Below are 56866 nucleotides of genomic sequence, written 5' to 3' on the forward strand. Positions count from 1 at the left end.
GCTCAACACCTCGCATTCGCGCGAGCAGCTGGCCGCCGACCTGGCCGCCTGGTGCCACCGCGCCGAGGCCAGCGGCATCGCCGGCCTGCGCGAGTTCTCCACCCGCCTGCGCTCGGCGCGCCACTGACGCGCCGACCGCGCGCATGCGCACCGGTCGAGCTCCTACATGGGACGCCCGCGGCGCCGCGCGAAATGACCGCTTCCGCCAATTCAAAGGAAGACCATGAAAGCCCTGACCTACCACGCCTCGAAGGATGTCCGCGTCGAAACCGTCCCCGACCCCGTGATCGAGCAGGACGACGACATCGTGCTGCGCGTGACCGCCACGGCGATCTGCGGCTCGGACCTGCACATCTTCCGCGGCAAGATCCCGGGCATGGAGTCGGGCGACATTCTCGGCCATGAGTTCATGGGCATCGTCGAGGAGACCGGCCGGGGCGTGACCGCGGTGAAGAAGGGCGACCGGGTCGTGGTGCCTTTCACGATCTCCTGCGGCGATTGCTTCTTCTGCAACCGCACGCTGTTCGCGGCCTGCGAAAACACCAACCCGGGCCGGGGGGCCATCCTCAACACGAAGAATGTGCGCTCGGGGGCGGGCCTGTTCGGCTATTCCCATCTGTACGGTGGCTACGCGGGCGGCCAGGCCGAATTCGTCCGGGTGCCGAAGGCCAACGTCGGCCCTCTCGTGATCCCGGCCGGGTTGGCCGACGAGCAGGTCCTGTTCCTGTCCGACATCCTGCCCACAGGCTATCAGGCCGCGCTCAACGGCGACATCGGCCCGGGCTCGACGGTGGCGATCTTCGGCGCCGGACCGGTGGGGCTGATGGCGGCGGCGTCGGCGCGGCTGCTGGGGGCCGAGCGGATCTTCATCGTCGATGAACATGCCTACCGGCTGGCGTTCGCGCGCGCGACCTACGGCGCCGAGCCGATCAACTTCGCCGACGTCGACGACCCGGCCGGCCAGATCGTCGAGCGTACCGACTTCCGAGGGGTCGACGCCTCGATCGACGCGGTGGGCTTCGAGGCCAAGGGCAGCACCCTCGAGACCGTCCTGACCGATCTCAAGATGGAGGGATCGAGCGGCAAATCGCTGCGGCAGGCGATCGCCGCCACGCGACGCGGCGGGGTCGTGAGCGTGCCGGGCGTCTACGCGGGGTGGATCCACGGCTTCCTGTTCGGGGACGCCTTCGAGAAGGGCCTGACCTTCAGGATGGGCCAGACCCACGCCCAGCGCTTCATGCCCCGGCTGCTCGAGCACATCCAGGCCGGCGAGCTGCATCCCGAGCTGATCATCACGCACCACATGGCACTCGAGGATGCGGCCAAGGGCTACCAGATCTTCGACAAGGCCGAGGACGCCTGCCGCAAGGTCGTGTTGACGCCCTCGGGCGCGCGAGGCGCAGGCTTCCGGGCGACGGAAGACCTCTAGCGCATGGCGTGACAGCAGGGGCTGCGGCATGAGTGAACTCATCGAGCTCTTTGCCCGCGAGTTTCCGGTCTGGCACATGGTCGTTCGCGGCACCGTCGTCTACTGGTTCCTGTTGGTCGTCTTTCGCTTCGTGCTGCGCCGCGATGTCGGCTCGATGGGCGTGGCCGATCTGCTGTTCGTGGTCCTCGTCGCCGACGCGGCGAGCAATGCGATGCAGGGGGAATACAAGTCGATCAATGACGGCCTGGTCCTGCTGTCCACGCTGATCGCCTGGAATTTCGCGCTCGACTGGCTCAGTTATCGCTTCGCATGGGTGGCGCGGGTGCTGGAGCCCCAGCCAGAGGTCCTGGTCCGCCATGGCCGGGTGTGCCGCAAGGCGATGAAGCGCGAGATGATCACGATGGAGGAACTCCAGGGCAAGCTGCGGCAAGCGGGCGTCGAGCGGCTTGCCGACGTGCGCGTGGCGCGGCTCGAGGCCGACGGCCAGCTGAGCGTTTTCAAGCGGAAGGCGGCGCCGGAGGGATCGCCCGCGCCGCCGGAGCGTGGGCCACCCCCTGGGTGAGACCGTTCGACGGGGACGCCTGCGGATCGGGGGCCCTATATAGTCGCTGCGCAAAGTATGGATCATTCATTCGAGCGAACCCGTCGCTTGCCATCGGGGCTGCTGGCGCTGGCGCTCGCCTTGGCGACGGCCGGATGCAGCGGCACATCGTATTTCCGCAACGCACCGATCGAGGCCACCAGCCCGTCGCGCGGCTACCGCGCAGAGCAGGCCTTCTTCGACCCTGAGCAGGCCGAGGTCGCGGTCGTGCTGTCCTTCTCCGGCGGGGGCTCGCGGGCATCGGCGCTCGCGTACGGTGTGCTGGAGGAACTGGCCAGGCATCGCGTCACGGTGCGGGGCCAGACGCGGCGGCTGCTGGACGAGGTGGACCTGGTGTACGGGGTGTCGGGCGGAGCCGTGACGGCCGCCTACTACGGCGCCTACGGCGACCGGATCTTCACCGACTTCGTGCCGAATTTCCTGAGTGTCGACTTCCAGTGGGCGCTGGGCCGGGACATCCTCAACCCGGCGGGATTGACGAGGCTGCTCGACCCGACGATCGGCCGCGGCGACATCTTGCAGGAGCGGCTCGATCGGGTGCTCTTCAAGGGCATTACCTTCGGTCAGATGAAAGATCGACCCCGTGTGGTGCTCGGAGCCACCGATCTGAGCACCGGGGCCAGGTTCGAGTTCACGCAGAACTATTTCGACCTGCTGTGCTCGGACCTGTCCACGTTCCCGGTCGCGCGCGCGGTGGCTGCCTCCACGACCTTGCCCCTGTGGCTGGCGCCGATCACGCTCGACAACCACGCCGGCCGGTGCGGGGATGCGGCCGTGCGGGCACTTCAAGCACAGCAGAGCCAGGCCGCGAACCGAAACAGTCCCAGCGACCAGATCTTGCTGGAGGACATGTTGAACTACACCGACGGAAGGGGGCGCCCGTTTCTGCACATGGTCGACGGCGGGCTCTCCGACAACCTGGGCATTCGGGGGCTGTTTGACATGGAGACCCTGTCGCGCGGGACGGCGCTGAGTTCGCCGCCGGCAACAGTTCATATTCGTCGTTTCGTGATCATCACGGTCAATGCCGCCAACGGCATGGGCAGCACGATCGACGAGAAGCCCGACATTCCGAACACCGGCTCTGTCTTTGGCGCACTGGTGGACCTTCCGCTGGCGCGAAGATCGCGCGAGACCGAGCTGCTGGTCAAGGATCTGGAACGCCGCCACGCGGAGGAGCTGGAGGCCGCGAGGGAGACCGGAGTCAAGGGCATCGAGGACTACTACGCGATCAATGTCGGTTTCCGGGGCGTGGCCGACAACGCAGCGCGCCGCACCCTGCTGTCGCTGCCGACGACATGGAAGCTGTCGCCCGAGCAGATCGACCTGCTTCGCGGCGCCGGCGCGGCGCTGGTGCGGGAATCACCGGAGTTCCAGCGCCTGATGCGCGACATCGGCTCCTTGGGGGCCGACGCCTCAATGCCGGCGCATCGCTGAATCCCGATGGTGGCCCGGCCATCGGGCCTGGCTGCGCCCGTCGGCTGTCGGCAGGGCAGGGAGCACGTGAGCCAGGCGTTCGCCTACCCCTGGCCGGGCCCTCAGACCACGGCACGCGCCTGCCTGCGCGCACACATTGGCTGCATGCAGAATTCGCCCCAGACGCCCAATCCCTTTCTCATGTTCTTTCAGTTCGCGTCGGAGATGAGTTGCTCCTTTCTGGCACCCGGTGCCAGCGCCGCTTCGGCCAGCGGGCCATCGATGACCGAAACCCACCCCGACTACAGCGTCTATGCGCCGCCGAGCGCAGCGCTTGCGGGCGCGCCGTTGCTGGTCATGCTGCACGGGGCGGGGCAGGACCCGGCGGACTTTGCCGCCGGCACCGCGATGAATGAAGCGGCGCAGCGGCATGGGTTCGTGGTCTTGTATCCCGCCCAACTGGCACGTCACAGCGCGCAGCGATGTTGGAACTGGTTCGATGCCGCCCATCAGACGCGCAGCCATGGCGACGCAGCCCGTGTCGCTGCGCTGACCCTGAAGGTGGCGCGCGACTTCGCGGTCGACGCCGACCGCATCTATGCGGCCGGGCTGTCCGCCGGCGGCGCATTGGCCGCATTGCTCGGTGAACTCTTCCCCGACATCTACGCTGCCGTCGGTGTGCACTCGGGCCTGGCAGCACGGGCCGGCACGGACCTGTCTTCGGGTCTTGCCGCGATGCGCGGGGTCGCGCGCATGCCGAGCGCCCCGAGCGGGGTCCCGACCATCGTCTTCCATGGCGACAAGGACACGGTGGTCAGCCCGCTCAATGCCAGCCAGGTGATGGAGGCCGCGGTCGGCCCTGCGTGCGACCATGAAAATGAAGAGCACATTGCAGCGGACGGCCGGCGCAGCACCCGCCGAATCTACCTGCGGGAAGGGCTGGGCTGTGGCGAGCACTGGACGCTCCACGAGGGCGGCCATGCCTGGTCCGGAGGACGAGCGGCGGGCTCCTATGCCGACCCCCTGGGACCGGACGCCAGCGAGGAGATGCTGCGATTCTTCGCGCAGCGCCGCCGGAACGGGGCGGCGTCTCCAGTGGAGAACGCTCGCAGGCGACGGGCCGTGTCGGTCGCATAGTTGCCCCGACAGGCCGGTGCTTCCGGCATCGGGGTCTTGGCTGACACGCACTCCACGCTTGCGATGACCGCGCGGCGCCCGTCGCATGCCTACCTTCGTCCTTGAAGCGCTTCGACGGAGCGCTCCCCACCCTGCCCATCACGGGCGAATCCAAGGAGATGACATGGCAACAGACGACGGCCAACTCGGCAATGGCGTTCCCAATCGAGATCCGATCACCGGCGCACCGGGCGCCCACCCGGTGGGCACCGGTCTGGGTGCCGCGGGCGGCGGCCTGGCCGGCGCTGCCGCCGGATCGCTCGCGGGGCCGATCGGCACGGTGGTGGGCTTGGTGGCCGGCGCGGTGGTTGGCGGGCTGGGCGGCAAGGCCGCGGCCGAAGGCGTCAACCCCACCGCCGAGGACGCCTACTGGCGCGAGAACCACGGCCGCCAGCCGTACTTGGCCGCCGGCCGCAGCTACGACGACTACGCTCCGGCCTACGAGATGGGCTGGTCCGGCCGCAGCACGCGCGGTGCCGATTTCGACAGTGCCGAGCCCCTGCTCGCGTCCGAATGGGAAACCCGGCGCGGCGCCTCGGACCTTGCCTGGGCGGATGCCCGGCCCGCGACCCGGGCGGCCTGGAACCGGGCCGACGAGGTCTACTACGCGAAGCAGGCCAACGGCAGCGACATCGTGAGCCACGAAGACCTGTCGAACGACGACGTGGTCGACGTCCTGAACGACCTGTTGGAGAACGCGCGCGACGGCGAATACGGTTTCAGGACCTGCGCCGAGCAAGTCGAGACCACGGCAGCGAAGCAACTCTTCGCCAGCCGCGCCGAAGGCTGCCGGCAGGCTGGTGAGGAACTCATGCAGATGGTGCGCTCCTACGGCGGGGAACCGGCGTCAGGCGGAACCGCGGCCGGCGCGATGCACCGCGGTTGGGTCCAGGTCAAGGGAAGCGTCGGCGCCGACAGCGAACTGTCGATTCTGGAATCCTGCGAGCGCGGCGAAGACAGCGCCGTGGCCCGCTATCGCAAGGCCCTGAAGCAGAGCCTGCCGGCGGACGTGCGCGTCGTCGTTCAGCGGCAGGCCGATGGCGCCCAACGCAACCACGACCAGATCCGCGACCTGAGAAACGCGGCGCGCGCGCGCGCTTGAGCTAACGCGCCGCATCAGCGACATCGTCCAGCGCGCGCCTTTTTCTGACGCGTCTGGCGACGGTCAGCTTGCGATTCATGCCGGCCGAGCCGTCGGTGCTGTCGACCATGTTGTGGTAGATCGCATGCAGCGTGCGCAGGGTGGTCTCGACATCGGCCCTCGGCACGCCCGTGACCGAGGTTTTTTCGATCCGTACGCCATGCGGCGTCAACTCGTTCACCAGCACCTGACCCGCGGGCGTCAGCGTGAGGAGGAAGGCGCGCTTGTCGGCCGGCGACACCACCCGCGCCACGAGCCCGCGCGCCTCGGCACTGGCGACCGAGCGCGACAGGTACGACAGTTCCGCGCCGGTGTGATTGGCCAGGTCGGTCAGTGACTGCTGATCCTGATAACTGAGCGCGGCGAGCACGCGCCACGTCTGGAGGTTGACGCCGTGCACCTTCAGTTCATCGCTGAAGCGCGCCGCGATGATGTTGGCCGCCCGGTTGAGCAGGTAGCCGATCGAATGCTCCACATCGAACAACGCTCCCCCGCGCCGCGCAGGGACCTTCGGGCTTCCGGGCTCGGGCAAGGGCGTGCGCGTGCGCTTGGCGACAGGCGCGGGAGAGGGCGTTCGTGGAGTGCTTCGCGTCATATCGATTGGGGCCTTCGAGGTCGGCGATCACGGGATCGGCACGACCTGATCTTTTTGGTAGCTTAAACCATGATATTCGGCAGCCGGCCCGCGACGGTTCAGGCCGGTTCGGGGACCACGCGGTTCTCGATCGCACCGATGCCCTCGATCTCGGCGCGCATCAGGTCGCCGACCTTCAGGTAGCTGGGGGGATCCATCGCCACACCGACCCCGGAGGGCGTGCCGGTGGCCAGCAGGTCGCCCGGTTCCAGCGTGAAAGCGGCGGACAGGTAGGCGATCTGGGCGTCGACGTCGTGGATCATCTGGTGGGCGAAGTCGTCCTGGCGCAGCTCGCCGTTGACCCACATGCGAAGACGCAGAGCGCCGAAATCGCCGATCTCGTCGGCCGTCACGATCCACGGTCCGGTCGGGCCGGAGGTGTCGAAGGACTTGCCGACCGTCATGGTCGGCGTGGCCAACTGCCAGTCGCGCACCGAGACGTCATTGCACACCATGTAGCCCGCGATCACCGAGCGCGCCTCTTCGCGGCTCACGTGGCGGCAGCGCTTGCCGATGACCACGCAGAGTTCGACCTCGTAGTCGAGCTGGTCCGAGACCTTCGGCAGATGCACGTCACCCTGCGGGCCGTTGATGCAGGAGACCTGCTTGTTGAACCAGACCTGGGTCGGCGGCGTCTTGACGCCGACCTTGGTGGCCTCTTCCACATGCTTCCTGTAGTTCATGCCGATGGCGAGGAACTTCGACGGATTCGGCAGGGGTGCCAGCAGCTTCACGCTGCCCAGCGGGTGCGCATGCGGGGCGCTGGCCGGGATCGCCCTGGCCAAGGCCATGGCTTCGGCGCCGGCCTGCAGCAGCTCGCGCATGGTGGCCGGAAGCGACGGATCGTTGGCGGGCAGGTCGACGACGCGATCGCCTTCGACCTTGCCGATGGAAGTCTTGTTGTCGTGGAGGTAGGTGACGAGTTTCATGTGGGATGCAGGTAGCGGGGAAGGGAGACAGTTCAGGCGGTACGAATGCGCGGCGCGGCATCGGTGGCAGGCGGCGTGCCTTCGGTGCCGACGTGCTGCACCGGGAAGGCATAGGTCCTGGGCATGCGCAGCAGCGCCAGTGCAGCGCAGACCAGCGTGGCGACGAAGCCGATCAGGGCCGGACGGTAGGAACCGGTGGCATCGAAGGTCGCAGCCATCACGAAGGGGCCGAGTCCGGTGCCGACGGTAAAGATCGCGAACAGGTAGCCATAGACCTGGCCGAAGGCGCGCAGTCCGAAGTAGCGGCTTTGCAGGTAGCCGATCAGATCGACCTCGGCGCCGAGGCCGATGCCGACCATGACCGCGCCGACCGTGGTCAGCGTCGGATCGGAGCTGGCCAGCAGGGTGATGACGCCGAGCGCGGGAATCACGATGAAGGCGATCGCCACGTGCGGCGCGAAGAAACGGTCCAGGAAATAGCCGCAAGCCAGCCGCCCGACGATCAGCGAGGCGCCGATGCTGGCGAAGATCGCTACCGCCTGCTGCGCGGGAATGCCACGGTCGGTCAGCAGCGGAACCAGGTGCACGATGATGCCGTTGGCCACGATGGGAATGCACAGGAAGACAAAGGACAGGATCCAGAAGTCCGTGGTGCGGAGTACCTGCCGGGCCTCCAGTCCGGGCAGCATGGCCGAATTCGCTGCCCCGCGGCGGGCCGTCGGTTCGCTCAAGAACAGCGCCACCGCCGGGAATGCGATCACGAACACCGTGGCGCCCAGCGCGACATAGGCGCCACGCCATCCGAAATGGTCGAGGTAGATCTGCGCCAGCTTGGGAACCAGCGCCGTGCCCAGGCCGACGCCCGTCATCGCAATGCCCATCGCCAGGCCGCGCCGGCGGTCGAAGGCGCCGGCGATCGACTTGGCATAGGGCAGCGGTGCCTGGCCGCCACTGAACACGCCAAGGACGCAGAACATGCCGATGAACACCGGCGCCGCTGCGGGCGCCATCGACATGGCGGCCGTCGACAGGGCGAAGAAGGTGATGGCGAGCAGCGTCACGGGCTTGACCCCATGCTTGTCGATCAGCCGGCCGACGAAGGGGGTCGCGGCCGCGGCGCAGAAGGAACCGAGCATCACCGCTGCAGAAAGCACGCTGCGGTTCCAGCCGAACTCGGCCATGATCGGCTTCATCAGCACCGAAGCCGAGAACTGCAGCACGGTCACGTTGCCGACGATCAGGCCCAGCACCGAGCCGAGCACGACCCACCAGGGATTGCGAAGTTGAAAGGACACGTGGTCTCCTCGTTCTCTTGGAATGAAATCAGGCAGCGGGCTGCCGGCGGTCTTCGACGAATCGCCCGGCATGGAACAACAAGGGCTCGCTGCTGGCGTAGCTGAAGCGTTCGACCTGGCCGAAGAACATGACGTGATCGCCGCAGTCGGTCATGTTCGCCCGTCGGCATTCGAAGCGCGCCAGGGCATTGGCCAGCACCGGCACATTGCCGATGCCCTGCAGCAACTCGCCCTCCAGCAGCGCGAACTTGTTGTCCGACGGCCGTGCGAAATGCATCGCGATGTGCTGCTGGTCGGCGGCCAGCACATGCACCGCGAAGTAGTCCGATGCGGAGAAGGCGGCGAGGCTGGGCGCATGGCGGCCCAGGCACCAGGCCACCAGCGGCGGGTCGAGCGACACGGAGCTGAATGAATTCACCGTGAGGCCTGCCGCACGGCCGTCCTGGCCGATGGTGGTGACGACGCACACGCCGGTCGCGAAGCGTCCCAGCGCGTTGCGCAGTTCGCGCGGATCGACGGCCGTGCCTTCAATGTTGCTCATCGCTCACCTCACTGGTTTCCAGACATGCATTCGGGCCCGCGCCGGTGAAGCAGCGGGGGTCGCGGGTCGATTCCCATTGGTCGAGCCATTGGGGCGCCAGCGGCAGCTGTCGCGGCTCGCGCGCGAAGGTCTCGGGGAAGGCCTCCATGCCGAAGCTGTACTCCATGGTCAGGCCGTCCGGGTCCAGGAAGTAGAGGAAGACGCTCTCGGACGCCGGATGGCGGCCCGGCCCGAAGACGACCGGCGATTCGGCGCGACGCAGGCGGCTCAACGCGCGGCCGACGTCGTCGATCTCGGTCACCATGAAGTTGACGTGGTGCAGGCTGTGCTTCGGGAACTTGGCGATGCCGATGCCGTGGTGAAAAGGGTTCGGCCAGCAGCGCAGGAAGGTGATCATGTCGCCGACCGCGTCGGAGATCTTGAAATTGAGCACTTCGTGCCAGAAGCGCAACGCCGCCCCGGGCTGCGGCGTGTTGAACACCACATGGCCCAGCCGCTGGATGCGCGCCACCGTGGGCTTGAACGGCCGCGCCGAGTCGTCGGCAGGGACGTAGAACTCGATGGTGGCGCCGACGTTCGGCTCGAAGATGCGGATCGCTCGCTTCTGCGCGCGTGCGCGGCAGGCCTGCGAAGCGCTCTCGTGCACCTCGAGGCCGGCCTGCGCAAGCCGGGCCAGCAGGGGCTCGAACTGGGCCATGTCCTCGAGCATGAAGCCGGCGCAGCGCAGGCCCGCGCTCTCGGCCGCATGCAGCACGAAGCTGTGATGGTCCTGGTCGCAGCGCAGCAGCACCTCGCCGTCGGCGCCGGTGTCGACATACTGGAGCCCCACCACCTCTTCGTAGTAGCGGCGCGAACGCGCCAGGTCGGTGACGTCGATCTCGACGCGGCCGAATTTCTGATAGCGGATCACTGGGCGGTCCTTTCGTAGTCAGTACTGGCCGCGCGGCGGCAGGCCGAGGCGCATCTGGCCGCACATCGTTGAAACGGCGTTCCAGTTGACGCTGATGTGATGCGCCACGGCGTGGATGTCGCGCCATGCGCGCTGCACGCCGTTGTCGAGGTTGATGCCGGTGCCGCCGACGGCATCGAAGAGGCCATTGATGGCGTTCACGCACAGCTTGACCGCGTAGGCATGGCCCCGACGGAATTCGATGCGCTGCTCCGTGCTCGGCTTGCTGGCGCATGCCGCCATGTCGGAGACGACGCGCAGGTCGCGCTGCAGGATCAACTGGGCAGCGTCCACGGCGGCCTCGGCTTCGGCGATGGCCGACTGCACATGGCCGAAATGGCCGATGGTGTTGCCGCCGCCGACGAAAGCGCCCCGTGTGGTGCGTGCAGCCACGCTCTCGACGAATTCATCGATCGCGCCTCGCAATGCGGCGACCGCGGGATTGGCCAGCAAGGGCGGGAAGCCGCTCAGGAAGGGGATGCGGTAGATCGGCGACGGGTTGACCAGCGCGCCGGGTGCCTGCTGATCCAGCACGTCGGCGAAGCTCACGCTGCGATGCGCGGGCACGAAGATCTCTTCCGCGATGGCGATGTCCTTGCTGCCGGTGCCGGCAAGGCCGACCGTGTGCCAGTTGTCGATGATCCGGAACTGGCCCTCGGGCACCAGCAGGAACATCGGCCGCGGCGCTTGACCTTCGCTCGTGGAGAGCATGCCGCCGAGCGCCAGCCAGCTCGCGTTGTCGCTGTTGCTGCCGAAGCTCCAGCGGCCCTGGAACTTGTAGCCGCCGTCGACGCTGCGGATCTTGCCGGTGGGCGCGATGCAGGAAGCGACCACCGCCTCGGGCGTCTCGCCCCACACATCGTGCTGCGCCTGGTCCGGGAACATGCCGACGACCCACGACATCGCCGCGCTGAGGCCGTAGCACCAGCCGGTCGATGTGCAGCCGCGTCCGATTTCGAAGGCCAGACTGCGCAGTTCCTCGATGGAGAGTTCCTGGCCTCCGAAGCGCTTGGGTTGCAGGGCGCGATAGAGGCCGGCTTCGCGCAGCATGTCGGTGATCTCGGGCGAGACACGGCGATCCTGCTCGGTCTGGCGGGCGCGCTCGCGCACCACGGCGCTCAGGGCGGTGGCGCGGGCCATCAGTTCGTCGAAGCTGGAGATCTTGGCGTCGAGGGCGGTTGTGGCGGGTGCGGGTCGTGCGAGGGTGGTTGCATCTGAAGTCACTGCGAGCTCCAATTAAGTTGTAAAAGCGACCTTTCGTCTGGAGCGGATTAGAAGACAATATGGTTGCTTTTGCAATCGTATTGGCCGGCTTCCTGACTAGGGACTAACCCTTGGCTGGCAGTCCCGTCATCACTTCGGAGACCTTCAAGACATGGACCGACCCACGTTTCGCCCGCGCTGCGGCTGCATCGACATCCACACCCATGTCGTGCCACGCGATTTCCCGGCCTACCTCGGTTCGCGCACCGGCGCGCCCTGGCCTTCGATGGCACAGGCGCAGCCTTGCCACCGGCACGTCATGATCTCCGGCAAGGTCTACCGGACCGTGCCGGAGCAGAGCTGGGACACGGCACTGCGCCGCGACGACATGGACCGCATCGAGGTCGAGCGCCATGTGCTGTCGCCGATGCCGGAGCTGCTGTCCTACTGGCTGGCGCCCGAGGATGGGGCCGTGCTGTCGCGCTACCTCAACGAGACCTTGGCGCAGATGGTCGCCGACGCGCCCACGCGCTTCAGCGCGCTGGCTGCGGTGCCGCTGCAGGACGTGGACCTTGCCATCGGCGAGCTCGACCATGCGATGCACGGGTTGAAGTTGTCGGGCGTGGAGATCGGAAGCAATGTGAATGGCATGGCCATCGGCGACCCTCGCTTCGAGCCCTTCTTTGCTGCTGCTGAAGCGTGGGGCGCTGCGGTGTTTGTGCACCCATTGCGTCCGGCCGGCATGGACCGGCTCGTGGGGCCGCCTTCGCTCGAACAGGTGGTGGCGTTCCCTGGAGAGATCGGGCTGGCGGCCGCCTCGTTGATCACCGGCGGCACGCTGGCGCGGCATCCCACGCTGCGCATCGCCATGAGTCACGGCGGCGGCTCGATCCAGGCGCTCGTGCCGAGGCTGCAGTTCGCATGGGAAGCGACGCAGGCGCTGCGTGACACGATCGAGCTGGCACCCAAGTCGGCCGCGCGCATGATGTTCTATGACGACCTGCTGTACGACGCTGCGCCCATCCGCGCGTTGATCGAGATGGTCGGCGAGAGCCAGGTGATGGTCGGCACCGACTACCCGTTCGCGATCATGGATCGCGAGCCCGCCCGGCGGCTGCTGTCGCTCGAACTCGGCGAAGAAGCCACGCAGGCGCTGCGATGGCGCAACGCGGCGCGCTGGCTGGGCTTCGACCGCTAGGCCCGCAGCGCAGCGAGGGCGCCGGTCCATCGATGCAGCTCGTCGAGCATCGCCGTGGCGGAAGCGGCGTGCATCTCGCTCGGCAAGAACACACCCTCGGCATCCATGTGGTGGGTGAAATGCGGCACCACGATCGCCTCTGGAATGGGCACCAGCTTGAGCGTGCTCAGCAGCTGCTTGGTCGCCTGAACGCCACGGATGCCGCCGGACACGCCGCCATAGCTGACGAAGCCGACCGGCTTGTAGTGCCACTCGCCCACCAGGTAGTTCATGGCGTTGATCAGCGCGCCGGGCGGACCGTGGTTGTACTCCGGCATGACGAACAGGAACGCGTCCGCCGCCAAGACCGATGCGCTCCACGCCCGAGTGTGCGCATGGCGGTACTTCTGCAACCGCGGGTGTTCCGGCTCGTCGAACACGGGGAGTGCGAAATCGGCCAGATCGACCAAGGTCGAATCGAAGCGCCCATGGGCCTGCGCGAAGGCATGGGCCCAGCCAGCGATCGCCGGCCCGACACGGCCGGGGCGGGTGCTGCAGATCAGCGTGTGAAGTGTGGGCTTCATGGCAGTGCGGGGCTCAGAAGGCATGGCGGATGCCGAGGTCGTAGCCGGTGGCGACGCCCGGTGCATAGGTCGCGTTGTTGATGAATGCAGGACCGCCGTTGATGGTCAGCGCGGCGCCGTTCTTGTTGCTGATGCGGGCGACCGTTGCATAGAGCGCGGTGCGCTTCGAGAGGTTGTGCACGTAGCCCAGCGCGACCTTGCTCGACTTCGGGTTGGGCAATGCGGGCGCGTGCAGGTCGTAGCGGACCTGCGAGTACGCGCCGCGGACCAGGCCGACGCCCACCGGGATGGTGAAGCCAAGCAGGTAGCCGTCGAGATCGATGTCCGGTGTGCCGCCGCCGATCGGCGTGATCGCGTGGTCGCGCACCCGCTGCTCGTGCGACAACTCGCCGAACAGCTTCAGCACCCCGAAGTCGTAGCTGGCGCCCACGTTCGCGGTCCGGGTGAGGTCGGTGGTGCCGGCATGGAAGTTGTCGCCGGTGGTGTCCTCGGCGTAGGCCGCAGCGACGTCGAGCGGCCCGCTCGCATAGCCGAAGCGGCCGCCGGCATAGCGACCCGCGCGCGTCGCCGCGAGCAGGCCGGGATTCAGCAGGCCCGCGGCGTTCACGCCGGGCGGCGTCGCGCTCCCCGGGTCGTACTGGCTGTTCTCGTGAAAGCTGTACATCAGCTGCCCGTACCAGCCGCCCAGCGAGGACGGCAGGAAGTAGCCGATGGCGTTGCTGGCCCGGGGATAGTTGGTGCTGGCCCGGAAGTCGCGGCCGGGCGAGACCGAGCCGATGGAGTTCAGCAGGTTGGCACCCACGCCGACCTGCCCCATCGGATCGAACACGCTGTTGTTCCAGTAGCTCGGCGTGTGGTCCCGCCCGAGCCGCACTTCGCCGAAGCTGCCCGACAGGCTGACCGTGGAACGGCGGGTGAAGGCGAGGGCGCTTGCGCCGTCGTCGTTGCCGATCGGGGCCTCCAGCCAGAAGCCGGCGGCCAGGCCGCCACCCAGGTCCTCGGTGCCGCGGAAACCGAGTCGGCTGGTGTTGTAGCCGGAGTTGCGCAGCTCGTGCCGGCTGATCGTGACGCTGCGGCCGTACCGGTCTTCGGACTTGTTGGTGAAGCCGCTGATGGCTGCGTCGAGCACCCCGAACAGGGTGACGGACGATTGCGCGGTCGCGGCGCCGCCGACGAGCATGAGGCCGAGGCCGATGAGCGATGTTTTTTTCATGGGGGAGGTCTCCAGATACAGGCGTGCTTCTTGACGGCGCGCAGGGGTTGGCACGCCACCCGCGGTGGCCTGCCCGAAAAAGTGCAGGGAGGGCGGCCCGGTCTTGCCGGGCTGGCGCTCGCGCTACCCGGCCGCGCCGGCGTCGCCGCCCAGCCAGGCGCTGCCTTCGGCGCAAAGACGCGCCAGCGCATCGCTGTGGGGCGTCGGCAGGTCGGTGCCGATGCGGGCGCCGCCCGTGGTCTGGAGGTAGGCCAGGTGGCGATAGCCTTCCGGGTAGCGCGCAAGCCGTTCCGGGTCCAGGTCGAGCACCGCGCCGGGCGCCAGCGGATCCATCCGGTCCCGCTCGTAGATCGGCACGCGCCGCTGGATGCGCCAACCGTTGGCGTTCGACAGGAAGTCGTAGAAGCGCCCTTGGCAGGTGACGTCCACTTCGAGGCCCTGCAGCTTGCCGCGCACCGTGAGGATCATCCGGGTCTCGGCAATGGCGCGATCGCCGTGGATCTCGATCGACGAGGTGCCGATGAAGTGCTGCACGCGTGCGCCGGCCTTGGCCGCCTCGCGCGAGCGTTCGATGAATTCGGACGCGCTGCCCACGAACCAGGTCGTGTGCATGACCGCATCGGGTGTGAAGAGCGCCTGCAGTTCGTTCCAGCGGCCCGCGTCGCGCGCGAGCCCCCAGTCTTGCGCCACGCGCGCGATCTCCGCACGTGCAATCAGCAAACGCAGCGCATCGCGCTCCGCGGAAGTCAGTTCGAGCTTGTCCATGGGATGTGTCGTCGGGTTGAAGCAGGGCTCAGTCGAGCGTGGTGCCGGACTGCTTGATGGTCTGGGTCCAGCGCGCGTGTTCGGCGTTGATGAAGGCCTCCGTCGCGGCTTGATCCAGGTTCATGACCTCGATGCCCAGCGGCTCCAGCCGGCGAGCCAGTTCTCCGCTTTGCACGGCAGCGCGCAAGGCCGCCCGCAGCTGCTCGATCACTGGAGGCGGCACGCCGCGTTGCGCGAACAGACCGAACCAGGTACCCATCTGCAGTTGCGGCAGGCCAAGCTCGGCGGCCGTCGGAACCGCAGGCAGATGGGGGCTGCGCTTCTCGCTGGTCAGGAAGATGGCCTTGAGGCGTTTGGCGTCGACGTGGGGCCTGGCCGTCGTGAGGGTGTCCAGAAAGAGATCCACCCGACCGGCGAGAAGATCCTGGTATGCCGGTGCGGCCGCCTTGTAGGGGACCTGCGTGATCTTCGTGCCCGTCGACTTGGCGAACAGCGTCGCCATGACTTCCTGTCCGCTGCCCGGTCCGGACGTGGCGATGGTCAGCCGATCGGGGTTGGCGCGAAGCTCGGCGAGCAGTTCCTTGAGGTCGTTCTGGGGCAGGTCGCCTCGTGCCACCAGCAGGTACGGATAGCGTGCCACCAGCCCGATCGGAACGAAATCCCTGGGGTTGTAGGGAAGCTTCTTGTAGAGCGCGGCATTGAAGACGAGATTGCTCAGGCCGCCGACCAGGAGGGTATGGCCGTCCGGGGCGGCCACGGCGGCTGCCTGGGTGCCGATCAGCGTGCCGGACCCGGCGCGGTTCTCGACGATGAACGACGCGCCCATCTGCCTGCCGAGAACGTCCGCCAGCATTCGGCCGGTGAGGTCGTAGCCGCCGCCCGGGCCGGACGGCGCGATGAGGGTGATGGGCTTGCTGGGGTAGTCGCCCGCATGCAGGTCCAGGGCGGTGCCGAGCGCGGCGAGGGTGAGTGTGGTGGCCAGCAGTTTGCGGCGGTTCATTGGGGTGTCTCCGGAATCGTTGTACGGCTTCAAGCCGGTCGCTGCGACTGCCGCTGCGCCGACGCTGTCCTGAATGCGGCGAAGTCTATGAAGCTGCTGCAATTCCCATAAGATGGCAGAGTTGTTCTATTGATCAGGTTCAGTTATCACCATGAAATTCAACCAGCTGCAGGCGGTGACCGCGGTGGCCGAGCAGGGCAGCCTGCGGGCGGCGGCGCGGCATCTGGGCATGTCGCAGCCTGCGCTGACGCGCAGCATCGGCGAGCTTGAACGCGAGCTGGGTGCGACCTTGTTCGAGCGGCGCGCAAGAGGCATGGCACCGACGCCCGTGGGCGAGGTGTTCATCCGGCGCGCCAGGGTGATCGGCAGCGAGGCGCGCCGGGCCCAGGAGGAAGTGAGCCAGTTCCTCGGCGGCGACCAGGGGGACGTCGAGGTGTGCCTCTCGATCGTCGCTCACATGACGCTGCTGCCGACCGCGCTGCCGCAGTTCCAGAAGCGCTATGCGCGCACCCGCCTGCGGATCGTCGAAGGGTCGTTCCCTGCGGCGGAGCCCCGGCTGCGCGACGGCAGCATGGACTTCTACATCGGACCGTCGCCGGAGCGCGCGCCGTCTCGCGAGTTCGCGGTCGAGAAGTTGTTCGACAACACCCGCGCGGTTTTCGCGCGGCGCGGGCATCCGCGTGCCAAGGCGCGCTCGCTGGCGGAACTGACGGACGAGGTGTGGGCGACCACGGGCATCACGACCCGGGCCGAGAGCGAGTTCGCGCAGCTGTTCGCCCGCCACAAGCTACCGCCGCCCCGCACGACCATCCAGGCGGATTCGATGCTGAGCCTGATGACGACGCTGATGTCCTCCGATGCGCTCGCGGTCACCCTGCGCCAGTACAGCGAGTTTCCGCTCACGCGCAACGCGCTCCAGGTGATCGAGGTCAAGGAGCCTCTGCCGGCGCCGAGCGTGGTCCTCATCCGCCGCGGCGCCTTGCCGCTGACGCCGGCCGCCGAGTACCTCGCCGACATGTTTCGCCGCGCCGCCGCGGACTACGCGCGACGCTGAGCACCGGGCGCACGTGAAGCGGTCGGCAGGCGGATGCCGGGCGCGCGATCACATTCAGCTATCGACCACCTGCTTTTGCCATCTTCCGGCGCTCTCTCGCCGCACCTACAGTCCGCTGCATCAGCCATGCAGGAGACCCAAGGAATGACAGTGCGAGCCTCAGAGATCGAACAGCAAGGATTGCGGGAGGCTGTGCCCGCGCCCGTGCCCATTGTTTCAACCCTGGAGTTGCCGCGCACCGTGTTCGGGGCGGGTACCTTGTCGACGCTTCGGGACGAACTCGCGGCGCTGGGGGTCGCGCGGCCGCTGCTCGTCACGGACAAGGGCGTCGTGGCGGTGGGGATCGCAGCCAGGGCGGTCGACGCCTGCCGCGACGCCGCCTCGATGCCGGTCTTCGATGGCGTCACCGAAAACCCCCTTTTCGCGGACGTGGACAGCGGTGCGGCCTTCTATCGCCAGCACCGGTGCGACGGCGTGGTGGCGCTGGGCGGCGGCTCCGTCATCGACACCGCGAAGATCATCGCGCTGCTGGCAACGAACCAGGGACGTGCGGCCGACTACCTCGGCGTGCGCAACGTCGCGCACCGCGCGGCTGCGCCCTTGCTCGTGGTTCCCACCACCGCGGGCACAGGGAGCGAAGCCTCGCCTTCCGCCGGAATCCACCCGGACGCAGCCACCGCATCGGTGGGCATGAATTCGCGCCACCTGGTTCCCCGGGTGGTGATCCTGGACCCGCAACTCACGCGCAGCCTGCCTCCGGGCCTGACGGCGGCCACGGGCATCGATGCGCTGAGCCACTGCGTCGAGGGCTACCTCTCGCGTAAGAGCGCGCCGCTGGGCGACGCCATTGCGCTCGAAGGCATCGCACGCGTGGCGCAGCACCTGCGGCGCGCCGTCGCGGACGGCACCGACGCGGAGGCCCGCGGGGGAATGATGCTCGCTGCCTTCGCCGGCGGCGTGTCGATCGCGATGGGCCTCGGCCCGGCCCACGCGGTGGCGATCGCGTGCAGCGACCAGGGATTTCCGCACGGCATCCTGAGCGGCATCGGCCTGGTGGCGACCCTCGATGCCACGCAGCTGCGCGTGCCCGATCGCGCCGGCGCCGTGGCCCGGGCGCTGGGCCTCGCGCCGGCGGTTTCACTGTCGCAGGGCGTGGCTTCGCTGATGCGGGAGGTCGGATTGCCGACGACGCTCGCGGAGCTGGGTTATGTCGCGACGGACGTCGACGCTCTGGCCCGGTCAGCGCATTCAAGTCACTTCAACCTGTTCGCGCCCGTTCATCCCTCCGCCTCCGAGTACGCCGCGATGCTCCGTCGCTCGCTGGCGCTGCGCTAGGCGGGACCTTCGCTGCCGCGCGGCAGCGAAGGTCTTCCCTTCGATCAGTCGACCGACACCTTGACGTGCTTGAGCACTTCGGTGTAGCGCGCGCGATCGGCTTGCATCAGGTCCGCCAGCTGCTGTGCGGGACCAGGGCTGGCCACGAAGCCGAAGGTCGCCAGGCGCTCCTTGACTTCGGGCTGCGACAGCGCCTCGTTGACGCCCTTGTTGATGGCGTCCGCGGTGGCGGCGGGCGTGCCGCGCGGCGCCATCAGTCCGACCCACGACAGCGAACTGACGCCCTTGGGCCCGCCCGCCTCCTCGAGCGTGGGCACCTCTGGCAGTGCCGGCGAGCGCGCGGCGTCCGCCACCGCCAGGAAGCGCAGCTTGCCCGCGCGTGCAAGCGGCCCGGCGGTAGCGATGCTGGCGTAGGCCCAGTCCACCTCGCCGGTGGACACCGCCGCATAGAGCTGCGAGGTTTCCTTGTACGGCACGTGCATCATCTCGACGCCCAAAGCATGGCCGAGGCGCGCCGAGCCCAGGTGGATCGGCCCGCCCACCGCGTTCGAGCCGTAGCTCAGCACCTTGGACTTGCCGCCTGCTGCGTCGAGCAGGTCCTTGAGCGTCTTGTAGGGGCTGTTCGCGCCCACCGCCACGAAGAAGGCGGTCTTGTAGAGCAGCGCCACCGGCACCAGGTCCTTCTCGGGGTCGTAGGCCAGCTTCCTGAAGATCAGCGGGTTGATCGACAGATTGCCGACGTCGGCCACGACGAGATCGTTGCCGGTCGGTGGCGCGCCCTTCACCGCGTTGATCGCGACCACGCCCGCGCCGCCCGGTCTCGGGTCGACGACGACGGGGCGCTCCCACTTCGCCTGCAGCCGCTCCGCGACCACGCGGGCGATGGTGTCGGGGCCGCTGCCCGCCGGCAGCGTGCTGGTGATGCGCACCGGGCCCGCGCTCAGCCCTGCGGGCGCCTGTGCCCGCACCAGCGGCGAGACCGCGAGGGCGGCGAGCGCGGCTGCGGCGGCCACGACGTTTCTTCTGTTCATGCGTTGTCTCCTGGGGGGCCGGGTCAGGCTCAGGCTTCGTCGACGATCGGGTTGCGAAGCACGCCGATGCCCTCGATCTCCACTTCGCACACGTCGCCGGCCTTCATCCACACCGGTGGCTTGCGTGCCATGCCCACGCCCGAGGGCGTGCCGGTGATGATGATGTCGCCCGGCTGCAGCGTCATCGCTTCGGAGCACACCGAGACCAGCGTGGCGACATCGAAGATCATGTGGCGCGTGTTGGCGTGCTGCAGCGTCTCGCCGTTCAGGCGGCAGCTCAGCTGCAGCCCGCCGGCGCCGGCAGGCAGCTCGTCGGCGGTCACGAACTCCGGCCCGAACGAGCCGCTGGCGTCGAAGTTCTTGCCCAGCGTCCACTGGTTGGTCCGCAGCTGGTAGTCGCGGATCGAACTGTCGTTGAACAGCGAGTAGCCGGCCACGTGATCGAGCGCCTTTTCCTTCGGGATGTAGCGCCCGCCCTTGCCGATGACAGCGACCAGTTCGGCCTCGTAGTCGAACTGCGTCGACACCTTCGGGCGCAGCAGCGGCTCCTCGTGGCCGACCCACGAGGAGGGATAGCGCTGGAACACGACCGGGAACTTCGGCGGCTCGAAATTGCTTTCGGCCGCGTGGTCGATGTAGTTCAGGCCGATCGCGAAAGCCTTGGCCGGGTTCTGCACCGGCGGCAGGTACTTGAGGCCGTTGATCGAGCGCCGCGTGCCCGCGCGCGCGACGGCGTCGCGGGCGGCCTGCATCCCGGCTTCGCCCAGGCGCAGCAGCGCGTCGAGCGTGTCGGGCAGGCCGAGGGCCGTGAGGTCGACCAGCTCGTGGCCGATGCGCACGCCCAGCACGGGGCGACCCTGGTCGTTGGCGAATGCGATGAATCTCATGTGGGGGCTCCGGAAACGGGTTCGTGGTTGGTGATGAAGTCGTCGGGGACCGGCGGCCCCCAAACGTAGAGCGAGTCGTGCGGCGGATGGTCGGCCGCGGGCCATTCGAGGTCGTGGGGAACGAAGTCGATGGCGTGCGAGTACTCGGCATAGCTGCCCCAGGGATCGCGCACGTAGTAGAAGTAGTTCGAGCCCAGCACGTGGCGGCCCACGCCCCAGCCCTTGTCGTGGCCGGCGGCGCGCATCTGCTCGGCGCCGTTGCCGACCTCGTCGATGCTGCCGACGTCCCAGCTGGAGTGGTGAAGGCCCGGCGCGTGCGATTTCGCGAACGCCACCAGGTGGTGGTCGCTGCCGTGCGGCCCATGCATGAACGCGATCAGGTCGCCCGAATGGTCGGACATGCGAAGGCCCAGCACCTGGGACGAGAACGTGACCATGCGACGCACGTCGGGCGTGAAGAACAGCAGGTGCGAAAGATGGCGCGGGCGCACCTGCGGCACGGCGCTGCGTGCCGGCGCCGCGCCTTGGCCCGGCGCGGCATCGCTTCGGGCCGTGCCCCGCGACTTCTCGCTGGGCGAAACCTTCGGTGCGACGACCAGCTGCAGCGGCGTGCCGTCCGGGTTGCGCAGCCACAGGCCGCCGCCGTCGGACAGCCGGTGCGCGGGGCAGGCGATGCCGTGGCCTTCGATGCGCTCGCGCCATGCGGGCAGGTCGGCTTCGTCGATGCCGTAGCTCAGGTAGTCGAGGCGTTTGGCCTCGCCGCCATGGAAGACCGAGCCCCAGACGTGCGGATGGCCCCAGGTACGGAGGTCGATGCGATCTGCGGCGCGCCGGACCTCGAGTCCGAAGGAAAGGTAGAAACGCTCGGCCTCGTCGAGGTCGGGCACCGAGAACACGAAGCGGTTCAGCGAATGCACGGCGACGACGCCGGCGCGGCGATGCAGGTGGGGTTCGGTCATCGTGGGCGCTCCTTCAGCCGGCCTGGCCGGTGATGTGCTTCAACAGGCCAAGGCCGTCGGCGGGCCACGCATCCGCGCGCCATGCCACGTGCTGGTCGGGGCGGATCAGGGTGTAGCGCGCGCCGTACAGCTGCTTGAGCACGCGCTCCTGCGGCTGGATCACGGTCAGCGGAACGCCCGCCGCGCGGGCCGCCTCCTGCGCCTGCGCGAGCGCCGCCGCATCGGCGTCGTGCGACGCCAGCAGCGTGAAGCCCTGGCCGAAGTGGTCGTAGAGCGAGCTGCCGTCGTGCAGCCAGGCGTGCGGCGCCAGTGCGCCGGGCCGGGCGCTCGGGATGTAGTTCAGGAAGTCGAGGACCGGCGCCTCGCTGCCGTCCGGCACGATCATGGGCGAGTCTTCGTAGCGGTAGCCGAGCACCACGCCGAGCGTGTTGAACTCGCGCATCTTCGCGACCTGGATCCGCGAGCCGACCTCGCGGCGCATCTGCTCGCCGGCCTCGGTCGCGTCCTCCAGCCCTTCCTGCCAGAGCTGGTTGCCGAGCACCGAATGGTTGGCCACCGCTTCGTCCATCACCATGTCGTGCACCGGGCGGCGCTCCTTCTCGTAGCTGTCGAGCAGGGCCGGGCCGCCCCAGCCCTGCAGCACCGCGGCGATCTTCCAGCCGAGGTCGACGCCGTCGGCCACCCCCATGTTCATGCCATAGCCGCCGAAGGGCGGATGCAGGTGGCAGGCGTCGCCCACGAGGAACACGCGGCGGTCGGCGTACTTGTCGGCGATCAGGCGGCTCGCCACCCACTCGTCGGTGCTGAGCACCTCGACCTCCAGCCCGTCGAGCCCGGTCGCCCTGCGGATCAGGTCCGGCGCGTCTTCGGCGTCGAGCTTCTGGCCCTCGCGCAGCTGCGTGGGCATGAAGAACCACTTGTCGCCGCTGTCCATCGGACCGATCAGGCTCGGCACGTCGCCGTTGATCTGCCAATACATGATCGCCGGGCCGTGCCGGTGCGCCTGGGCGAGGCCGGGCGCGCGGAACACCACGTTGTAGTTGCGCGAAAGGCCATAGGTGCCCTCCAGCCTGGCGCCGATCGCCGCGCGCACCGTGCTGCGCGCGCCGTCGGCGCCGACCAGGTAGCGGCAGGCGACCTCGAAGCTGTCGCCGCTCCCGAGGTCCTTCACCTGGGCGACGACACCGTTGGCGCCCTGCTCGAAGAGCGCGAGCTCGCAGCTGAAGCGCAGCTCGACGCTGGGCAGCGTCTGCACGTGCGCGCGCATCACTTCCTCGACCGAATACTGGGGGATCCACTGCGCGTGCTCGGAATACAGCGGGTTCTTGCCCGGCGCGCAGTACATCGCGTTCTCGATGCTCGCCAGGCGCGGGCCGTTCAGGCGGGTGCAGAACACCACGTTCGAGGGATAGTCCAGCCCCAGCGGCGATGCCGCCCGCAGCGCGTCGGCGATGCCCCAGCGGCGCATGTGCTCGCGGGTGCGCACGTTGGTGGTCTTGGCGCGGGGCGCGTAGCCGACGCGGTCGTTGCGCTCGATCAGCAGGCAGGGGATGTCGCGCTGCCCCAGCTCGATCGCGAGGGCCAGGCCCGCGGGGCCGGCGCCGACGATCAGGACCTGCGGCTGTGTCTTGGACTCTTGCTTCACTCTCGTCTCCTTCGCTCCACGGACATTCGGCGTCCAGGGCTTGTTGGAGGCGGATGGTAGGAAGCCGGCCCGAATAACAAAAGATGGCAGAATCGTCGAGCCGATACCTCTTGTGTATCGGTCTCCAGTTTCATGAAGTTGCACCACCTGCGCGATCTGCTGGCTGTCGCGGACCATGGCAGCCTGCGCGCCGCCGCCCGCGAGATCGGGATCGCCCAGCCGGCGATGACCCGGAGCATCCAGGAACTCGAAAGAGAACTGGGCGTCGCCCTGTTCGAGCGACGGTCGCGCGGCATCGTGCCCACAGCGATCGGCGAGGCCTTCATCCGGCGGGCGCGCAGCGTCGACAACGAGCTGCTGCGCGCGCGCGACGAGGTCGCGCAGCTGCGCGGCCTGACCCACGGCAGCGTGCGCGTGGCGCTGTCGATGGTGCCCCACATGGCCTTGCTGCCCGAGGTGCTGCGCCCTTTCCGCCAGCGCTTTCCGGATGTGCGGCTCGACATCCTCGACGCCGTGTTCCCGACGGTGGCGGCCGAGGTGCAGGACGGCACGATCGACTGCTACGTCGGCCCCCCGCCCGAGAATTTGCCCGAGGGCCTGCTGGTCGAGAAGCTCTTCGACAACACCCGCGTGATCGTCGGGCGCAGGGGCCATCCGCTCGGCAGCGCCAGGTCCTTGAGCGAGCTCGTGGAGGCGGAGTGGCTCACGACGTCGATCACGGCGCAGGCGGAGCACGAGCTCGGCCCCCTGTTCGCCCAGCATGGCCTGCGGCCGCCGACGCTGGTCATGCAGGCGCATTCCGCGCTGACGCTGATCGTGACCTTGCTCTATTCGGACCTGCTCGCCATGCTGCCCTCGCAATGGATGCGCTTTCCGTTGACGCGCGATGTGCTGCAGGCCTTCGACATCTCGGAGCCGCTGGCGGCGCCCCCGATCTGCATCATCCAGCGCGCGGGCCTGCCTTTGACGCCGGCGGCGGAGCACCTGTGCGACCTGTTGCGGCGCGCCGCCGCCCACATGGGAACCGGGAACGCGGGCGACGCCGTCGGCGTGTGATTCATTTCAGGTATCGATAGCGCAGGTTTGGCATCTTCTGCGTTCGCTCGCCCGCGACTAGGATCCGCCGCGGCGACGGCCATCGTGTCGCCGGCAGCCGAACCCTATCGAAGGAGACAAGAAATGACAGCAGCCGTAGCGGCGCAACCCCGGAAGTTCCGCCAGCTCATCGCCGGTGAGTGGGTCGAGGCGGAGGGCGGCCGGACTTTCGACGACATGAACCCCTTCAGCGGGGACGTCTTTGCCGAGGTGCCGGCATCGAGCGGCGCCGATGCGCAGCGCGCCATCGATGCGGCGGACCAGGCATTTCCGGCCTGGGCCGCGATGGGCGCTCGCGCACGGCAGGCGCTGTTCCTGAAGGCCGCCGACATCCTGGAGCGCCGGGCGGACGAGATCGTGCGGCTGATGGCGCAGGAGACCGGTTCGGCCGCGGCCTTTTCGCGCTTCCAGGTCCAGTGGGCGGTCGGCCTGTTGCGCCAGGCGGCCGGCTACCCCTACCTGCCCGGCGGCGAGATCGTCCAGTCGGATACGCCGGGCGTGTTCGCGATGGCGGTGCGCAAGCCGCTCGGTGTCATCGGCGGCATCTCGCCGTGGAACGGATCGCTGGCCCTCGGGTTCCGCACGGTGGTGGCGCCGCTCGCCTGCGGCAACACGGTGGTCCTGAAGCCCTCGGAGGACGCGCCCTTCTGCGCCGGGCTGCTGATGGGCGAGGTCATGACCGAGGCCGGCTTTCCGCCCGGCGTGCTCAACGTGATCACCCACGCGCCCGGCGAGGTCGGCCCGATCGCCGACCGGCTGTTCGAGAGCCGGCAGGTCCGCGCCTACAACTTCACCGGCTCATCCGCGACCGGCGCACGGCTGGCGGCACGCGCCGGCCAGCACCTCAAGCGCATCGCGCTCGAACTGGGCGGCTACAACCCGATGATCGTGCTGAAGGATGCCGACCTCGACCATTCGGTCGACACCGCGATCTTCGCGGCCTTCTTCCACCAGGGCCAGATCTGCATGAACACGCGCAAGATCCTGGTGGAACGGCCGTTGTTCGACGCCTTCCTCGAGCGCTTCGTGGCGCGCGCCAGGGCGCTCGAGGCCGGGGACCCGTCCAACCCCGCCAGCAAGCTCGGCCCGCTGATCAACGACCGTGCCGTGGCCAGCGTCGCGAAGGGCATCGAGCAGGCGGTGGCCGGCGGCGCGCGCGTGCTCGCGGGCGGCCAATACACCGGGCGCTGCTTCGAGCCCACCGTGCTCGTCGACGTGCCGCCGCATGCGCCGATCTACCGCGAGGAGGTCTTCGGCCCGGTCGTGATCGTCGAGCCCTTCGACAGCGAGCAGGAGGCGATCGACAAGGCCAACGGCACCGACTTCGGCCTGTCGGCGTCGGTGATGACGGCCGACGTCTGGAAGGGCATCACGATCGGCGGCCAGATCCAGTCGGGCATGGTCAACGTCAACGGGCCGACCATGGGCGGCGAGCCGCAGATTCCGTTCGGCGGCGTGAAGGACAGCGGCTGGGCGCGCTTCGGCCGCTGGGCCATCGACATGTTCAGCGACCTCAACCTCGTCACGGTGAGCCAGAACAAGCGGCAATACCCGCTGTAGGGCGCGGTCCTCATCCCCCGGAAAGAAAGCACCATGAAAAAGATAGACATCTACAACCACGTCCTGCCGCCGGCCTACTTCGACCTGGTCAAGACGCACTCCAAGGACGCCGGCATCGTCAAGCGCATGGCCGGCCTGCCGATGCTGTGGGACCTCGAGGCCCGCGCGAAGATGCTGGTGGAGAAGTTCCCCGACGTCGTGCAGGTGCTGACCCTGAGCGCGCCTGCGCCCGAGTACCTCGGCGGCCCGGACCAGTCGCCCGGGTTCGCCCGCGTCGCCAACGACGGCATGGCGGAGATCTGCAAGCGCTGGCCCGAGCAGTTTCCGGTCTTCGTGGCCTCGCTGCCGATGAACAACGTGCCGGCGGCGCTGGAGGAAATGGACCGCGCCATCGACGAACTCGGCGCCCGGGGCGTGCAGATCATCACCAACGTCAACGGCCGGCCGCTGGACGATCCGGAGTTTCATCCGATCTTCGAGCGCATGGCGAACAAGCATCGCCTGCCGATCTGGATGCATCCGTTCCGTCCGGGCACCACGGCCGACTACCAGGGCGAGGAGCGCTCCAGGTACGAGATCTGGCAGGTGCTCGGCTGGCCCTTCGAGACCTCGGTGGCCATGTCGCGGATGGTGTTCTCGGGCCTGCTCGAGAAGCTGCCCGAGCTGCGGATCATCACGCACCACTGCGGCGGGATGCTGCCCTATTTTGCCGGCCGGGCCGAATCGCTCTGGGCACAACTGGGCAGCCGCAGCGCGGACGGCAGCGAAGCCGACGTGCTGAAGCGGCTGTCGAAGGCGCCGATCGAATACTTCAAGATGTTCTACGGCGACACGGTGCTGGGTGGCTCCCGGGCGGCGCTGCGCTGCGGGCTGGACTTCTTCGGTGTCGACCACGTGGTGTTCGCATCGGACTGCCCGTTCGACCCCGAAGGCGGGCCGATGTTCATTCGCGAAGGCATCCGCTCCGTCGAGGACATGGGCCTCAGCGACGAAGACCGCGAGAAGCTGTACCTGGGCAACGCCCTTCGGCTGATGCGCCTGCAGCGCATCGGCAAGTGACGATCAGAGCCCGAGGCCATTCGACATGAACACTTCGACCCGACTTCTTGCTGCCGTCGCTACGGCGGTCTTCTCATGGGTGTCGCCAACGGTCCAGGCCCAGCCTGCAGGCACGTTCCCGAGCAAGCCGGTCACGCTGGTCGTGCCGTTCACCTCCAGCAGCGGCAGCGACATCATCGCCCGCATCGTCGCGCCGAAGCTCGCCGCGCGCTGGGGCCAGCCCGTCGTGGTCGACAACAGGCCCGGCGCGAGCGGCAACCTGGGCGCCCAGCAGGTGGCAACGGCCGCCCCGGACGGCCATACGCTGCTGATGGCGATCAACACCTTCACCATGACGCCATCGATCTACAAGAAGATGCCGTTCGATCCCGTGGCCGACTTCGCACCCGTGGCCCTGCTCGCCGAGGCGAGCTTCGTGTTCGCGGTCAACCCCGGCGTGCCGGCGAGCGACATGAAGTCGCTGGTGGCCTACGCCAGGCAGAATCCGGGCAAGCTCAACTACGCCACGCCAGGCAACGGAACGCCCCAGCACCTGGCCATGGAACTGCTCAAGTCGAAGACGGGCATCGACGTCGTGCATGTGCCCTACAAGGGCATCGCTGGGGCGATCACCGACCTGATGGGCGGCCAGGTGCAGATGATGTTCGCCAGCGTGCATTCGATGCGCCCGCACGCGCAGGCCGGCAAGGTGCGGCTGCTGGCGGTCACGGGCCAGGCGCGCAGCACCTTCGCGCCGGACGTGCCGACCTTCAAGGAGCAGGGCATCGACGTCATGGACGGCGTCGATGCCTGGTTCGCGGTCTTGGCACCGGGCCGCACGCCGCCGGAACTGGTGGCGCGGCTGAACCGTGACTTCGTTGCGGTGCTGAATTCCAACGAGGTGATGGAAAGCCTCGGCAAACAAGGGCTGGTGGTGCGTACCGGCTCGCCGGTCGAACTGGCTGCGCTCGTCAAGCGCGACATGGGACGCTGGAAAAAGGTCGTCACCGACGCCAGGATCACGCTGGATTGACGTGGCGGCTAGTGGTGAGTCGCCTGGGTCTCGCTCGGGAGTTCGTGAAAGCGGGCCTTGTAGTAGGCCGCGAGGCGTCCCACATGGCCAAAGCCGAACTCCAACGCCGCGGCCGTGATGCTCACGTCGGGTTGCAGCAGGAGCTTGGACCGAAGCGCTTCGAGGCGCATGTTGCGAAGCAGCGCCATCGGCGACATGCCGTGGAATCGTTGACACAACACATTGAGGGTGCGCTCGCTGACGCAGCCCGCCCGCGCCAGGTCGCACAGCGAGACCGGCGCGCCCAGGCGCAGGCGCATGTAGTCGAGCACGAGTTCCATGCGTCGCTCGCCGTCGGCCAGCGCGAGGCGGTCTACCCGATCGCCATGCGGCACGAACAGAGCCCCTTCGATGCCGATGGACGTCTCGGCCGGGTGGTGGGCCGCGAGGAACAGGGCCACGCTGCGCTCGAAATGCGTGACCCACACGGGATTCAGCCCCACGTCACGCGGGATCGACAGCACGCCCAGCAGCGAGCGCATGAGCAGCGTCCACTGCGGGCCCAGAAGCCGCGGGACCAGGAATCCGGAGCGCTTCGGCAGGCCTTCCGCCTCGGCGGCGGGCGAGACCTCGCGCAACAGGGCGTTGGGCACCTTGAGCAGCAGCCGCTCCGACCCGGCGAGGCAATGCAGCCGCAGCGAGTGGCGCGGCGACACGAACACCGCACGACCTTCAGGCACATGCAGCCGGCAGTCGTCGATGTCGATCTCGGCGCCGCTGCGAAGCGACATGTGGACCAGCGAGAAGTCGTCGAAGGTGCTCGACTCGACATCCACCTCCGCGCCGTAGCGCATGAGGTACATCTGCAGGCGGTCGAACTCGCCCTTGTACATCGAGGTGCTGACCATGCCTCGGCCCCACTTCAGGGCGTGATCGGTCAGCTCGGTGCTGAGCTCGCTGTGCGATGGCGCGTGCTCGTCCGACCGGAGAACGCAGTTCTGGAGCAGGGGTGACAGGTCGGCTGCCTGCAGTGCGGCCGGGCTCCGTGGATCGCGAGCTTGCATCGTGAGGGTGTTGCCGTGAGGGTCAACGGACGCAAATTTTCTGCCCGCCCGAATGCTTCGTGATCGGTGAATACCCCCGGATCGGTGGCCTGCAGGGGGCGGACAGTCCGTGGCTGCCGGCGCGCAGGAACTGGATAGTCGTCCGCAGCTGCGCTTCGTAGACTTGCCGGCTCATGGAGGGCCCCCTGGTGGAAAAGACCGGACCGACCGAGCTCGAAACAACCGACGGTGCGCCAGACTTCGATCAAAGGGACGAAGAGGAGGCGGAGCGCATCGATGCACTCTGGGTCGCGGCGTGCCGCCATCAGGCGCAGCGGATGGACGAAGTGCTGGCCAGAGCACGCGATGCAGGCCAGGCGTAGGCGCCTATTCGGGCCTCGCCTGGGTTTGCCTCGGAAGTTCGCCGAAACGGTCGAAGTAATAGGCCGAGAAGCGGCCCAGGTGCCCGAAGCCGAAGGTCAGGGCGGTCTCGGTGATGCTCAGGTCAGGCTGGGCCCGCAGCCGTGAACGAACGGCGTCGAGACGCAGGTTGCGCAGCAGCTCCATCGGCGTGACGCCATGCTGGCGGTGGCAGAGTTCGTTGATCGTGCGGATGCTGACCCCCGCGGCGCTGGCCATGTCTTCGAGCGACAACGGGGCACCGAGGCGCGCGTCCATGTACTCGAGCAGCATGTTCATCCGCCGCGAGTCGCCCGCGCCGAGCACGGCGTCCTTCAGCTGACCCGGCTGGACCACCTGCAATCCGAGCGCTGAAGCCTGGGCGCTTCCGCGGACCTGATGGGACAAGAGGAACAGCGCCGCATTGTGTTCGAAGTGATCGAGCCAGGTCTTGTCCAGCGCCGACTCGGCAGGCATCGACATCGCGTTCAGAAGCGAGTGCATGATCAAGTCCCACTGCGAGCAGAGCCGCCGGTCGAGGAGATAGCCCGGCGTGAGTTCCGGCTTGTCGGCCTCGTCGAGATGCGCCAGCTCGCGCAGCAGCACATGCGGCACCTTCAGGATCAGCTGCTGGGTGCCGGGGTACCAGCGCAGCCGCACGCGCTGCTTCGGCGTCAGCACGCCGGTCCTGCCTTCCGCGATCACCAGTTTCTGCCCGTCGACCTCGATCTCCGCGCCGCCCGAGAGCGAGGTGTGCACGAGCGTGAAGTCGTCGAAAGGGTTCGGCGTGACTTCCACTTCGGCGCCGTAGCGCAGCAGGTACATGCTGAGGCGGTTCAGGCTGCCCTTGAACATCGCCACGTCGGGCATGCCGCTCTTCCAGCGCAGCAGATGGTCGGCGAGCTCCCGGCTCACGTGGTCGTGCGCATCGACCCGCTCGTCGGATCTGAACAGACAGTTGCGGTACAGCGGCGACAGCACGTCGGCCTTGGTCGACAGGGGCATCGTTGGGGCACTCCACCGTGGAATCTCGACACCGGTCTGTAGCGCCGGCTGCCTGGGAACTGGTCAATATTCTTACAGCCGGAGATCACTGCGAGAACCGGATGGAACCCGGGACATCAGGCCGATCTGCAAGAAACGGATGGGCCGGCCTGCCTCGTTCGCAAGCCCTGGATGGCCTCGGGTGCTGGCGCGCGCCTCGACCGGTGCATCAGCGATCGCCCAGGCTCCGCACCACCCACTGGCAGAGCGGGCTGGATGCATGCTCGAAGCCGTGGATGGCGGAGAAGTGATGCGCGCCGGCTTGCGGTGTCAGCTCGGAGCGGTTCCCGGCCGTCGACCATGCGGCATGAAAGTCCGCGGCCTGGCGAGCGAACTCGTCGGACTCGGCGCCGCCCCAGGTGACCAGGGTCGGCGTGGCGCAGGGGCGCACCGCGAACAGGGGCGAACACTGCCGTACCGTCCGCTCATCGAGCTGGATCAGCGGCTGGAGGTAGCTGTAGCGCAGCGGCTCGAGGTCGTAGAGGCCGCTCACCAGCACCGCGGCAGCGATCGGGTCGGGCGGCAGGCCGTATTCCTCCGCCCAGCGGGTCTGCAGGCACATCGCCGCCAGGTGGCCGCCCGCCGAGTGGCCGCCGACCGCGATGCGTCGCGGGTCGCCGCCATGCGCCTCGATGTTCCGTACCACCCAGGCGACGGCGGCCCGCGCCTGGCGGGTGATCTCGTCGATCCGCACCTTGGGGCAGAGCGCGTAGTTGATCACGACCGTCGTCACGCCGCAGCCCCGCAGCCCGAGGGCGACGCAGCTGAACTCCTTCGAGGTGTTGGCGCGCCAGTAGCCGCCATGGATGAACACGAACACGGGCGCATCCGGGCGATCGGCGGGGAAGATGTCCAGCGTCTCGTCGAGGGTGGGCCCGAAAGGCACGTCGAGCGTGCAGCGCAGGTGCTCGCGGGCGAACGCGCTTCGCTCGATGAAGTGGCGTGCCTCGGCCGCCGGGTCGGGCACCCATTGCTGCGTACCGTATTGCGCGTCGATCTGTGCCTGTTGCGTGAAGTCGCGATAGAGGGGGGGCATCCACATGGTCGGGTTCTCTGGTGGGGGTACAGGGGTTCGTCGTCCGCCGGCAGTCTAGGGAGATGCGGGCGGCGAGGGCTATCCGAAATCTGCGCGACGGCCGCCGGAGGCCATCCACAACTTGCGAAAGATTCAACTCAGGCGCGCATCGACCGGCTCGAGCGGGGGCGGCAGCCGGGATTCGCCCAGCGCCTCGAGCGCATCGATCTCGATCGTGCGGCAGAGTGCGTGCAGCGGCAGGTGGTGGGCTTCGGTGCCGAAGGGCTCTTCGATCTCGTCGCCGACGGCGGCCAGCCCGAAGAAGGTGTAGGCCACGAAAGCCACAACGACCGGCGTCATGTAGCCCGTCAGGTCGACCAGGCCGAAGGGCAGCAGGAAGCAGAACAAGGTCGCGGTCCGGTGGAGCAGGAGCGTGTAGACGAACGGGATCGGGGTCGAACGGATCCGCTCGCAGCCCGCGGCGACGGCCGTCATGCCGGACAGCGTCTCGTCGAGCTGCGCGGCAAGTCGCGGGTCGATGCGCCCTGCGCGCACGGCGGCACCCAGGTCTTCGCCCATGCGGCGAAGCAGGTACGCGGTGCCGTTGCGTGCTTTCGCGAATGCCGCCGCCTCGGCGACGCCGAGGAAGGGCGCGATCTCGGTCTGCGGGGCACTGCCCCGCAGCTGGTGGCGCAAGGCATGTGCGAACGCGATGCTGTGGCGGACCAGCATCACGCGCACGTCGCTGCAGGCATCGCGCTGCGCAAGGGGGTCCGGGTCGGCGATGAAACTCTGCGCCTGCCTCGCGAGAGTGCGCGACCGGTGGATCAGCTCACCCCACAGCTTGCGCGCTTCCCAGTAGCGGTCGAAGGCCGCACTGTTGCGAAAGCCCAGGAAGATGGACAGCGCGAGTCCGATGATCGAGAACGGGACTGCCGTCAGCGTGACCTTCCAGTCGAACAGGTAGCCGCGCGACAGCGTGACGGCGATGGCCAGCGCCGTGCATGTCGCCACCGCAGGCGCAATGCGTCGGATCACCGAGCCCGTGAGAACGAAGAAGAGCCGAATGCCGTGGGGGCGCTGCAGAACGATCATGCGTGGTCCGTCGCTCGGGTGTTGAGGGCGGGAAATTCTGGCACCGCAGCGCCGTCGCGTGAAAGGCGCCAGGCCCTTGTGCCGCAGGCTTGCGCAAGAAGCGGACAGTCGCGAGCAGGCGTCTCGCAAGCCGCGAACAGTCATCACGCTGCATTGCAAGATTCGGATCCGCGGCGGCCATCGCGCGGCAGATTGCGGATAGATCGAAACAGGTCGTCTTCCTAGACTCAGCTCCACATCGAACGACCCACGTGGTCCCACGATGAACACCACGAGAAGAACGGAGACAGGTCTGTGAGCTACAACATCGCGCTCAATTTCGAGGATGGCGTGACGCGCTTCATCCAGTGCAGCGGCACGGAGTCGGTCGTCGATGCGGCCTACCGCCAGGGCATCAACATTCCGATGGATTGCCGGGAAGGCGCCTGCTCGACCTGCAAGTGCCGGATCGAGTCCGGCGACTACTCGCTCGGCGACTACATCGAGGACGCACTCAGCAAGGACGAGGTCGACAACGGCTATGCGCTGGCCTGCCAGATGCGCCCCAAGGCCGATTGCGTGCTGCTCGTGCCGACCGACTCGACCGCCTGCAACACCCGACAGGAGAGCTACGAGACCGAGATCGTCGAAGTGCGCAAGCTCTCGGACAGCACCTTCAGCCTGGTGCTGCGCGGTGCGGGATTGAAGAGCCTCGCCTTCCTCCCGGGCCAGTATGCGAACCTCCAGGTGCCTGGCGAAGAGCAGCGACAGCGTGCGTACTCGTTCAGCTCGCTCGCAGCCGGCAGCGACACCGTGTCCTTCCTGATCCGCAATGTGCCTGGCGGTCTCATGAGCGGCTTTCTGACTCAGCGTGCCAAGCCCGGCGTCGGCCTCTCGCTGACGGGTCCCTTCGGCAGCTTCTACCTGCGTGCGATCCAGCGCCCGATGCTCATGCTGGCGGGCGGCACCGGGCTCGCGCCATTCCTCGCGATGCTGGACAAGATCGCCGCGGCCGGCGGCAGCGCCCACCCGATCCACCTGCTCTATGGCGTCAACATGGACCGCGACGTGGTCGAGACGGACAAGCTCGAAGGGTTCACGAAGAAGATCCCGAACTTCAGCTACGCGGTGTGCGTGGTGGATGCCAACAGCGAGCTGCCGAAGAAGGGCTATGTCACGCACCACATCGAGCCCGCGCACCTCAACGACGGTGAAGTCGACATCTACCTTTGCGGTCCGCCGCCGATGGTCGAGGCGGTCGCCAACCACCTGCGCGACGTGAACGTCAAGTCGGCCTCGTTCCACTTCGAGAAGTTCGCCGCGAGCATCGGCTAGCGCGCTCCTCTCATCCCTCTTCAAGCAAGGCGCATCGATGAACGTCGCGATCGATTTCGCGTGGGACGACCGTTTTCTGGTCGGGCACCCCGCCATGGACGACACGCACCACGAGTTCGTTGAACTCGTGAATGCGATGCTGGGCGCCGGAGAGCAGAACTTCGCCGCCCTCCTGGACGCCTTCGCGTCACACGTCGAGGCCCACTTCGCGTCCGAACAGACCCTGATGGACCGCTACGCCTTCCCGGCACGGGATTGCCACGTGGACGAGCACGAGCGCGTGCTGGCATCGGTGCGGGAGGTTCGGGCGCTGGTCGCCGATGGCGATGTGGAGACCGGCCGAGAGCTGGCCCGGGCACTGGCCGGCTGGTTCCCCGGCCATACCGACTACATGGATTCGGCGCTCTCGACCTGGATCACCAGGAAGGTCGCCGACGGCGCGCCCGTGGTCCTGCGCAGGTCGATGAAGCACAGCTGAAGCCCGCAACTATTCATCAACGGAGACACCATGTCGATTGCAAGATCAGCGAATGATTGGCGAGAGTTCATCGCGGGATGCCTGGACTTTCGTCCGGAAGAAAACATCTATCGGGTGGCACGCGCCATGTTCACCGAGCCCGAGTTGTTCGAGCTCGAGATGGAGATGGTCTTCGAGAAGAACTGGATCTACGCCTGCCACGAGAGCGAGATCAGCAAGCCCAACAACTTCGTGACCATGAAGGCGGGACGGCAGCCCCTGATCATCACGCGCGACGGCAACGGCCAGCTCAACGCGCTCGTCAACGCCTGCGCGCACCGCGGGGCGACCCTGACGCGCGTCAGCCGCGGCCACCAGTCGACCTTCGTGTGCTCTTTCCACGCCTGGACCTTCCGTTCCGACGGCAAGCTGCTGAAGGTGAAGGCCCCCTCGGAGTACCCCGAGGGCTTCGATCTCTCGCAGCGCAACCTCAAGAAGGCGCGCATCGCGAGCTACAAGGGCTTCGTCTTCGTCAACCTCGACAACGACGGCACCATGTCGCTCGAGGACTACCTCGGAGATGCCAAGGTCTTCCTCGACCTCATGGTCGCGCAGTCGCCGACCGGCGAACTCGAGGTGCTGCCGGGCAAGGGTCACTACACCTTCGCGGGCAACTGGAAGCTGCAGAACGAGAACGGCCTCGACGGCTACCACGTGAGCACGGTGCACTACAACTACGTGGCCACGGTGACGCACCGAGCGGAGATCAACGCCAAGAAGGGCGCGGCGGATGCCAACACGCTCGACTACCGCAAGCTCGGGGCGGGCGACGACGCCACGGACGACGGCTGGTTCTCGTTTCCCAATGGCCATAGCGTGCTCTTCAGCGAGATGCCGAACCCGGAGGTCCGCCCCGGCTACGCCACCGTGATGCCGCGCCTCGTCAGGGAATACGGGCAGCAGAAGGCGGAGTGGATGATGCACCGGCTGCGCAACCTGAACATCTACCCGAGCCTGTTCTTCATGGACCAGATCAGCTCGCAGCTTCGCATCATCCGCCCGGTGGCCTGGAACAAGACCGAGATCCTGAGCCAGTGCATCGGCGTCAAGGGCGAGTCCGACGCCGACCGCGAGAACCGCATCCGCCAGTTCGAGGACTTCTTCAATGTCTCGGGCATGGGCACGCCCGACGACCTGACCGAGTTCCGTGAAGCGCAGCGCGGCTTCCAGGGCCGTATGGAGAAGTGGAACGACATCTCGCGCGGCTGCGACAAGTGGATCAAGGGCAGCACCGCGAACGCCGAGACGCTCGGCATCCGTCCGGTGCTGACAGGCACCGAACTGACGCATGAAGGCCTCTACGCCAACCAGCACGGCGCCTGGCGCGATGCGCTGCTCAGGGGCCTCGACACCAAGAGCCGCGACGCGGAAGGAGCAAAGCAATGATGGGCGACCTGCAACAGAGCGTCGAGCAGTTTCTCTATCGCAAGGCGGACCTGTGCGACCGCCGCGAATGGGTGGACTACCTGGAGCTCTTCGACGAGCAGTCCGAGCTCCACATTCCCCAATGGGACTCGGAGCATGTCTACACGACCGATCCCAAGCGCGGCATGTCGCTGATGTACTACGCGAACCGTGCCGGTCTCGAAGACCGCGTGTTCCGCATCGGCACCGGCAAATCGGCCGCCTCCACGCCGATGCCGCGCACCCTGCACCTGGTCACCAACGTCGCGATCCAGGAGGTCTCCGATTCCCAGCTCGAGGCGAAAGCCAAGTGGGTGACGCATGTCTACCGTTTCGGCCAGTCGTCGACCTTCCACGGCGACGTCACCTACCGCCTCAGGCCTGCAGGCTTCAGCTGGGTGATTCTGAAGAAGCATGTCGTGATCCACAACGACACCATCGATTCGGTGCTGGACTTCTATCACGTCTGACCCAGCCCGCTCCCTTCAGAACGACCACCAAGGAGACATACATGCGTCAAATCGACGTCCACAGACTTTCCGACGAATCGCGCTTCAACAGCTTTCACGGCCTCGTGTTGTTCTGGTGCGCGCTGATCATCGTGTTCGACGGCTACGACCTCGCGGTGATGGGCATCGCGCTGCCATCGATCATGAAGGACATGAATGTCGACCCGACCAGCGCGGGCTTCATGGTGAGCGCGGCGCTGTTCGGGATGATGTTCGGCGCCATCACGCTCGGCACGCTGGCCGATCGGATCGGCCGCCGGCGCACGATCGCGATCTGCATCGCCCTGTTCAGCGTGTTCACCGCGGCCGCAGGCCTTGCGAAGGATCCGATCACCTTCGGTGTCGTTCGGTTCTTCGCGGGTCTGGGCATCGGCGGCGTCATGCCCAATGTGATCGCGCACATGACGGAGTTCGCTCCCCGCAAGATCCGCAGCATCATGGTCACGCTGATGTTCAGCGGCTACTCGGTGGGCAGCATCCTGGCCGCGCTGCTGGGCAAGGGGCTGATCGAGACCTACGGATGGCAATCGGTGTTCCTGGCCGCCGGTGCGCCCATGCTCCTGATCCCGATCATCCTGAAGTCGATGCCGGAATCGATGCCCTACCTGCTGGCGAAGGGCCGCACCGGTGAACTGAAGGAAATCGCGTCGCGGCTCGATCCGAGCTACATCCCTCGCGCCGACGACCAGTTCGTGGTGCCGGCCGAGGACAAGATCGACAGCGCGCCGATCCGTCACCTGTTCACCGAAGGCCGCGGCTTCAGCACGATCATGTTCTGGATCGCCACCTTCATGTGCCTGTTCATGGTGTACGCGCTGAGCTCATGGCTCACGCGGCTGATGATCACGGCGGGCTACAGCCTGGGTTCGGCGCTGTCCTTCGTATTGGCGCTCAATGCCGGCGCGATCGCGGGCGCAATCGGCGGCGGCCTGCTGGCCGACCGATTCCACATCAAGTACGTGCTGATCTGCATGTACGCGGTGGCCGCGGTGTCGATCGCCCTGCTGGGCTACAAGATGTCGACCGAGCTGCTGTATGTGTTCGTGGCGTTGACAGGTGCCTGCACGATCGGCACGCAGATCGTGAGTTCGGCCTATATCGGCCAGTTCTACCCGATGTCGGTGAAGTCGACCGGCATCGGTTGGGCGCTGGGCGTCGGCCGCAGCGGCGCCATCGTGGCGCCGATCATCATCGGTTCGCTGGTGGCCATGCAGCTGCCGCTCGAGAAGAACTTCCTGGCGATCGCCGTGCCCGCGGTCATCGCAGCCGTGGCCATGATGCTCGTGAACCATTCGCGCTCGGCATCGGCCCAGCACGAAGCGGCTGCCCGTGCCAATGCGTTGTCGGAGCCGCTGCAGCCGCGTCCGGCGAGCGCGCGGCACTAGGCCGGCAAAGCGCCCCGGCATGCCCTACCGCATCACGATCACCAACACCGGCGAAAGCTACGCCTGCGCCGGGGAAGACAACCTGCTCAAGGCCATGGAGCAGCTTCGCCGCAAGGGCATCCCGGTCGGTTGCCGCAACGGGGGCTGCGGGGTTTGCAAGGTGCGGGTGCTGCAGGGCGATTGCGTGATGAACAAGATGAGCCGCGCGGCGGTGAGCGAGGAAGAGCAGCGGCAGGGCCATGCGCTGGCCTGCCGCGTGCAGCCCCGCAGTGACATGCAGGTGGAAGTGGTGGGACGGATGGCACGAGCCGTCGAGTCCCGCCGGAGTGCGTCCTTCAGCTTCGATTTCAGGGGCGAGGGGCGGATGAAGCAATCAGACAAGGAGAACTAGATGGCAATCACAGGCGTTCTGCGCCCCGGGCACGTCGCGATGCGCGTGCTCGAACTCAAGCCGGCACTCAAGCACTACGTCGATATCCTCGGCCTGGTCGAAACAGGCCGTGACGACAAGGGCCGGGTCTATCTCAAGGCCTGGGACGAGATCGACCATCACAGCGTGGTTCTGCGCGAGGCCGACGAGGCGGGCCTGGACTACATGGGCTGGAAGGTCGACTCGGCGGCGACGCTCCAGCGGCTTGCGTCCGCCGTGGAGGCTTCGGGCCTCGCCAGCGAGATGACGTGGATTCCAGCGGGAGAGCACCCGGAGACCGGCGAGCGCTTGCGCTTCACGGTGCCCACGGGCCACGTGATGGAGCTGTATGCCGACAAGGGCAAGGTCGGCAACGGCTGCGGCACCGACGGCCCGGACATCAACCCCGACCCATGGCCCGACGGCCTCAAGGGCATCGCGCCCTCGCGCTTCGACCACTGCCTGCTCTATGGCGACGACCTCGACGGCACCGTCAAGCTGTTCACCGAGGTGCTCGGCTTCAGCGTCGCCGAGCGCGTGATGACGAGCGCCGACAAGAACTTTATGATCGCCGCCTTCCTGAGCTGCTCGAACAAGGCGCACGACGTCGCTTTCATCCGCCAGCCGGTCAAGGGCAAGCTGCACCACGCGTCGTTCGAGCTCGGCAGCTGGGAGAAGGTGCTGCGCGCGGCCGACATCCTGTCGCGCACCAAGACCTCGATCGATCTGGGCCCCACGCGGCACGGCATCACGCGCGGCGAGACCATCTACTTCTTCGACCCCTCAGGCAACCGCAACGAGGTGTTCTCGGGCGGCTACATCTTCTACCCCGACAAGCCGGCCATCACCTGGTTCGACGAGACGCTCGGGCCGGCGATCTTCTACCACGACCGCCAGCTCAACGAAGCCTTCCTGTCGGTGTTCACCTGATGAAGAAGGCTATCACGCAAGCGGTCATCGACTGGGAAGCCGCAGTGACCGCGGCATCGGGGGCGGTGCGGTGGGCCGAGGAGGCCGGCATCCGGGTGAACGTCGCGGTGGTCGACGCGGGAGGCAACCTGGCGGCGTTCGTTCGCATGCCGGGCGCCTTCCTGCACTCGATCGACATCGCGATCGACAAGGCCTACACGGCGGCGGGCTTCGGCTTGCCGACCAGCGCCTGGACGGAGGCGCTCGCCACCCACTCGGGCGCGGTGCGAGAGGGGATCCCGCTGCGGCCCCGGATGGTGTGCTTCGGCGGCGGGCTGCCGCTGCGGCACGAAGGGCAGGTCATCGGCGGCATCGGCGTCTCCGGCGGTTCGGAGCAGGAGGACGAGACCTGCGCGCGCGCCGGTCTGCACGCGGTCGACTTGGAGATTTGAAAGGACGGACATGAAAGAAATCAAGAACTTCATCAACGGCGAATTCGCCACCAACCTGAGCGGCAAGGTGTTCGAGAAGCGCACGCCGATCGACAACTCGCTGGTCGGCAAGGTCTACGAGGCCGGGCGGCCCGAAGTGGACGCTGCCGTGAACGCCGCGCATGCGGCGCTCGAAGGCGACTGGGGCCGGCTTTCGGTCAACGACCGCGTCAAGCTGCTCGACGGCGTGGCCGACGAGATCAACCACCGCTTCGACGACTTCCTGCAGGCCGAGATCGCCGATACCGGCAAGCCGGTGCACCTGGCCTCGCACGTCGACATTCCGCGCGGCGCAGCCAACTTCAAGATCTTCGCGGACACGATCAAGAACGCCTCGACCGAGTCGTTCCGCATGACCACGCCCGACGGCAAGGACGCGCTGAGCTACGCGGTGCGCGTGCCGCGCGGCGTGATCGCGGTCGTGTGCCCCTGGAACCTGCCGCTGCTGCTCATGACCTGGAAGGTCGGGCCGGCGCTCGCCTGCGGCAACACGGTGGTGGTCAAGCCGTCCGAAGAAACCCCCAGCACCGCGACGCTGCTCGGCGAGGTGATGAACAAGGTCGGCGTGCCCAAGGGGGTCTACAACGTCGTGCACGGCTTCGGCCCCGATTCGGCCGGCGCCTTCCTGACCTCGCATCCGCGGGTCAACGGCATCACCTTCACCGGCGAGACCGGCACCGGCACCGCGATCATGAAGGCGGGGGCCGAAGGCATCCGGCCGGTGTCGCTCGAACTCGGCGGCAAGAATGCCGCGCTGGTGTTCGCGGACTGCGATTTCGACGTGGCCGTCAACACCGTGACGCGCTCGGTCTTCGAGAACTGCGGCCAGGTCTGCCTCGGCACCGAGCGGGTCTATGTCGAGCGGCCCATCTTCGAGAAGTTCGTCCATGCGCTCAAGGCCAAGGCCGAAGGCATGAAGCCCGGACGCCCGGACGATCCGGCCACGAAGATCGGGCCGCTGGTGAGCCAGGAGCACCGCGCCAAGGTGCTGTCGTACTACGAGCGTGCGCGCGAAGAGGGCGCGACCGTGGTCACCGGCGGCGGCATCCCCGACATGCCGATCGACCTGCAGGAGGGCGCCTGGGTCCAGCCCACCATCTGGACCGGCCTGCCCGAGACCGCCGCGGTGGTGCGCGAGGAGATCTTCGGCCCGTGCTGCCACATCCAGCCCTTCGACACCGAGGACGAGGTGGTGCGCATGGCCAACGACACGCCGTACGGCCTGGCGACCTCCATCTACACGAGCGACCTGGGCCGGGCCAACCGCCTGGCCGTGCGCATCGATGTCGGCCTGTGCTGGATCAACAGCTGGTTCCTGCGCGACCTGCGCACCGCCTTCGGCGGTTCCAAGCAGTCGGGCATCGGGCGCGAAGGCGGCGTGCACTCGCTCGAGTTCTACACCGAGCTGCGCAACATCATGGTCAAGTACTGAGGGAGACGAGAGATGGAAGCCAGGAAGATTCAGGGCCATGGGGACGCGCTGTACGAAGCGCTGCTGAGCTGCAAGCCGATCGCGCCGATCACCGAGCGCGAACCCGAGATCACGATCGAGGACGCCTACCGGATCCAGCTGCGCATGATCCAGCGCCGCATCGAGGCCGGGGAGACCGTGGTCGGCAAGAAGATCGGCGTCACCAGCAAGATGGTGATGGACATGCTGAAGGTCGACCAGCCCGATTTCGGCCAGCTGCTGTCGGCGATGGTCTTCAACGAGGGCGAGCCCGTGCTCGTCGACAGCCTCATCGCGCCGAAGGCCGAGGCCGAGGTGGCGTTCCTGCTCAAGCGCGACCTCGAAGGGCCGGGGGTGACCGCCGCCGACGTGCTGCGCGCCACCGAGTGCGTGATGCCCTGCTTCGAGATCGTCGATTCGCGCATCAAGGACTGGAAGATCAAGATCCAGGACACGGTGGCCGACAACGCCTCGTGCGGGGTGCTCACGCTCGGCGGCCATCGGCGCAGCCCGCGCGACCTCGACCTGGCGCTCGCCGGCATGGTGCTGGAAAAAAACGGCGAGGTCATCAGCACCTCCACCGGCGCGTCGGTGCAGGGGTCGCCGGTCAACGCGGTGGCGTGGCTCGCGAACACGCTCGGCCGACTGGGCATCGGCCTGAAGGCCGGTGAAATCATTCTCTCGGGCTCGCAATCGCCCCTCGTGCCGGTGAAGGCCGGCGACAGCCTCCACTGCAGCGTCGGTGGCCTGGGCGGCACCTCGGTGCGATTCATCTGAAGCAAGGACACCACCATGACCACACTGGACAACAGCGAGATCACCCGACTCGCCGAACTTCTCGAAGCCGCCGAACTGCAGGCGCGCGACGTCACCAAGATCACCGATGACTACCCCGGCATGGACTGGAGCGATGCCTACGCGATCCAGGACGAACTGCGCCGCCTCAAGGAAAGCCGTGGCCACCGGATCGTCGGCCTGAAGGCGGGCCTGACCTCGTTCGCCAAGATGAAGCAGATGGGCGTGACCAGCCCGGTGTTCGGCTTCGTCGCCGACTACATGGCGCGGCCCGACGGCGGCGAGATCGCGACCTGCGAGCTGATCCATCCGAAGGTCGAGGCCGAGATCTGCATCGTCACCAAGGCGCCGCTCAAGGGCCCCGGCTGCCACGTCGCCGCGGTCATGGCCGCCACCGACTTCGTGGTTCCGGCGGTCGAGGTGATCGACTCGCGCTACCGCGACTTCAAGTTCGACCTCAAGAGCGTGATCGCCGACAACACCTCCGCCTCCCGCTTCGTGATCGGCGGGCGCATGCGCGAGCTGGCCGCGCTCGACCTGCGCACGCTGGGCGTGGTGCTCGAGAAGAATGGGGAGGTCGTCAGCATGGCCGCGGGCGCCGCGGTGCTCGGCCAGCCGCTGGCCGCCGTCGCGATGCTGGCCAACCACCTCGGCGAGCGCGGCCAGGAGATCCCGGCCGGGACCTTCATCATGACCGGCGGGGTCACCGAAGCGATCGCGGTGGAGGCCGGCGACAGCGTGGCGGTCCGCTTCCAGGACCTGGGCACGGTCTCGATGCGCTTCGTCTGAGCAGCAGGAGCAAAGCGCCATGCCATTCGCACAGATCCACATGATCGAAGGCCGCACCGAGGAACAGAAGCGCGCCGTGATCGAGAAAGTCACCCAGGCCCTGGTGGACGCCATCGATGCGCCCAAGGCCAACGTGCGCGTCTGGATCCACGAGCTGCCCAAGGAAAACTGGGGCATCGCCGGCGAAACGGCCAAGTCGCTCGGCCGCTGAGCTTCTCCGCCCCCATCGCGTCGCCCCACCACCCAAAAGACCCTCCCATGGCCACCAAGAAAGACATCCCCAACCCCTTCACCCAGGAGGAAGGCTCGATCCACCTGGGCGGCATCGATGCGCTCGTGCGCCTCACGCTCGACCAGGTGCGCACCGACGCGCGGCGCGGCCTCAGGACCGGCATGTTCGTCTCCGGCTACCGCGGCTCGCCCGTGGGCATGCTGGACGCCTCGCTGATCCGGCAGGAGAAGCTGCTGGCCGAGCACCACATCAAGTTCGTCGACGGCATCAACGAGGACCTCGCGGCCACCGCCGTGTGGGGCACGCAGATGCTGCACACGGTCGGCAAGCAGAAGTTCGACGGCGTCACGGGCATGTGGTACGGCAAGGCGCCCGGAGTCGACCGCAGCGGCGATGCGCTCAAGCACGCCAACTACACGGGCATCGGGAAGAACGGCGGTGTGCTCGCGGTGGTCGGCGACGATCCGAGCTGCAAGAGCTCGTCGCTGTGCAGCCAGTCCGAGCCGATGCTGTTCCACGTCGGCATGCCGTCGCTGTACCCGGGCAATGTGCAGGAGATCCTCGATCTCGGCCTGCACGGCTACAACATGTCGCGGCTGTCCGGGCTGTGGGTGGGCCTGAAGATCGTCACCAACGTGGCCGACGGCACGGGCACGGCCGAGGTCTCGCCGGAGCGGCTGAACTTCGTCACGCCCGACCTGATGTTCGACGGCAAGGCCTTCACGCCGAGCATGAACCTCGGCATGAACGTGCGTGCCGAGGCGCTCGAAATGGAGCAGTCGCTCTACACCCGCCGCCTCGAGGTCGCCAAGCGCTACGCGCGCGAGAACAGGCTCAACAACGTGGTCTTCGAGAACCGCGACGCCTGGCTCGGCATCATCACCGCGGGCAAGACCTACAACGACCTGCGCCAGTCCTTCCTGGAACTGGGCCTGGATGACGAGGCGCTGCGCCGCTACGGCATCCGCATCCTCAAGATGGGCATGCTGTTCCCGATGGAGCCCACCGTGGTGCGCGACTTCGCGCAGGGGCTGGAAGAGATCTTCGTCATCGAGGAGAAGCGGCCCTTCCTGGAGATGTTCGCCAAGAACGTGCTCTACGGCATGGCCAACGCGCCGCGCATCGTCGGCAAGTTCGACGAGGAAGAAAAGGAGCTGCTGCCGCACTATGGGGAGTTCGAATCGGATGTGATCGGGCGGGCGCTGACCAAGCGGCTCTCGCGCAAGGCCAGCGTCGAATCGGCCGAGGCCTGGCTCAGGCGCCTCGACGAGATCCATGCGCGCGCCAAGCTCGCCACCGCCACGCGCACCGCCTGGTACTGCTCGGGCTGCCCGCACAACAGCTCGACCCAGGCGGTCGAGGGAAGCATCGTCTCGGCCGGCATCGGCTGCCACACGATGGCCATGTGGATGGACCGCAACGTCGTCATGGGCACGCACATGGGCGCCGAAGGCGCGCAGTGGATCGGCATGGCGCCTTTCACCGACACCCCGCACATCTTCCAGAACATGGGTGACGGCACGTATGCCCACTCGGGCAGTCTCGCGATCCGCTACGCGGCGTCGACCCACGCCAACATCACCTTCAAGCTGCTGCGAAACGCCCATACGTCCATGACCGGCGGGCAGGAGATCATGGGCGCGCATCCGGTGGCCGACATGGTGTCGGACCTGCTCGCCAACGGCGTGAAGAAGGTGATCGTCACCACCGACGACGTGCAGGCCTACCAGGGCGTGAGCCTCGCCGGCGACACGCAGGTATGGCATCGGGACCGGCTCGACGAAGCCCAGCGCGCGCTGGCGGCGACCCCCGGCACCACGGTGCTGATCCACGACCAGGAGTGCGCGGCCGAGCTGCGCCGCGCACGCAGCCGCGGCAAGGCCGAGGAGCCGGTGGAAGTCACGGTCATCAACGAGCGCGTGTGCGAGGGCTGCGGCGACTGCGGCGTCAAGTCGAACTGCATGAGCGTCGAGCCGGTGGAAACCGAGTTCGGCCGCAAGACGCGCATCCACCAGTCTTCCTGCAACAAGGACTTCTCCTGTGTGAAGGGCTTCTGCCCCTCCTTCCTGACGATCACGCCGAACGCGGCGCCGGACGCCGGCGAGGCGGGCGCGAAGAAGAAAAAGAAGAAGGGCTGCATCCCGGCGCTCGACCGCGCGCTGCCGGAGCCGGTCTCCAAGGTCGACGCGAGCTTCGGCTTCAGCGTGCACATCATGGGCATCGGCGGCACCGGGTCGGTGACCGTGACCGCGACGATCGCCGCGGCCGCGCGCCTCGAAGGCAAGCATGTCATCGGCCTCGACCAGACCGGGCTCGCACAGAAGGGCGGCTCGGTCATCTCGGACATCAAGATCACCAACGCGCCCTTCGACGGCTCGAACAAGATCTCGGACGGGCGCGCCGACCTGTACCTGGGTTTCGACATCCTCAACGCGACCGACCCCAAGAACCTCGACAAGTGCCATCCGGAACGCACCATCGCGGTGGTGTCGACCACGCAGACGCCGACGGGGCAGATGATCGCCGACCGGCGCGTGCTGTTCCCGGCCACGCGCGGGCTCAGCGCCGGCATCGACCGCGTGACGCGCAAGGCCGACAACGTGTTCCTCGATGGGCAGGCACTGGCCGAGGGCCTCTTCGGCGACAGCATGGCGACCAACACCTTCATGGTCGGCGTGGCCTACCAGGCCGGCACGATCCCGCTGAAGGCCGAATCCATCGAGACGGCCATCCGCAACGCCGGCGTCGGCGTCGAGATGGGGCTGGCCGCCTTCCAGTGGGGTCGCATGGCGGTGGTGGACCGGGCGGCGGTGCTGGCCGAGATCGCGAAGGGCGCCGGCTCGGCGGGCGCGTCGGCGCCACCGGCGCCGATGACGCCGCAGGCGCGTGCGATCGTCGACGCCGTGGGAGGCGAGGGTGAGGTCCGACGGCTGCTCGAGGTCCGCGTGCCGGAGCTGATCGCCTACCAGGACGAGGCCTATGCGAAGCGCTATGCCGCCGTGGTGGCACGCGTGCTGAACGCGGAGCGCAGCCGCACGCCGGGCACGGCCGCGCTCGGCGAAGCCGCCGCACGCTACCTCTACAAGCTGATGGCCTACAAGGACGAGTACGAGGTGGCACGGCTGCACACGGACCCCGCCTTCCTGGCCCAGCTGGACGGCATGTTCAAGCACGGCTACACGGTCAAGTACAACCTGGCGCCGCCGACGATCTCGCGGCGCGATCCGGTCACGGGTCACCTCCTGAAGCAGCAGTTCGGCCCGTGGATGCGCACGGCCTTCAGATGGCTGGCGCGCCTTCGGGGTCTGCGCGGCGGCGCGCTCGATGTCTTCGGCAAGACCGACGAGCGCCGCGAGGAGCGCCAGCTGATTGAAGACTACATCGCGCTGCTCGACGCGATCACGCGCGACCTGAGCCCGGCCAACCATGCCGCCGCCGTGGCGCTCGCCAGCGTGCCCGACGAGATCCGGGGCTACGGGCATGTGAAGGAGAAGAGCGTCGCCGCGGCCAGGCAGTTGCAGCAGCAGCGCATGCAGGCGTTCGTGCGGCCGACCCCGGTCGAGCAAGCCGCCCCGATGCGCGAGGCCGAGGCCGAGCAAGTGGCGGCCTGAAGCGCCGCTCCCATCTACACAGTCACAGGACAACGCCATGAATCGACTCAACGGCTACGACTTCGAAGACCTCGAGATCGGCATGCACGCCACCTTCGCGAAGACCGTCACCGAGGCCGACATCGTCCTGTTCGCCGCGGCCTCGGGCGACAACAACGCCGTGCACATCAACGAGGAGTTCGCGCGCACGACCCAATTCAAGGGCCGGATCGCGCACGGCATGCTCAGTGCCAGCGTGATCTCGGCCGCCATCGCCGGGCGGCTGCCCGGACCCGGCACGGTCTACCTCGGCCAGAACCTGCGGTTCAAGGCGCCGGTGCGGCCGGGCGATACCGTGCAGGCCACGGTGACGGTCAAGGAACTGTCGGCCGAGAAGAAGCGCGTCACGCTGACCACGATCTGCACGGTGGAGGGCAAGGTGGTGATCGACGGCGACGCCATCGTCATGCCGACTTCCCGGCCAGCGCGCTAGGCGGACCGCATGCGCTCGCCGTTCAACATGCCGGACGAGTTTGTCCGGGGCTTCGTCGAATCCGGTACGCGCCTGTTCGGCGCAGGCGCCGGCACGGGGGTGGATCCCACGCAGCTTGCGCAGGCCCAGGGGCAGTACTGGCAACAGCAGGCGGCGCTCTGGGCCGGCTGGCTCGCCAGCGGCGGCACGCAATCGGCCGCCGTGGTCGACGCCGAGCGCGGCGACCGGCGTTTCCACGGCGATGCCTGGAGCGGCCATCCGTGGTTCAGCCTGCTCAAGCAGAACTACCTGCTGAACGCCCGGCTCCTCGGCGAGCTGGCCGATGCGGCCGAGCTCGAAGCGGCGGACAAGCACAAGCTGCGCTTCTTCATGCGGCAGTTCATCGACACGATGAGCCCGGCCAACTTCGCCGGCACCAACCCCGAGGTGCTGAAACTGGCGCTCGAGTCCAACGGCCAGAGCGTCGCGGCGGGCCTGACTCATCTGGTCGACGACCTCGGCAAGGGACGCATCTCCATCACCGACGAGAGCGCCTTCGAGATCGGCCGCAACGTGGCGGTGTCCCAAGGCGCGGTGGTCTACGAGAACCCGCTGATGCAGCTGATCCAGTACGCGCCGATGACCGAGAAAGTCGCGGTGCGTCCGCTGCTCATCGTGCCGCCATGCATCAACAAGTTCTACATCCTGGACCTGCAGCCCGAAAACTCCTTCGTGCGCTTCGCCTGCGAGCAGGGCCAGACGGTGTTCCTGGTGTCGTGGCGCAACCCCGGCCCCGATCTGGGCCACGTCACCTGGGACGACTACCTGGTGCTCGGCGCGATGGCCGCCATCGAGGTCGCACTGGCCGTCAGCGGGGCCGACAAGGTCAACGCGGTGGGGTGGTGCGTCGGCGGAACCATCCTCGCGAGCGCGCTGGCGGTGCTGCGCGCGCAAGGGGACCGGAGTGTGGCCAGCGCAACCTTCCTGACCACCATGCTCGACTTCGCGGAGCCGGGCGACCTCGGCGTCTTCGTCGACGCCCAGGGCGTGGCGCAGCGCGAGGCCACGATCGGTCGCGGCGGCATCTACGCCGGCGCGGAGCTGGGCTTCGTGTTCCAGTCGCTGCGCGCCAACGACCTGATCTGGCCCTACGTGATCGGCAACTACCTCAAGGGCAAGAGCCCCGCCGCCTTCGACCTGCTCTACTGGAACGCCGACGCGACCAACCTGCCGGGGCCGATGTACGCCTGGTACCTGCGCAACATGTACCTCGAGAACAACCTGCGCGAGCCGGACCGACTCACGATGTGCGAGACGGCGGTCGATCTCGGGCGCATCGACATGCCCTGCTACGTCCTCGCGACCAAGGAGGACCACATCGTTCCCTGGCGATCGGCCTACCAGACCACGCAACTGGTCGGCGGCAAGTCGCAGTTCGTGCTCGGCGCGAGCGGGCACATCGCCGGGGTCATCAATCCGGCGTCGAAGGACAAGCGCAGCTACTGGACCGGCGCGGCGCAAGGCGAATCGGCCGACGCCTGGCTCGCCGGCGCGCAGGAGACACCCGGGAGCTGGTGGAAGCACTGGCGCCAATGGCTCAAGCCGCTCGAGGGCAAGCAGGTGGTCGCGCGCCAGCGGCTCGGAAACACCGAACACGCGCCGATCGAGGACGCACCGGGCCGCTACGTGAAGCAGCGCGCCGAATGACTGCCCACCAGGAACCTGCCATGCCCTTCGAGACCCTCCTGATGGCCGAGCACGGTGACACGGTGCGCCGAACCGCCGTCATCACGCTGAACCGCCCCAGGCAACTGAATGCACTCGACGATCAGCTGATGGACGAACTGGGCACGGCGCTGCGGGCCTGCGATGCCGACGATGGCATCGGCTGCATCGTCATCACCGGTGGCGAGAAGGCCTTCGCCGCGGGCGCCGATGTGGCCGCGCTGGCACCGCACGACTTCGCCAAGGCTTATGGGCAGGATCTCATCACGCGCAATTGGGAGACGATCCGCGGTATCCGCAAGCCCGTCATCGCGGCCGTGGCGGGCTTCGCGCTCGGCGGCGGCTGCGAGCTCGCGATGATGTGCGACTTCATCATCGCGGCCGAGAACGCCAGGTTCGGGCAGCCCGAGATTCGGCTCGGCATCGTCCCCGGCGCCGGGGGCACGCAGCGCCTGCCGCGGGCGGTCGGGAAGTCGAAGGCCATGGACCTGGTGCTCACGAGCCGGATGATGGATGCCCGGGAGGCGGAGCGCGCCGGGCTGGTGGCACGCATCGTCCCGGTCGAGCGCTTGATGGACGAGGCGCTCGAAGCAGCGGCCGCGATCTGCGCGCTGGGTGGGCTCAGCGTGATCGCGGCCAAGGAGTGCGTGAACCGCGCCTTCGAGTCGGGCCTGTCGGACGGCGTGATGTTCGAGCGGCGGTTGTTTCACTCGCTGTTCGGGACCGCGGACCAGATCGAAGGCATGGCCGCGTTTCTCGAAAAGCGCAAACCCGCGTTCGGCCCGCGCTGATCGCCGGCCCGATCATCCAGCCCAGGAACCGTCGCCATGCTCTATCACCTGCATGAAACCCAGCGCTCCCTCATGGAGCCGTTCGCCGACTTCGCACAGGCCGCGTCCAAACTCTACGGCCAGGGCGCAGCGCTCGGGCAGACGCCGATGGCCCAGCGCATGGCCGCCGGCTACGACCTCCTGTACCGGCTGGGCAAGGACTACGAGAAACCCGAGTTCGGCATCAAGACCGTCAAGGTCGACGGCCACGAGGTCGTGATCCACGAAAGCGTCGAGATTGAGAAGCCGTTCTGCCAGCTGCGCCGCTTCAAGCGCTTCACCGACCAGCCGGAAACCCTGAAGACGCTCAAGAGCCAGCCGGTGGTGCTGGTGGTGGCGCCGCTGTCGGGCCACTATGCGACCTTGCTGCGCGACACCGTGCGCACCCTGCTGCAGGGCCACCAGGTCTGGATCACCGACTGGACCAACGCGCGCCTGGTGCCGCTGTCGCAAGGCGAGTTCCACCTGGACGACTACGTCCACTACGTCGAGGACTTCATCCGCCACCTGCAGGCCGAGTACGGCAACTGCCACGTGATCAGCGTCTGCCAGCCGACGGTGCCGGTGCTGGCCGCGGTGTCCCTGATGGCCAGCCGCGGCGAGAAGACGCCGCTGTCGATGACCATGATGGGCGGACCGATCGACGCCCGCAAATCGCCCACCGCGGTCAACAACCTGGCGATGAACAAGAGCTTCGAGTGGTTCGAGAGCAACGTGATCTACCGGGTGCCGGACGGCTTCCCGGGCGCCGGGCGGCGCGTGTATCCGGGCTTCCTGCAGCACACCGGCTTCGTCGCGATGAACCCGGAAAACCACGCCAGCAGCCACTGCGACTACTTCGAGAACCTGATCAAGGGCGATGACGCGAGCGCCGAGGCGCACCGCAAGTTCTACGACGAGTACAACGCCGTGCTCGACATGGACGCCGACTACTACCTGGAGACGATTCGAACGGTGTTCCAGAAGTTCGACCTGGTGAACGGCACCTGGGAAGTCAGGAACCCCGCCGGCGAGCGCGAGCCGGTGCGCCCGCAGGACATCCATTCGACCGGCCTGCTGACGGTCGAGGGCGAGCTGGACGATATCTCGGGCTCGGGCCAGACCCGCGCCGCGCACGAACTGTGCACCGGGGTCTCGGCCGAGGCGCGGCGGCATTTCGAGGTCGAGGGCGCCGGCCACTACGGGATCTTCAGCGGCCGCCGCTGGCGCGAGCAGGTCTACCCCGAGGTCCGGGCCTTCATCGCGCAGCAAGAGCGGGGCAATCCCCGGGGGTGTGGAGAAAGCTCGGAATGAAAAAGACTCGGTCTCGGCCCGACCCCTTCGGCATCCACAGCGTCGGGACCCATCTGATCCTCTCGACAGCGGATTCACGTCGCAAGGCGCGGTGACCAACGGCTTCAGCGCCAATCCGGCCCAGATCCGTTCGAGCAACTCGGTCGGCAATCGTTTCTGTGACCGTGGGCGGCCCGACCTACTTCGCCGCCACCACCGCCCAGGCCGGACTCGCCTCTGTTGGCATCCTCCTTGCTTGCTAACCGTTTAATTAATTCGAGGGCACAGAGCTAACCCTGAAACGGTGCATCCCGAGGGGTGCTATCCTCGGCCTCACAATTAATTGAGCGTTTAATTATGTTCGTGCCGAAGGCTTTGCCGGCGGCGTCATCACTGCTTGTTTCGAAGGAGATTCGTCGATGCTGAAGTTGTTCAAATCCGCCTGTGCCACCGGCCTGGCCCTGGGCCTGGCGTCCATGGCAACGGCCCAGGAGTCCATCAAGATCGGTGTCATCGAGCCGTTGACCGGCTCGGTGGCCTACAACGGCCAGGCCTTCGTGAGCGGTGCCAAGCTGGCCGTCGAGCGCCGCAATGCGGCCGGCGGCGTGCTCGGCCGCAAGATCGAGCTGGTCATCGAGGACGGCCAGTGCCAGCCCGCCAACTCGGTCAATGCGGCCGAGAAGCTGATCCAGCGCGACAAGGTGGTGGCGCTGGCCGGCGCCTTCTGCAGTTCGGCCACCGCGGCCGTGATGCCGGTGGCCGAGAAGTACAAGGTGCCGCTGCTGACTGGCGTGTCGTCCAAGGCCGATCTGACCGAGAAGGGGATGCAGTACTTCTTCCGCTCGGCCGAGACCGACCGCCTGATGTCGAAGACCTTCAGCAAGATCCTGGCCGAGAAGCTGCAGCTCAAGACCGTGGCCTACATCGGGGTCAATGACGACTGGGGCCGCGGCGGCGTGGAGGACTTCTCGAAGGACCTGAGCGCGCTCGGCGTCAAGACCGTCATGAAGGAATACTTCGACCACGGTGCGACCGACTTCTACACGCTGCTGACCAAGCTGCGGGCGAGCAATGCCGACGGCGTGTTCGTGGCCGCCGAGACACAGGACGGCGCCATCCTCGTGAAGCAGTTCAAGGAGTTCGGTCTCAAGACCAAGATCTTCGGCGTCGGCTCGTGGGCCACGGCCGACTTCGTCGGCCTGACCGGCGACGCCTCCGAGGGCATCTACGCCGCGGTGCCCTACGCCTCGAGCCTGCCCGGCGAAGCCAACAAGGCCTTCGTCGAGCGCTACCGCGCGAGCTACAAGGAGAAGCCGGGCAAGTACGGCGCCGCCGGCTACAACGCGCTGAACATCATGGTGGAAGCCATCGCCCGCGCCGGCAAGGCCGAGCCCGAGGCGGTGCGCGACGCCCTGCGCAAGACCGACTACACCGCGCCCAATGGCCGCTTCCGCTTCACCGACAAGGGCGAAGGCTACGGCTTCGACGTCGTGCTGGTGCAGATCGCCAACAAGGAACCGCGCGTGGTCGCCGAAGCGGCGACCGAGAAGCCCTGAGGCCGGCCGCGAAGGAACGCCAAGATGGAACTGCTGCCACAGTACCTCGTCAACGGCCTGGTGACGGGTTCGTTCTACGCCTTGTCGGCGCTGGGACTGACCCTGATCCTCGGCCTGATGCGGGTCGTCAATTTCGCCCACGGCGAGCTCTACATGCTCGGCGGCGTCATGGGCTGGTGGGCCACGACGCGGCTCGGGCTCGACTTCTTCAGCGGCCTGCTGCTGGTCGCCGTCGCCATGGGCGCCTTCGGCTGGCTGATCGACCGCTTGCTGATCGAACGCATCCGCGACCAGGGCGAAGAGCCCGGGATCCTGCTGACCATCGGCCTGTCGATCTTCCTGGCCAACACGGCCTTGCTGATGGTCGGCACCGCCCCGCTGAAGGTCGAGGCGCCGATCTCGGCGGGCCCGGTGTTCCTCGGCCCGATCGTGCTGACCAAGCTGCGGCTGTTCGCGGTCGCGGTCTGCGCGCTGCTGATCCTCGCGGCCTGGTTGACGATCCACAAGACCCGGCTCGGCCGCTCGATGCGCGCCACCTTCCAGGACCCGATGGCGGCCCGGCTGGTCGGCATCCGCACCGCCAATGTCTACGCCAGCACCTTCGCCATGGGCACTGTCATCGCGTCGCTGGCCGGCATGCTGCTCGGCTCGATCTATTCGGCCCAGGTGTCGGTGGGCGGCCTGGTGAGCATGAAGGCCTTCGTGGTCGTGATCCTCGGCGGCATGGGCAGCTTTCCCGGCGCCATCGCGGGCGGGCTTCTGCTCGGCGTTTCGGAGGCGCTGTGGGGTGGCTACGTGGCGACCGGCTGGGTCGACATCATCGGCTTCGTGCTGGTGATCCTGACCCTCGTCTTCCGGCCCTACGGCCTGTTTGCCAAACGAGCGGAGCGCGCATGAGATTCGAAAAACGTTGCCTGCTGGCCCTGATGGCGCTGGCTGCCCTGGTGCCGCTGGTGGTGCGCGACCAGTACGTGCTGCACATCGCGATCATGGTGCTGTTCTACGCGGTGCTGGCCACCAGCCTCAACCTGGTGGTCGGCTACGTGGGCGAGTTCTCGCTCGGCCACACCGCCTTCCTGGGCACCGGCGCCTATGCCGCGGCCATCCTGGCGACCCGCTACGGCTGGCCGGTCTGGGCCACCATTCCGGTCGCGGGGCTTCTCGCGGCGGTGATGGGCGTGGTCATCGGCGCCATCACGCTGCGGCTGCAGGGGCCGTTCTTCGTGATCGTCACGCTGTCGTTCTCGGAAGTGCTGCGCCTGGTGGCCGACAACTGGATCGCGCTCACCAACGGGCCGATGGGCATCGCCGGCGTGCCGCAGCCCGCCCTGCTGGCCGAGGCCGGCAACCTGGGCGCGAAGCAGTTCTACTACGCGCTGGCCTGGTTGCTGCTGGCCGCGGCGCTGTACCTGTCGTTCCGTTTCGTGAACTCGAACGCCGGCCGCGCCGCGGTGGCGGTGCGCGAGAACCGCTACGTCGCGCAATCGATCGGCATCCGCCCGCTGACCTACTCGATGCTCGCGCTGGTGCTCGGCGCCTTGCTGTCGGGCATGGCGGGCGGCTTCTATGCGCACTACATCTCGTTCGTCGGGCCCGAGGTGTTCCGCTTCGCCTTCATGGTCAGCATGATCATCATGGTGCTGATCGGCGGCAAGGGCACGCTGGTGGGACCGCTGATCGGCGCCTTGCTGGTGACCTTCCTGGAGGAATACCTGCGCGAGACGAAGGAGCTGCGGCTGTCGCTCTTCGGCCTGGCCGTGATCGCCATCGTGCTGTTCCTTCCGCGCGGCCTGATGGGCTTCATCACGCAGCGGCGCGAGACCCGTGCGAAAGAGGTGGCGCAGCCCGCTGCACCCGCGCAACGCACCGCCGGGAGGCCCGCATGAGCGCCGCGGCACTGGCCGCCGGCGGCGGCTCGCTCGAGGTCCGTGGGCTGGGCAAGTCCTTCGGCGGGATCAAGGCCGTCAAGGACATCAGCTTCGACGTCCATGCCGGCGAGATCGTCGGGCTCATCGGGCCCAACGGCGCGGGCAAGACCACCTGCTTCAACCTGATCACGGGCTTCTACACGCCGAGCGGCGGCAGCGTCCGCTACGGCGGCCAGGAAGTGACCGGCGAGAAGCCCTTCCGCATGGCGCGCCGGGGGATCGTGCGCAGCTTCCAGAAGACCAACATCCTGAAGTCGCTGACCGTCTTCGAGAACGTGCTGACCGGTCATTACCTCGAGGCCAAGCAGTCGCTGTGGTGCACCTTCTTCCCGACCTCGAAGGTGCGCGCCACCGAGCGCCAAGTGCGCGAGAGCGCCGAGCAGATCGTCCACACGATGGGCCTGTCGGAACGCATGAACGTGCCGGCCCACATGCTGTCGTGCGGCGAGCTTCGGCTGCTCGAAGTCGCGCTGGCGCTGTCGGCCAAGCCCGAGATCCTGATGCTCGACGAGCCGGCCGCCGGCCTCAACAGCCATGAGGCGAGGCGGTTCGGCGAAATCCTGAAGCAGCTGCGGGGGCGCTTCGTCCAGTCGATCCTGATCGTGGAGCACAACATGGGACTGGTCATGGGCGTGTCGGACCGCGTGGTCGTGATGCACTTCGGCGAGAAGCTCGCCGAGGGCACGCCGGCGCAGGTGCAGGCCGATCCGCGTGTCATCGAAGCCTATCTGGGCGGGGGGAAGAAATCATGATGGCCGCATCGATCCGCGGACAGGGCGAAAACCTGCTCGAACTCGAGGACCTGCACGTGAGCTACGGCAAGACCGCAGCGCTGCATGGCGTCGACATGACGATCCGCGCCGGCGAAGTGGTCGCACTCATCGGCGCCAATGGCGCCGGCAAGAGCACCACGCTGCGGGCGGTGTCCGGCCTGCTGCGGCCCACGCGCGGCCAGATCCGCTTCGATGGGCAGCAGATCGGCGGCATGGCGGCCGACCGCATTGTCGGGCTGGGCATCGCCCAATCGCCCGAAGAACGGCATGTCTGGCCGGCCATGAGCGTGTACGAGAACCTCGCGCTCGGTGCTTACCTGTGCAAGTCGGCCGCCGAGATCGAGAAGCGCGTGGGCGTCGTCTACCACCGCTTTCCCCGGCTCAAGGAGCGGCATCGCCAGCTGGCCGGAACGCTCAGCGGCGGCGAGCAGCAGATGCTGGCCATCGGCCGGGCGCTGATGTCCGAGCCCCGCTTGCTGCTGCTCGACGAGCCCAGCCTGGGCCTGAGCCCTCGCATGGCCGAAGAGGTGTTCGAGTTCGTGCGCGAGATCAACCAGCACGGCGTCACCGTGCTGCTGGTCGAGCAGAACGTGCACAACGCGCTGTCGGTGGCGTCGCGCGCCTATGTGTTCGAAACGGGGCGCGTGGTCGCCGAGCGTGATGCCGCGGGGCTGCTCGAGGACCCGGGGCTCCTGAGCGCCTACCTGGGCGGCTGAGCAAGGCGGCCGGCGCGCTGCGCCGGCGTCTTCGCCGTCCCGTCCTTGAATTAATTGATCGTTTATTTATTCTGGAGATTCGAGTATGAGTAGAGCAATCCGCGTCGGCATCGTCGGCGCCGGCATCGGCGGCGTGGCCCTGGCGCGCGCACTGCGGCTGCGCGGCATCGACGCCCATCTGTTCGAGCGGGCGCCAGCCTTCGGCGAGATCGGCGCCGGCGTCCAGATGACGCCGAACGCCGCCAAGGTGCTGCAGGCGCTCGGCGTCGGCGACGGCCTGGCGCGCATCGGCTTCCTGCCCGAAGCCATGGTCGGGCGCAATTGGGAAGATGCGCGCGAGCTGTTCCGCACGCCGTTGAAGGACGTCTGCCCGCGGCTGTTCGGTGCCGGCTTCTACCATGTGCACCGCGCCGACCTGCACGCGATCCTGTGCGAAGGCATCCCGGCCGACCGCGTGCGCTTCAACGTGCAGTGCACCGGCGTCACGCAGCGCGGCGACCAGGCGGTGGCGCTGTTCGACGACGGCAGCAACTTCGAGGCGGACCTGATCGTCGGCGCCGACGGCATCCATTCGGCGGTGCGCGATGCGCTCTGGGGCAAGACCGATGCGCGCTTCACCGGCCACATGTGCTGGCGCGCGCTGGTGCCGGTGGCGCAGCATCCGCTGCCTTTCGTCAGCCCCGACGCCTCGTTCTGGATGGGCCCGAAGGCGCACATCGTCACCTACTACGTGAAGGGCGGCGCGGCCGTCAACATCGTGGCGGTCAACGAGAGCGCCGACTGGGTGGCGGAGTCATGGACCGAGCCGAGCACGCGCGAGGAACTGCTGGCCGCCTATGCGGGCTGGCATCCGAACATCATCGAGCTGTTCGAGCGCACCGACACCTCGCAGATCTTCAAGTGGGGCCTGTTCGACCGCGATCCGATGGCGCAATGGTCGCAGGGCAGCGTCACGCTGCTGGGCGACGCGGCGCATCCCATGCTGCCGTTCCTGTCGCAAGGCGCCGCGATGGCGATCGAGGACGGCTACGTGCTGGCTGCCGCGCTGGCGCACTTCGGCACCGACCGGGACGCCGCGCTGCGTGCCTACGAGGCCGAGCGGCGCCCGCGCACCGCGCGCGTGCAGCTCGAAGCCCGCGAGCGCGGCCGCACCTACCACCTGTCGACGCCCGAGGAGCAGCGCGAGCGCGACCTGGCTTTCCAGCAGCAGCAGGCCAGCAATCCGAATGCGGTCGGGATCAAGGCCGAGTGGGTCTACGAGTACGACGCGACGCGCTGCGTCGAGCGCTTCGACACCGAAGCCTCGCTGGCCTGAACCGGGAGCAAAGCAGATGACGAAGAACTACCGCATCGGCCAGATCGTGCCGAGTTCCAACACCACCATGGAGACCGAGATTCCCGCGATGCTGCGCTTGCGCGAGCAGGTCCGGCCCGAGCGCTTCACGTTCCACTCGGCGCGCATGCGCATGAAGCACGTCAACAAGGACGAGCTGGCCGCGATGGATGCGCAATCCGACCGCTGCGCGCTCGAACTC

General features: G+C 67.6%; 55 protein-coding genes and 1 pseudogene (1 of these 56 cut by a window edge). 38 read left to right on the forward strand and 18 right to left on the reverse strand.

Features of this window, described 5'->3' with window-relative positions; translation table 11 throughout:
• From QTI33_RS32265 to QTI33_RS32290, 6 genes are all read left to right on the forward strand, one after another.
• On the forward strand, positions 1-127 hold a 127-nt coding region (locus tag QTI33_RS32265; RefSeq protein WP_444814921.1), incomplete at its 5' end, for a DesA/ISL3 alpha bundle tail domain-containing protein.
• Between the two features lie 96 nt (positions 128-223).
• On the forward strand, positions 224-1429 hold the full coding sequence (locus QTI33_RS32270) for a zinc-dependent alcohol dehydrogenase (protein WP_286510659.1): 1206 nt from the start codon (positions 224-226) through the stop codon (positions 1427-1429).
• 28 nt (positions 1430-1457) lie between these two features.
• Positions 1458-1991, forward strand: coding sequence for a DUF421 domain-containing protein (locus QTI33_RS32275; RefSeq protein WP_286510660.1), 534 nt, complete (start codon positions 1458-1460; stop codon positions 1989-1991).
• 57 nt (positions 1992-2048) lie between these two features.
• Positions 2049-3467 (forward strand): patatin-like phospholipase family protein, encoded by a 1419-nt coding sequence (locus QTI33_RS32280; RefSeq protein ID WP_286510661.1) that lies wholly within the window; start codon positions 2049-2051, stop codon positions 3465-3467.
• A gap of 144 nt (positions 3468-3611) precedes the next feature.
• On the forward strand, positions 3612-4583 hold the full coding sequence (locus QTI33_RS32285) for an extracellular catalytic domain type 1 short-chain-length polyhydroxyalkanoate depolymerase (protein ID WP_286510662.1): 972 nt from the start codon (positions 3612-3614) through the stop codon (positions 4581-4583).
• Between the two features lie 163 nt (positions 4584-4746).
• The gene (locus QTI33_RS32290) at positions 4747-5724 is read left to right on the forward strand and encodes a ferritin-like domain-containing protein (RefSeq protein ID WP_286510663.1); all 978 of its coding nucleotides are present in this window, start codon (positions 4747-4749) and stop codon (positions 5722-5724) included.
• A gap of 1 nt (position 5725) precedes the next feature.
• On the opposite strand, the gene QTI33_RS32295 is transcribed toward QTI33_RS32290, so the two are convergent.
• From QTI33_RS32295 to QTI33_RS32320, 6 genes are all read right to left on the reverse strand, one after another.
• A complete protein-coding gene (locus tag QTI33_RS32295) occupies positions 5726-6295 on the reverse strand; it encodes a MarR family winged helix-turn-helix transcriptional regulator (protein ID WP_286510664.1) in 570 nt (189 codons plus the stop codon).
• 161 nt (positions 6296-6456) lie between these two features.
• Positions 6457-7326: a fumarylacetoacetate hydrolase family protein gene (locus tag QTI33_RS32300; protein ID WP_286510665.1), complete on the reverse strand. Its 870-nt coding sequence runs from the start codon at positions 7324-7326 to the stop codon at positions 6457-6459.
• Positions 7327-7358: 32 nt separating this feature from the next.
• A complete protein-coding gene (locus tag QTI33_RS32305) occupies positions 7359-8621 on the reverse strand; it encodes an MFS transporter (protein WP_286510666.1) in 1263 nt (420 codons plus the stop codon).
• Between the two features lie 28 nt (positions 8622-8649).
• Positions 8650-9162: a flavin reductase family protein gene (locus tag QTI33_RS32310; RefSeq protein WP_286510667.1), complete on the reverse strand. Its 513-nt coding sequence runs from the start codon at positions 9160-9162 to the stop codon at positions 8650-8652.
• Positions 9149-10072, reverse strand: a complete 924-nt coding sequence (locus QTI33_RS32315; RefSeq protein ID WP_286510668.1) for a VOC family protein — start codon at positions 10070-10072, stop codon at positions 9149-9151. The genes QTI33_RS32310 and QTI33_RS32315 overlap by 14 nt, the downstream gene beginning before the upstream one ends.
• An 18-nt stretch (positions 10073-10090) precedes the next feature.
• Positions 10091-11335, reverse strand: a complete 1245-nt coding sequence (locus tag QTI33_RS32320; protein WP_286510669.1) for an acyl-CoA dehydrogenase family protein — start codon at positions 11333-11335, stop codon at positions 10091-10093.
• Positions 11336-11486: 151 nt separating this feature from the next.
• Between QTI33_RS32320 and QTI33_RS32325 the strand changes: the two genes are divergently transcribed.
• Complete coding sequence (locus tag QTI33_RS32325; protein ID WP_286510670.1) at positions 11487-12512, forward strand: amidohydrolase family protein; 1026 nt, start codon at positions 11487-11489, stop codon at positions 12510-12512.
• Here QTI33_RS32325 and QTI33_RS32330 read toward each other — a convergent pair.
• The 4 genes from QTI33_RS32330 to QTI33_RS32345 form a co-directional block, all read right to left on the reverse strand.
• Positions 12509-13075, reverse strand: coding sequence for an NADPH-dependent FMN reductase (locus QTI33_RS32330; RefSeq protein WP_286510671.1), 567 nt, complete (start codon positions 13073-13075; stop codon positions 12509-12511). The genes QTI33_RS32325 and QTI33_RS32330 overlap by 4 nt on opposite strands.
• A 13-nt stretch (positions 13076-13088) precedes the next feature.
• Positions 13089-14288, reverse strand: a complete 1200-nt coding sequence (locus QTI33_RS32335) for a porin (protein ID WP_286510672.1) — start codon at positions 14286-14288, stop codon at positions 13089-13091.
• 123 nt (positions 14289-14411) lie between these two features.
• Positions 14412-15053, reverse strand: coding sequence for a nuclear transport factor 2 family protein (locus QTI33_RS32340; RefSeq protein ID WP_286510673.1), 642 nt, complete (start codon positions 15051-15053; stop codon positions 14412-14414).
• Positions 15054-15081: 28 nt separating this feature from the next.
• The gene (locus QTI33_RS32345) at positions 15082-16053 is read right to left on the reverse strand and encodes a Bug family tripartite tricarboxylate transporter substrate binding protein (protein ID WP_286510674.1); all 972 of its coding nucleotides are present in this window, start codon (positions 16051-16053) and stop codon (positions 15082-15084) included.
• A 151-nt stretch (positions 16054-16204) separates the two neighbouring features.
• Between QTI33_RS32345 and QTI33_RS32350 the strand changes: the two genes are divergently transcribed.
• Positions 16205-17107 (forward strand): LysR substrate-binding domain-containing protein, encoded by a 903-nt coding sequence (locus QTI33_RS32350; RefSeq protein ID WP_286510675.1) that lies wholly within the window; start codon positions 16205-16207, stop codon positions 17105-17107.
• Between the two features lie 144 nt (positions 17108-17251).
• Complete coding sequence (locus QTI33_RS32355) at positions 17252-18442, forward strand: iron-containing alcohol dehydrogenase (RefSeq protein WP_286510676.1); 1191 nt, start codon at positions 17252-17254, stop codon at positions 18440-18442.
• A 44-nt stretch (positions 18443-18486) separates the two neighbouring features.
• Here QTI33_RS32355 and QTI33_RS32360 read toward each other — a convergent pair whose 3' ends face one another.
• From QTI33_RS32360 to QTI33_RS32375, 4 genes are read right to left on the reverse strand one after another with little or no spacing between them, the layout of a single operon-like run.
• On the reverse strand, positions 18487-19473 hold the full coding sequence (locus QTI33_RS32360) for a Bug family tripartite tricarboxylate transporter substrate binding protein (protein ID WP_286510677.1): 987 nt from the start codon (positions 19471-19473) through the stop codon (positions 18487-18489).
• Between the two features lie 29 nt (positions 19474-19502).
• Positions 19503-20360: a fumarylacetoacetate hydrolase family protein gene (locus QTI33_RS32365; RefSeq protein ID WP_286510678.1), complete on the reverse strand. Its 858-nt coding sequence runs from the start codon at positions 20358-20360 to the stop codon at positions 19503-19505.
• Positions 20357-21319, reverse strand: coding sequence for a VOC family protein (locus QTI33_RS32370; protein WP_286510679.1), 963 nt, complete (start codon positions 21317-21319; stop codon positions 20357-20359). Before QTI33_RS32370 ends, QTI33_RS32365 begins: the two co-directional genes overlap by 4 nt.
• Before the next feature lie 13 nt (positions 21320-21332).
• Complete coding sequence (locus QTI33_RS32375; protein ID WP_286510680.1) at positions 21333-22964, reverse strand: FAD-dependent monooxygenase; 1632 nt, start codon at positions 22962-22964, stop codon at positions 21333-21335.
• A gap of 132 nt (positions 22965-23096) precedes the next feature.
• Between QTI33_RS32375 and QTI33_RS32380 the strand changes: the two genes are divergently transcribed.
• The 4 genes from QTI33_RS32380 (at position 23097) to QTI33_RS32395 (ending at position 27690) form a co-directional block, all read left to right on the forward strand.
• Complete coding sequence (locus QTI33_RS32380; RefSeq protein WP_286510681.1) at positions 23097-24020, forward strand: LysR family transcriptional regulator; 924 nt, start codon at positions 23097-23099, stop codon at positions 24018-24020.
• Between the two features lie 123 nt (positions 24021-24143).
• Positions 24144-25619, forward strand: a complete 1476-nt coding sequence (locus QTI33_RS32385) for an aldehyde dehydrogenase family protein (RefSeq protein WP_286510682.1) — start codon at positions 24144-24146, stop codon at positions 25617-25619.
• 33 nt (positions 25620-25652) lie between these two features.
• Complete coding sequence (locus QTI33_RS32390; RefSeq protein WP_286510683.1) at positions 25653-26678, forward strand: amidohydrolase family protein; 1026 nt, start codon at positions 25653-25655, stop codon at positions 26676-26678.
• A gap of 25 nt (positions 26679-26703) precedes the next feature.
• Entirely contained in the window at positions 26704-27690 is a 987-nt protein-coding gene (locus tag QTI33_RS32395) for a tripartite tricarboxylate transporter substrate binding protein (protein WP_286510684.1), read from the forward strand.
• A gap of 8 nt (positions 27691-27698) precedes the next feature.
• Here QTI33_RS32395 and QTI33_RS32400 read toward each other — a convergent pair whose 3' ends face one another.
• A complete protein-coding gene (locus QTI33_RS32400; RefSeq protein WP_286510685.1) occupies positions 27699-28733 on the reverse strand; it encodes an AraC family transcriptional regulator in 1035 nt (344 codons plus the stop codon).
• 188 nt (positions 28734-28921) lie between these two features.
• On the opposite strand from QTI33_RS32400, the gene QTI33_RS32405 reads away from it, so the two are divergent.
• Positions 28922-29095: a hypothetical protein gene (locus QTI33_RS32405; protein WP_286510686.1), complete on the forward strand. Its 174-nt coding sequence runs from the start codon at positions 28922-28924 to the stop codon at positions 29093-29095.
• Between the two features lie 4 nt (positions 29096-29099).
• Here QTI33_RS32405 and QTI33_RS32410 read toward each other — a convergent pair whose 3' ends face one another.
• The 3 genes from QTI33_RS32410 to QTI33_RS32420 all read right to left on the reverse strand — a co-directional run bounded on the left by QTI33_RS32410 (position 29100) and on the right by QTI33_RS32420 (position 32265).
• Positions 29100-30116 (reverse strand): AraC family transcriptional regulator, encoded by a 1017-nt coding sequence (locus tag QTI33_RS32410; RefSeq protein WP_286510687.1) that lies wholly within the window; start codon positions 30114-30116, stop codon positions 29100-29102.
• A 208-nt stretch (positions 30117-30324) separates the two neighbouring features.
• Positions 30325-31197 (reverse strand): alpha/beta hydrolase, encoded by an 873-nt coding sequence (locus QTI33_RS32415; protein ID WP_286510688.1) that lies wholly within the window; start codon positions 31195-31197, stop codon positions 30325-30327.
• A 126-nt stretch (positions 31198-31323) separates the two neighbouring features.
• Positions 31324-32265 (reverse strand): bestrophin family protein, encoded by a 942-nt coding sequence (locus QTI33_RS32420; RefSeq protein ID WP_286510689.1) that lies wholly within the window; start codon positions 32263-32265, stop codon positions 31324-31326.
• Positions 32266-32559: 294 nt separating this feature from the next.
• Here QTI33_RS32420 and benC point away from each other — a divergent pair, with 294 nt between their 5' ends.
• The 24 genes and pseudogenes from benC to QTI33_RS32540 all read left to right on the forward strand — a co-directional run.
• Complete coding sequence (gene benC, locus QTI33_RS32425) at positions 32560-33579, forward strand: benzoate 1,2-dioxygenase electron transfer component BenC (protein ID WP_286510690.1); 1020 nt, start codon at positions 32560-32562, stop codon at positions 33577-33579.
• A 37-nt stretch (positions 33580-33616) separates the two neighbouring features.
• On the forward strand, positions 33617-34057 hold the full coding sequence (locus QTI33_RS32430) for a bacteriohemerythrin (protein ID WP_286510691.1): 441 nt from the start codon (positions 33617-33619) through the stop codon (positions 34055-34057).
• A gap of 30 nt (positions 34058-34087) precedes the next feature.
• Positions 34088-35482 carry an anthranilate 1,2-dioxygenase large subunit gene (gene antA, locus QTI33_RS32435; protein ID WP_286510692.1) on the forward strand — a complete coding sequence of 465 codons (1395 nt, stop codon included), beginning with the start codon at positions 34088-34090 and terminating at the stop codon, positions 35480-35482.
• Entirely contained in the window at positions 35482-35970 is a 489-nt protein-coding gene (gene antB, locus QTI33_RS32440; RefSeq protein WP_286510693.1) for an anthranilate 1,2-dioxygenase small subunit, read from the forward strand. The genes antA and antB overlap by 1 nt, the downstream gene beginning before the upstream one ends.
• 41 nt (positions 35971-36011) lie before the next feature.
• Complete coding sequence (locus QTI33_RS32445) at positions 36012-37394, forward strand: MFS transporter (protein ID WP_286510694.1); 1383 nt, start codon at positions 36012-36014, stop codon at positions 37392-37394.
• 19 nt (positions 37395-37413) lie between these two features.
• Positions 37414-37785 carry a 2Fe-2S iron-sulfur cluster-binding protein gene (locus tag QTI33_RS32450; RefSeq protein ID WP_286510695.1) on the forward strand — a complete coding sequence of 124 codons (372 nt, stop codon included), beginning with the start codon at positions 37414-37416 and terminating at the stop codon, positions 37783-37785.
• Positions 37786-38733, forward strand: coding sequence for a catechol 2,3-dioxygenase (locus tag QTI33_RS32455; protein ID WP_286510696.1), 948 nt, complete (start codon positions 37786-37788; stop codon positions 38731-38733).
• Positions 38733-39164, forward strand: coding sequence for a GlcG/HbpS family heme-binding protein (locus tag QTI33_RS32460; RefSeq protein ID WP_286510697.1), 432 nt, complete (start codon positions 38733-38735; stop codon positions 39162-39164). The genes QTI33_RS32455 and QTI33_RS32460 overlap by 1 nt, the downstream gene beginning before the upstream one ends.
• 10 nt (positions 39165-39174) lie before the next feature.
• Positions 39175-40635, forward strand: a complete 1461-nt coding sequence (locus QTI33_RS32465) for a 2-hydroxymuconic semialdehyde dehydrogenase (protein ID WP_286510698.1) — start codon at positions 39175-39177, stop codon at positions 40633-40635.
• A 12-nt stretch (positions 40636-40647) separates the two neighbouring features.
• Positions 40648-41430 carry a 2-oxopent-4-enoate hydratase gene (dmpE, locus tag QTI33_RS32470; protein WP_286510699.1) on the forward strand — a complete coding sequence of 261 codons (783 nt, stop codon included), beginning with the start codon at positions 40648-40650 and terminating at the stop codon, positions 41428-41430.
• Between the two features lie 15 nt (positions 41431-41445).
• Positions 41446-42237 (forward strand): 2-oxo-3-hexenedioate decarboxylase, encoded by a 792-nt coding sequence (dmpH, locus tag QTI33_RS32475; RefSeq protein WP_286510701.1) that lies wholly within the window; start codon positions 41446-41448, stop codon positions 42235-42237.
• Positions 42238-42253: 16 nt separating this feature from the next.
• A pseudogene (thmT, locus tag QTI33_RS32480) lies at positions 42254-42448 on the forward strand (2-hydroxymuconate tautomerase); the annotation flags it as partial.
• Positions 42449-42495: 47 nt separating this feature from the next.
• Positions 42496-46080, forward strand: coding sequence for an indolepyruvate ferredoxin oxidoreductase family protein (locus QTI33_RS32485; protein WP_286510702.1), 3585 nt, complete (start codon positions 42496-42498; stop codon positions 46078-46080).
• A 37-nt stretch (positions 46081-46117) separates the two neighbouring features.
• Complete coding sequence (locus QTI33_RS32490; protein ID WP_286510703.1) at positions 46118-46552, forward strand: MaoC family dehydratase; 435 nt, start codon at positions 46118-46120, stop codon at positions 46550-46552.
• Positions 46553-46561: 9 nt separating this feature from the next.
• On the forward strand, positions 46562-48238 hold the full coding sequence (locus QTI33_RS32495; protein ID WP_286510704.1) for a PHA/PHB synthase family protein: 1677 nt from the start codon (positions 46562-46564) through the stop codon (positions 48236-48238).
• Positions 48239-48258: 20 nt separating this feature from the next.
• The gene (locus QTI33_RS32500; RefSeq protein ID WP_286510706.1) at positions 48259-49047 is read left to right on the forward strand and encodes an enoyl-CoA hydratase; all 789 of its coding nucleotides are present in this window, start codon (positions 48259-48261) and stop codon (positions 49045-49047) included.
• 36 nt (positions 49048-49083) lie between these two features.
• Entirely contained in the window at positions 49084-50379 is a 1296-nt protein-coding gene (locus QTI33_RS32505; RefSeq protein ID WP_286510707.1) for a polyhydroxyalkanoate depolymerase, read from the forward strand.
• 398 nt (positions 50380-50777) lie between these two features.
• Complete coding sequence (locus QTI33_RS32510) at positions 50778-51914, forward strand: ABC transporter substrate-binding protein (RefSeq protein WP_286510708.1); 1137 nt, start codon at positions 50778-50780, stop codon at positions 51912-51914.
• Positions 51915-51938: 24 nt separating this feature from the next.
• Entirely contained in the window at positions 51939-52811 is an 873-nt protein-coding gene (locus QTI33_RS32515) for a branched-chain amino acid ABC transporter permease (RefSeq protein WP_286510709.1), read from the forward strand.
• On the forward strand, positions 52808-53800 hold the full coding sequence (locus tag QTI33_RS32520; RefSeq protein WP_286510710.1) for a branched-chain amino acid ABC transporter permease: 993 nt from the start codon (positions 52808-52810) through the stop codon (positions 53798-53800). The genes QTI33_RS32515 and QTI33_RS32520 overlap by 4 nt, the downstream gene beginning before the upstream one ends.
• Positions 53797-54594 carry an ABC transporter ATP-binding protein gene (locus QTI33_RS32525; protein ID WP_286510711.1) on the forward strand — a complete coding sequence of 266 codons (798 nt, stop codon included), beginning with the start codon at positions 53797-53799 and terminating at the stop codon, positions 54592-54594. The genes QTI33_RS32520 and QTI33_RS32525 overlap by 4 nt, the downstream gene beginning before the upstream one ends.
• Before the next feature lie 32 nt (positions 54595-54626).
• Positions 54627-55331, forward strand: coding sequence for an ABC transporter ATP-binding protein (locus QTI33_RS32530; protein WP_286510782.1), 705 nt, complete (start codon positions 54627-54629; stop codon positions 55329-55331).
• Positions 55332-55416: 85 nt separating this feature from the next.
• Complete coding sequence (locus QTI33_RS32535) at positions 55417-56646, forward strand: FAD-dependent monooxygenase (protein WP_286510712.1); 1230 nt, start codon at positions 55417-55419, stop codon at positions 56644-56646.
• Positions 56647-56662: 16 nt separating this feature from the next.
• Positions 56663-56866: the beginning of a maleate cis-trans isomerase family protein gene (locus tag QTI33_RS32540; protein ID WP_286510713.1), read on the forward strand. Its footprint extends 576 nt past the window's final position; only the first 204 of its 780 coding nucleotides appear in the window; the start codon lies at positions 56663-56665; its stop codon lies beyond the right edge, outside the window.

This window comes from Variovorax davisae (assembly GCF_030316845.1).
GTDB classification, from domain to species: domain Bacteria; phylum Pseudomonadota; class Gammaproteobacteria; order Burkholderiales; family Burkholderiaceae_C; genus Variovorax; species Variovorax davisae.

Bases quoted from the DNA above. Each gene is read 5' to 3' on its own strand.
- QTI33_RS32380 (WP_286510681.1), top strand. From the start codon at position 23,097: ATGAAGTTGCACCACCTGCGCGATCTGCTGGCTGTCGCGGACCATGGC.
- QTI33_RS32495 (WP_286510704.1), top strand. From the start codon at position 46,562: ATGCGCTCGCCGTTCAACATGCCGGACGAGTTTGTCCGGGGCTTCGTC.
- QTI33_RS32410 (WP_286510687.1), bottom strand. From the start codon at position 30,116: ATGCCCCTGTCGACCAAGGCCGACGTGCTGTCGCCGCTGTACCGCAAC.
- QTI33_RS32505 (WP_286510707.1), top strand. From the start codon at position 49,084: ATGCTCTATCACCTGCATGAAACCCAGCGCTCCCTCATGGAGCCGTTC.
- QTI33_RS32290 (WP_286510663.1), top strand. From the start codon at position 4,747: ATGGCAACAGACGACGGCCAACTCGGCAATGGCGTTCCCAATCGAGAT.
- QTI33_RS32430 (WP_286510691.1), top strand. From the start codon at position 33,617: ATGAACGTCGCGATCGATTTCGCGTGGGACGACCGTTTTCTGGTCGGG.
- QTI33_RS32465 (WP_286510698.1), top strand. From the start codon at position 39,175: ATGAAAGAAATCAAGAACTTCATCAACGGCGAATTCGCCACCAACCTG.
- QTI33_RS32350 (WP_286510675.1), top strand. From the start codon at position 16,205: ATGAAATTCAACCAGCTGCAGGCGGTGACCGCGGTGGCCGAGCAGGGC.
- QTI33_RS32365 (WP_286510678.1), bottom strand. From the start codon at position 20,360: ATGAGATTCATCGCATTCGCCAACGACCAGGGTCGCCCCGTGCTGGGC.
- QTI33_RS32300 (WP_286510665.1), bottom strand. From the start codon at position 7,326: ATGAAACTCGTCACCTACCTCCACGACAACAAGACTTCCATCGGCAAG.
- antA (WP_286510692.1), top strand. From the start codon at position 34,088: ATGTCGATTGCAAGATCAGCGAATGATTGGCGAGAGTTCATCGCGGGA.
- QTI33_RS32420 (WP_286510689.1), bottom strand. From the start codon at position 32,265: ATGATCGTTCTGCAGCGCCCCCACGGCATTCGGCTCTTCTTCGTTCTC.
- QTI33_RS32285 (WP_286510662.1), top strand. From the start codon at position 3,612: ATGCAGAATTCGCCCCAGACGCCCAATCCCTTTCTCATGTTCTTTCAG.
- dmpH (WP_286510701.1), top strand. From the start codon at position 41,446: ATGACCACACTGGACAACAGCGAGATCACCCGACTCGCCGAACTTCTC.
- QTI33_RS32485 (WP_286510702.1), top strand. From the start codon at position 42,496: ATGGCCACCAAGAAAGACATCCCCAACCCCTTCACCCAGGAGGAAGGC.
- QTI33_RS32275 (WP_286510660.1), top strand. From the start codon at position 1,458: ATGAGTGAACTCATCGAGCTCTTTGCCCGCGAGTTTCCGGTCTGGCAC.
- QTI33_RS32360 (WP_286510677.1), bottom strand. From the start codon at position 19,473: ATGAACAGAAGAAACGTCGTGGCCGCCGCAGCCGCGCTCGCCGCCCTC.
- QTI33_RS32345 (WP_286510674.1), bottom strand. From the start codon at position 16,053: ATGAACCGCCGCAAACTGCTGGCCACCACACTCACCCTCGCCGCGCTC.
- antB (WP_286510693.1), top strand. From the start codon at position 35,482: ATGGGCGACCTGCAACAGAGCGTCGAGCAGTTTCTCTATCGCAAGGCG.
- QTI33_RS32280 (WP_286510661.1), top strand. From the start codon at position 2,049: ATGGATCATTCATTCGAGCGAACCCGTCGCTTGCCATCGGGGCTGCTG.
- QTI33_RS32415 (WP_286510688.1), bottom strand. From the start codon at position 31,197: ATGTGGATGCCCCCCCTCTATCGCGACTTCACGCAACAGGCACAGATC.
- QTI33_RS32515 (WP_286510709.1), top strand. From the start codon at position 51,939: ATGGAACTGCTGCCACAGTACCTCGTCAACGGCCTGGTGACGGGTTCG.
- QTI33_RS32520 (WP_286510710.1), top strand. From the start codon at position 52,808: ATGAGATTCGAAAAACGTTGCCTGCTGGCCCTGATGGCGCTGGCTGCC.
- QTI33_RS32270 (WP_286510659.1), top strand. From the start codon at position 224: ATGAAAGCCCTGACCTACCACGCCTCGAAGGATGTCCGCGTCGAAACC.
- QTI33_RS32445 (WP_286510694.1), top strand. From the start codon at position 36,012: ATGCGTCAAATCGACGTCCACAGACTTTCCGACGAATCGCGCTTCAAC.
- QTI33_RS32325 (WP_286510670.1), top strand. From the start codon at position 11,487: ATGGACCGACCCACGTTTCGCCCGCGCTGCGGCTGCATCGACATCCAC.
- QTI33_RS32310 (WP_286510667.1), bottom strand. From the start codon at position 9,162: ATGAGCAACATTGAAGGCACGGCCGTCGATCCGCGCGAACTGCGCAAC.
- QTI33_RS32455 (WP_286510696.1), top strand. From the start codon at position 37,786: ATGGCAATCACAGGCGTTCTGCGCCCCGGGCACGTCGCGATGCGCGTG.
- QTI33_RS32340 (WP_286510673.1), bottom strand. From the start codon at position 15,053: ATGGACAAGCTCGAACTGACTTCCGCGGAGCGCGATGCGCTGCGTTTG.
- QTI33_RS32355 (WP_286510676.1), top strand. From the start codon at position 17,252: ATGACAGTGCGAGCCTCAGAGATCGAACAGCAAGGATTGCGGGAGGCT.
- QTI33_RS32390 (WP_286510683.1), top strand. From the start codon at position 25,653: ATGAAAAAGATAGACATCTACAACCACGTCCTGCCGCCGGCCTACTTC.
- QTI33_RS32385 (WP_286510682.1), top strand. From the start codon at position 24,144: ATGACAGCAGCCGTAGCGGCGCAACCCCGGAAGTTCCGCCAGCTCATC.
- QTI33_RS32500 (WP_286510706.1), top strand. From the start codon at position 48,259: ATGCCCTTCGAGACCCTCCTGATGGCCGAGCACGGTGACACGGTGCGC.
- QTI33_RS32330 (WP_286510671.1), bottom strand. From the start codon at position 13,075: ATGAAGCCCACACTTCACACGCTGATCTGCAGCACCCGCCCCGGCCGT.
- QTI33_RS32395 (WP_286510684.1), top strand. From the start codon at position 26,704: ATGAACACTTCGACCCGACTTCTTGCTGCCGTCGCTACGGCGGTCTTC.
- QTI33_RS32450 (WP_286510695.1), top strand. From the start codon at position 37,414: ATGCCCTACCGCATCACGATCACCAACACCGGCGAAAGCTACGCCTGC.
- QTI33_RS32525 (WP_286510711.1), top strand. From the start codon at position 53,797: ATGAGCGCCGCGGCACTGGCCGCCGGCGGCGGCTCGCTCGAGGTCCGT.
- dmpE (WP_286510699.1), top strand. From the start codon at position 40,648: ATGGAAGCCAGGAAGATTCAGGGCCATGGGGACGCGCTGTACGAAGCG.
- QTI33_RS32490 (WP_286510703.1), top strand. From the start codon at position 46,118: ATGAATCGACTCAACGGCTACGACTTCGAAGACCTCGAGATCGGCATG.
- QTI33_RS32510 (WP_286510708.1), top strand. From the start codon at position 50,778: ATGCTGAAGTTGTTCAAATCCGCCTGTGCCACCGGCCTGGCCCTGGGC.
- QTI33_RS32335 (WP_286510672.1), bottom strand. From the start codon at position 14,288: ATGAAAAAAACATCGCTCATCGGCCTCGGCCTCATGCTCGTCGGCGGC.
- QTI33_RS32370 (WP_286510679.1), bottom strand. From the start codon at position 21,319: ATGACCGAACCCCACCTGCATCGCCGCGCCGGCGTCGTCGCCGTGCAT.
- QTI33_RS32535 (WP_286510712.1), top strand. From the start codon at position 55,417: ATGAGTAGAGCAATCCGCGTCGGCATCGTCGGCGCCGGCATCGGCGGC.
- QTI33_RS32400 (WP_286510685.1), bottom strand. From the start codon at position 28,733: ATGCAAGCTCGCGATCCACGGAGCCCGGCCGCACTGCAGGCAGCCGAC.
- QTI33_RS32460 (WP_286510697.1), top strand. From the start codon at position 38,733: ATGAAGAAGGCTATCACGCAAGCGGTCATCGACTGGGAAGCCGCAGTG.